This is a genomic window from Okibacterium sp. HSC-33S16 (assembly GCF_024171565.1).
Taxonomy (GTDB): Bacteria; Actinomycetota; Actinomycetes; order Actinomycetales; family Microbacteriaceae; genus Mycetocola_A.
On sequence record NZ_JALJZZ010000001.1, the window covers coordinates 799,018 to 855,609 of the forward strand.

General features: G+C 63.4%; 58 protein-coding genes, 2 tRNA genes and 1 pseudogene (2 of these 61 cut by a window edge). 40 read left to right on the plus strand and 21 right to left on the minus strand.

The window, feature by feature from the left end; all coding sequences use genetic code 11:
* The 3 genes in view from lepA to hemW are tightly spaced (at most 33 nt apart) and all read left to right on the plus strand, a layout consistent with a single transcriptional unit that may run on beyond the window.
* A protein-coding gene (gene lepA, locus L1277_RS03870) for a translation elongation factor 4 (RefSeq protein ID WP_253375014.1) crosses the window boundary here: on the plus strand, positions 1-188 show its final stretch. 1,666 nt of this gene lie to the left of the window's left edge; the window shows 188 of its 1,854 coding nt (coding positions 1,667-1,854); its start codon lies off the left edge, out of view; its stop codon occupies positions 186-188.
* Between the two features lie 3 nt (positions 189-191).
* A complete protein-coding gene (locus tag L1277_RS03875; protein WP_253375015.1) occupies positions 192-845 on the plus strand; it encodes a DUF1990 family protein in 654 nt (217 codons plus the stop codon).
* Between the two features lie 33 nt (positions 846-878).
* Positions 879-2,102 carry a radical SAM family heme chaperone HemW gene (hemW, locus tag L1277_RS03880; RefSeq protein WP_253375016.1) on the plus strand — a complete coding sequence of 408 codons (1,224 nt, stop codon included), beginning with the start codon at positions 879-881 and terminating at the stop codon, positions 2,100-2,102.
* 18 nt (positions 2,103-2,120) lie between these two features.
* Here the strand turns inward: hemW and L1277_RS03885 are convergent, their stop codons facing one another.
* The gene (locus L1277_RS03885) at positions 2,121-2,759 is read right to left on the minus strand and encodes a DUF4870 domain-containing protein (protein WP_253375017.1); all 639 of its coding nucleotides are present in this window, start codon (positions 2,757-2,759) and stop codon (positions 2,121-2,123) included.
* 232 nt (positions 2,760-2,991) lie between these two features.
* Here L1277_RS03885 and hrcA point away from each other — a divergent pair, with 232 nt between their 5' ends.
* From hrcA to L1277_RS03970, 17 genes are all read left to right on the plus strand, one after another.
* Positions 2,992-4,014, plus strand: a complete 1,023-nt coding sequence (gene hrcA, locus L1277_RS03890) for a heat-inducible transcriptional repressor HrcA (RefSeq protein ID WP_253375018.1) — start codon at positions 2,992-2,994, stop codon at positions 4,012-4,014.
* Positions 4,015-4,097: 83 nt separating this feature from the next.
* Positions 4,098-5,195 (plus strand): molecular chaperone DnaJ, encoded by a 1,098-nt coding sequence (gene dnaJ / locus L1277_RS03895; protein ID WP_253375019.1) that lies wholly within the window; start codon positions 4,098-4,100, stop codon positions 5,193-5,195.
* Between the two features lie 3 nt (positions 5,196-5,198).
* Positions 5,199-5,942: a 16S rRNA (uracil(1498)-N(3))-methyltransferase gene (locus L1277_RS03900; RefSeq protein WP_253375020.1), complete on the plus strand. Its 744-nt coding sequence runs from the start codon at positions 5,199-5,201 to the stop codon at positions 5,940-5,942.
* A 47-nt stretch (positions 5,943-5,989) separates the two neighbouring features.
* A complete protein-coding gene (locus tag L1277_RS03905) occupies positions 5,990-6,340 on the plus strand; it encodes a histidine triad nucleotide-binding protein (RefSeq protein WP_253375021.1) in 351 nt (116 codons plus the stop codon).
* A 121-nt stretch (positions 6,341-6,461) separates the two neighbouring features.
* Entirely contained in the window at positions 6,462-7,478 is a 1,017-nt protein-coding gene (locus L1277_RS03910; protein WP_253375281.1) for a PhoH family protein, read from the plus strand.
* Positions 7,475-7,936, plus strand: coding sequence for an rRNA maturation RNase YbeY (gene ybeY, locus L1277_RS03915; RefSeq protein WP_253375022.1), 462 nt, complete (start codon positions 7,475-7,477; stop codon positions 7,934-7,936). The genes L1277_RS03910 and ybeY overlap by 4 nt, the downstream gene beginning before the upstream one ends.
* A 3-nt stretch (positions 7,937-7,939) precedes the next feature.
* Positions 7,940-9,238 (plus strand): hemolysin family protein, encoded by a 1,299-nt coding sequence (locus L1277_RS03920; protein WP_253375023.1) that lies wholly within the window; start codon positions 7,940-7,942, stop codon positions 9,236-9,238.
* Positions 9,239-9,240: 2 nt separating this feature from the next.
* Positions 9,241-10,218, plus strand: a complete 978-nt coding sequence (gene era / locus L1277_RS03925) for a GTPase Era (RefSeq protein ID WP_253375024.1) — start codon at positions 9,241-9,243, stop codon at positions 10,216-10,218.
* 84 nt (positions 10,219-10,302) lie between these two features.
* A complete protein-coding gene (locus tag L1277_RS03930) occupies positions 10,303-11,505 on the plus strand; it encodes a sensor histidine kinase (RefSeq protein WP_253375025.1) in 1,203 nt (400 codons plus the stop codon).
* Positions 11,502-12,191, plus strand: a complete 690-nt coding sequence (locus tag L1277_RS03935; protein ID WP_253375026.1) for a response regulator transcription factor — start codon at positions 11,502-11,504, stop codon at positions 12,189-12,191. The genes L1277_RS03930 and L1277_RS03935 overlap by 4 nt, the downstream gene beginning before the upstream one ends.
* A 79-nt stretch (positions 12,192-12,270) precedes the next feature.
* The gene (locus L1277_RS03940) at positions 12,271-13,032 is read left to right on the plus strand and encodes an ABC transporter ATP-binding protein (protein WP_253375027.1); all 762 of its coding nucleotides are present in this window, start codon (positions 12,271-12,273) and stop codon (positions 13,030-13,032) included.
* On the plus strand, positions 13,029-14,420 hold the full coding sequence (locus L1277_RS03945) for an ABC transporter permease (protein ID WP_253375028.1): 1,392 nt from the start codon (positions 13,029-13,031) through the stop codon (positions 14,418-14,420). The genes L1277_RS03940 and L1277_RS03945 overlap by 4 nt, the downstream gene beginning before the upstream one ends.
* A gap of 203 nt (positions 14,421-14,623) precedes the next feature.
* Positions 14,624-16,384 (plus strand): 2-isopropylmalate synthase, encoded by a 1,761-nt coding sequence (gene leuA, locus L1277_RS03950; protein ID WP_253375029.1) that lies wholly within the window; start codon positions 14,624-14,626, stop codon positions 16,382-16,384.
* A gap of 119 nt (positions 16,385-16,503) precedes the next feature.
* Entirely contained in the window at positions 16,504-17,238 is a 735-nt protein-coding gene (recO, locus tag L1277_RS03955) for a DNA repair protein RecO (protein WP_253375030.1), read from the plus strand.
* Positions 17,239-17,240: 2 nt separating this feature from the next.
* On the plus strand, positions 17,241-18,041 hold the full coding sequence (locus L1277_RS03960) for an isoprenyl transferase (RefSeq protein ID WP_253375031.1): 801 nt from the start codon (positions 17,241-17,243) through the stop codon (positions 18,039-18,041).
* 59 nt (positions 18,042-18,100) lie between these two features.
* The gene (locus tag L1277_RS03965; protein WP_253375032.1) at positions 18,101-18,781 is read left to right on the plus strand and encodes a DsbA family protein; all 681 of its coding nucleotides are present in this window, start codon (positions 18,101-18,103) and stop codon (positions 18,779-18,781) included.
* Entirely contained in the window at positions 18,778-18,918 is a 141-nt protein-coding gene (locus L1277_RS03970; protein WP_253375033.1) for a hypothetical protein, read from the plus strand. Before L1277_RS03965 ends, L1277_RS03970 begins: the two co-directional genes overlap by 4 nt.
* 5 nt (positions 18,919-18,923) lie before the next feature.
* On the opposite strand, the gene L1277_RS03975 is transcribed toward L1277_RS03970, so the two are convergent.
* Positions 18,924-19,373 carry an aminoacyl-tRNA deacylase gene (locus L1277_RS03975; RefSeq protein ID WP_253375282.1) on the minus strand — a complete coding sequence of 150 codons (450 nt, stop codon included), beginning with the start codon at positions 19,371-19,373 and terminating at the stop codon, positions 18,924-18,926.
* Between the two features lie 69 nt (positions 19,374-19,442).
* Between L1277_RS03975 and dusB the strand changes: the two genes are divergently transcribed.
* From dusB to L1277_RS04000, 5 genes are all read left to right on the plus strand, one after another.
* The gene (dusB, locus tag L1277_RS03980; RefSeq protein WP_253375034.1) at positions 19,443-20,603 is read left to right on the plus strand and encodes a tRNA dihydrouridine synthase DusB; all 1,161 of its coding nucleotides are present in this window, start codon (positions 19,443-19,445) and stop codon (positions 20,601-20,603) included.
* Positions 20,593-21,861 carry a deoxyguanosinetriphosphate triphosphohydrolase gene (locus tag L1277_RS03985; RefSeq protein ID WP_253375035.1) on the plus strand — a complete coding sequence of 423 codons (1,269 nt, stop codon included), beginning with the start codon at positions 20,593-20,595 and terminating at the stop codon, positions 21,859-21,861. Before dusB ends, L1277_RS03985 begins: the two co-directional genes overlap by 11 nt.
* Before the next feature lie 54 nt (positions 21,862-21,915).
* Positions 21,916-23,784 (plus strand): DNA primase, encoded by a 1,869-nt coding sequence (gene dnaG, locus L1277_RS03990; protein WP_253375036.1) that lies wholly within the window; start codon positions 21,916-21,918, stop codon positions 23,782-23,784.
* Between the two features lie 48 nt (positions 23,785-23,832).
* Positions 23,833-24,678, plus strand: coding sequence for an ATP-binding cassette domain-containing protein (locus tag L1277_RS03995; RefSeq protein ID WP_253375037.1), 846 nt, complete (start codon positions 23,833-23,835; stop codon positions 24,676-24,678).
* A gap of 56 nt (positions 24,679-24,734) precedes the next feature.
* Positions 24,735-24,807, plus strand: a tRNA-Asn gene (locus L1277_RS04000).
* Positions 24,808-24,919: 112 nt separating this feature from the next.
* Here L1277_RS04000 and def read toward each other — a convergent pair.
* Positions 24,920-25,486, minus strand: coding sequence for a peptide deformylase (gene def / locus L1277_RS04005; RefSeq protein ID WP_253375038.1), 567 nt, complete (start codon positions 25,484-25,486; stop codon positions 24,920-24,922).
* Between the two features lie 42 nt (positions 25,487-25,528).
* Here def and L1277_RS04010 point away from each other — a divergent pair, with 42 nt between their 5' ends.
* Positions 25,529-26,455, plus strand: a complete 927-nt coding sequence (locus L1277_RS04010) for a DMT family transporter (RefSeq protein ID WP_374110156.1) — start codon at positions 25,529-25,531, stop codon at positions 26,453-26,455.
* Positions 26,456-26,494: 39 nt separating this feature from the next.
* On the opposite strand, the gene L1277_RS04015 is transcribed toward L1277_RS04010, so the two are convergent.
* Both L1277_RS04015 and L1277_RS04020 read right to left on the minus strand, forming a co-directional pair.
* Positions 26,495-27,745 (minus strand): RNA polymerase sigma factor, encoded by a 1,251-nt coding sequence (locus L1277_RS04015; protein ID WP_253375039.1) that lies wholly within the window; start codon positions 27,743-27,745, stop codon positions 26,495-26,497.
* Positions 27,727-28,104 (minus strand): YciI family protein, encoded by a 378-nt coding sequence (locus tag L1277_RS04020; RefSeq protein ID WP_253375040.1) that lies wholly within the window; start codon positions 28,102-28,104, stop codon positions 27,727-27,729. Before L1277_RS04020 ends, L1277_RS04015 begins: the two co-directional genes overlap by 19 nt.
* Positions 28,105-28,367: 263 nt before the next feature.
* On the opposite strand from L1277_RS04020, the gene L1277_RS04025 reads away from it, so the two are divergent.
* Together L1277_RS04025 and L1277_RS04030 are read left to right on the plus strand one after the other, a co-directional pair.
* Positions 28,368-29,630, plus strand: coding sequence for a glycosyltransferase (locus L1277_RS04025; protein ID WP_253375041.1), 1,263 nt, complete (start codon positions 28,368-28,370; stop codon positions 29,628-29,630).
* A 9-nt stretch (positions 29,631-29,639) separates the two neighbouring features.
* Positions 29,640-29,713, plus strand: a tRNA-Ile gene (locus L1277_RS04030).
* A gap of 148 nt (positions 29,714-29,861) precedes the next feature.
* On the opposite strand, the gene L1277_RS04035 is transcribed toward L1277_RS04030, so the two are convergent.
* Both L1277_RS04035 and L1277_RS04040 read right to left on the minus strand, forming a co-directional pair.
* Positions 29,862-30,044: a hypothetical protein gene (locus tag L1277_RS04035; RefSeq protein ID WP_253375042.1), complete on the minus strand. Its 183-nt coding sequence runs from the start codon at positions 30,042-30,044 to the stop codon at positions 29,862-29,864.
* Between the two features lie 240 nt (positions 30,045-30,284).
* Positions 30,285-32,219: a heavy metal translocating P-type ATPase gene (locus L1277_RS04040; protein WP_253375043.1), complete on the minus strand. Its 1,935-nt coding sequence runs from the start codon at positions 32,217-32,219 to the stop codon at positions 30,285-30,287.
* Between the two features lie 200 nt (positions 32,220-32,419).
* Between L1277_RS04040 and L1277_RS04045 the strand changes: the two genes are divergently transcribed.
* On the plus strand, positions 32,420-32,842 hold the full coding sequence (locus L1277_RS04045) for a four-helix bundle copper-binding protein (protein WP_253375044.1): 423 nt from the start codon (positions 32,420-32,422) through the stop codon (positions 32,840-32,842).
* An 89-nt stretch (positions 32,843-32,931) separates the two neighbouring features.
* A complete protein-coding gene (locus L1277_RS04050; RefSeq protein ID WP_253375045.1) occupies positions 32,932-33,150 on the plus strand; it encodes a multicopper oxidase domain-containing protein in 219 nt (72 codons plus the stop codon).
* Between the two features lie 97 nt (positions 33,151-33,247).
* Here L1277_RS04050 and L1277_RS04055 read toward each other — a convergent pair whose 3' ends face one another.
* Positions 33,248-34,147 carry a hypothetical protein gene (locus tag L1277_RS04055; protein WP_253375046.1) on the minus strand — a complete coding sequence of 300 codons (900 nt, stop codon included), beginning with the start codon at positions 34,145-34,147 and terminating at the stop codon, positions 33,248-33,250.
* Positions 34,148-34,623: 476 nt separating this feature from the next.
* Here L1277_RS04055 and L1277_RS04060 point away from each other — a divergent pair.
* A pseudogene (locus L1277_RS04060) lies at positions 34,624-35,671 on the plus strand (NAD(P)-dependent alcohol dehydrogenase).
* Between the two features lie 216 nt (positions 35,672-35,887).
* Here the strand turns inward: L1277_RS04060 and L1277_RS15570 are convergent.
* The 3 genes from L1277_RS15570 to L1277_RS15575 all read right to left on the minus strand — a co-directional run bounded on the left by L1277_RS15570 (position 35,888) and on the right by L1277_RS15575 (position 38,030).
* Entirely contained in the window at positions 35,888-36,013 is a 126-nt protein-coding gene (locus L1277_RS15570; RefSeq protein WP_256481337.1) for a hypothetical protein, read from the minus strand.
* A gap of 195 nt (positions 36,014-36,208) precedes the next feature.
* A complete protein-coding gene (locus L1277_RS04065) occupies positions 36,209-37,003 on the minus strand; it encodes a hemerythrin domain-containing protein (RefSeq protein WP_253375047.1) in 795 nt (264 codons plus the stop codon).
* A 235-nt stretch (positions 37,004-37,238) separates the two neighbouring features.
* Positions 37,239-38,030, minus strand: coding sequence for a LacI family DNA-binding transcriptional regulator (locus L1277_RS15575; RefSeq protein WP_308215076.1), 792 nt, complete (start codon positions 38,028-38,030; stop codon positions 37,239-37,241).
* Positions 38,031-38,219: 189 nt separating this feature from the next.
* On the opposite strand from L1277_RS15575, the gene L1277_RS04080 reads away from it, so the two are divergent.
* Both L1277_RS04080 and L1277_RS04085 read left to right on the plus strand, forming a co-directional pair.
* Complete coding sequence (locus tag L1277_RS04080) at positions 38,220-38,696, plus strand: PPOX class F420-dependent oxidoreductase (RefSeq protein WP_253375048.1); 477 nt, start codon at positions 38,220-38,222, stop codon at positions 38,694-38,696.
* Between the two features lie 190 nt (positions 38,697-38,886).
* Positions 38,887-39,963 carry a DNA polymerase IV gene (locus L1277_RS04085; protein WP_253375049.1) on the plus strand — a complete coding sequence of 359 codons (1,077 nt, stop codon included), beginning with the start codon at positions 38,887-38,889 and terminating at the stop codon, positions 39,961-39,963.
* A gap of 24 nt (positions 39,964-39,987) precedes the next feature.
* Here L1277_RS04085 and L1277_RS04090 read toward each other — a convergent pair whose 3' ends face one another.
* Positions 39,988-41,019: a LacI family DNA-binding transcriptional regulator gene (locus L1277_RS04090; protein WP_253375050.1), complete on the minus strand. Its 1,032-nt coding sequence runs from the start codon at positions 41,017-41,019 to the stop codon at positions 39,988-39,990.
* A 217-nt stretch (positions 41,020-41,236) separates the two neighbouring features.
* Here L1277_RS04090 and L1277_RS04095 point away from each other — a divergent pair, with 217 nt between their 5' ends.
* The 6 genes from L1277_RS04095 (at position 41,237) to L1277_RS04120 (ending at position 46,729) form a co-directional block, all read left to right on the plus strand.
* Positions 41,237-42,571, plus strand: a complete 1,335-nt coding sequence (locus L1277_RS04095; protein ID WP_253375051.1) for an extracellular solute-binding protein — start codon at positions 41,237-41,239, stop codon at positions 42,569-42,571.
* Positions 42,568-43,500 (plus strand): carbohydrate ABC transporter permease, encoded by a 933-nt coding sequence (locus L1277_RS04100; RefSeq protein WP_253375052.1) that lies wholly within the window; start codon positions 42,568-42,570, stop codon positions 43,498-43,500. Before L1277_RS04095 ends, L1277_RS04100 begins: the two co-directional genes overlap by 4 nt.
* Before the next feature lies 1 nt (position 43,501).
* On the plus strand, positions 43,502-44,389 hold the full coding sequence (locus L1277_RS04105) for a carbohydrate ABC transporter permease (RefSeq protein WP_253375053.1): 888 nt from the start codon (positions 43,502-43,504) through the stop codon (positions 44,387-44,389).
* A gap of 21 nt (positions 44,390-44,410) precedes the next feature.
* The gene (locus tag L1277_RS04110; protein WP_253375054.1) at positions 44,411-45,109 is read left to right on the plus strand and encodes a ThuA domain-containing protein; all 699 of its coding nucleotides are present in this window, start codon (positions 44,411-44,413) and stop codon (positions 45,107-45,109) included.
* Positions 45,094-46,200, plus strand: coding sequence for a Gfo/Idh/MocA family protein (locus tag L1277_RS04115; RefSeq protein ID WP_253375055.1), 1,107 nt, complete (start codon positions 45,094-45,096; stop codon positions 46,198-46,200). The genes L1277_RS04110 and L1277_RS04115 overlap by 16 nt, the downstream gene beginning before the upstream one ends.
* A gap of 127 nt (positions 46,201-46,327) precedes the next feature.
* Entirely contained in the window at positions 46,328-46,729 is a 402-nt protein-coding gene (locus tag L1277_RS04120; RefSeq protein ID WP_253375056.1) for a four-helix bundle copper-binding protein, read from the plus strand.
* A 10-nt stretch (positions 46,730-46,739) separates the two neighbouring features.
* Here the strand turns inward: L1277_RS04120 and L1277_RS04125 are convergent, their stop codons facing one another.
* Genes L1277_RS04125 through L1277_RS04135 form a run of 3 tightly spaced genes read right to left on the minus strand, consistent with a single transcriptional unit; the run spans position 46,740 to position 50,399 of the window.
* Complete coding sequence (locus tag L1277_RS04125) at positions 46,740-49,253, minus strand: ATP-dependent DNA ligase (RefSeq protein WP_253375057.1); 2,514 nt, start codon at positions 49,251-49,253, stop codon at positions 46,740-46,742.
* A gap of 3 nt (positions 49,254-49,256) precedes the next feature.
* Positions 49,257-49,787: a DUF488 family protein gene (locus L1277_RS04130; protein ID WP_253375058.1), complete on the minus strand. Its 531-nt coding sequence runs from the start codon at positions 49,785-49,787 to the stop codon at positions 49,257-49,259.
* Between the two features lie 33 nt (positions 49,788-49,820).
* A complete protein-coding gene (locus L1277_RS04135) occupies positions 49,821-50,399 on the minus strand; it encodes a PadR family transcriptional regulator (protein ID WP_253375059.1) in 579 nt (192 codons plus the stop codon).
* 210 nt (positions 50,400-50,609) lie between these two features.
* Here L1277_RS04135 and L1277_RS04140 point away from each other — a divergent pair, with 210 nt between their 5' ends.
* Positions 50,610-51,113 (plus strand): DUF3145 domain-containing protein, encoded by a 504-nt coding sequence (locus L1277_RS04140; protein ID WP_253375060.1) that lies wholly within the window; start codon positions 50,610-50,612, stop codon positions 51,111-51,113.
* Positions 51,114-51,267: 154 nt separating this feature from the next.
* Here the strand turns inward: L1277_RS04140 and L1277_RS04145 are convergent, their stop codons facing one another.
* The 6 genes from L1277_RS04145 to aceE all read right to left on the minus strand — a co-directional run.
* Positions 51,268-52,503, minus strand: a complete 1,236-nt coding sequence (locus tag L1277_RS04145; RefSeq protein ID WP_253375061.1) for a beta-ketoacyl synthase — start codon at positions 52,501-52,503, stop codon at positions 51,268-51,270.
* A gap of 119 nt (positions 52,504-52,622) precedes the next feature.
* A complete protein-coding gene (locus tag L1277_RS04150) occupies positions 52,623-52,871 on the minus strand; it encodes an acyl carrier protein (protein ID WP_108391126.1) in 249 nt (82 codons plus the stop codon).
* 83 nt (positions 52,872-52,954) lie between these two features.
* Positions 52,955-53,959, minus strand: coding sequence for a beta-ketoacyl-ACP synthase III (locus L1277_RS04155; protein WP_253375062.1), 1,005 nt, complete (start codon positions 53,957-53,959; stop codon positions 52,955-52,957).
* Between the two features lie 26 nt (positions 53,960-53,985).
* Positions 53,986-54,900 carry an ACP S-malonyltransferase gene (locus tag L1277_RS04160; RefSeq protein WP_253375063.1) on the minus strand — a complete coding sequence of 305 codons (915 nt, stop codon included), beginning with the start codon at positions 54,898-54,900 and terminating at the stop codon, positions 53,986-53,988.
* A gap of 99 nt (positions 54,901-54,999) precedes the next feature.
* Positions 55,000-56,196 carry a CdaR family transcriptional regulator gene (locus tag L1277_RS04165; protein ID WP_253375064.1) on the minus strand — a complete coding sequence of 399 codons (1,197 nt, stop codon included), beginning with the start codon at positions 56,194-56,196 and terminating at the stop codon, positions 55,000-55,002.
* 17 nt (positions 56,197-56,213) lie between these two features.
* Positions 56,214-56,592, minus strand: the final stretch of a protein-coding gene (aceE, locus tag L1277_RS04170; protein ID WP_253375065.1) for a pyruvate dehydrogenase (acetyl-transferring), homodimeric type. The gene runs 2,348 nt beyond the window's last position; 379 of the gene's 2,727 nt are visible here — the last part of the coding sequence; its start codon lies beyond the right edge, outside the window — the gene reads right to left on this strand; it ends in the stop codon at positions 56,214-56,216.

The window sequence follows — 56,592 nt, forward strand, 5'->3', positions numbered from 1 at the left end:
TGCGTGCCATGCGCAAGGACGTGCTCGCGAAGTGTTACGGCGGTGACATCAGTCGTAAGCGCAAACTGCTCGAGAAGCAGAAAGAAGGAAAGAAGCGCATGAAGATGGTCGGCCGCGTTGAGGTTCCGCAGGAGGCGTTCATTGCTGCGCTGAGCGGTGACACCGAGGTCGCGAAAGACAAGAAGTAGCCCATGCGTCGCAGCAACTTCGAAGATCAGCCCGTCGACTACGCTGCCGTCGGTGCCACACAGGCGCATGACCTCATGCAGTACCCGCCCGAAGGTTTCGTTCCTTACGAGGCGTCGATCCGGTTGGGCAGCGGTGCTGAGCGGTTCGAGAGCGCATCCACTTCTCTGCTGAGCTGGGCGGTGCAGCGCGGGGCAGGGCTTCGCGTGGAGGACATTCAGTCCGGTGGCGGTGACCGCTACGGCGGAATCCGGTATGCGGAAGATGGATCGCCGCTCGAGCCGATTCACCTGTCGAGCGAGCAGCGGTTCGCCGCCGACGGCACTCCCTATGTTGCGTCAGGGACAACGGCGCGGCTGCACGGTCGCATCGGAATGTTCACCATTGAGGAACAGATCAGGGTTGTCTACCTGATCGAGGAGCCGGACGTTGTTGCCTTCGCCTACGGTACCGTCGGAGGCAAGCGCGTGAGCGGCGAGGACTCATTCCGCATTACGCGGCGCGAAGATGACTCGGTCTGGTTCGAAGCGCGATCGTTCATGCGCGCCCTCGCCCCGCATTACCGGCTGTTTCCACCGCTGATGACGCTTCGCCGCAAGCGGCTGACCACGGAGTACCTGCGCGCCCTCTCCCCGCTGTGGACGGGCTCGGCTTCCTAGAGTGAGCATTACCTCGCACCACGGACCCCGCTGATGGCCGGTCCGCTTCCGCTCGGTGACCCGGCACCGCCAGATGGCGTGTTGCCGGGATCTGTGCTCAACGACGTCGATTCGCGCACGCTCGCTTTTTACCTTCATGTTCCGTTTTGCCGTGTGCGCTGCGGATACTGCGATTTCAACACCTACACGGCCACGGAGCTGCGGGGTGCGAAGCAATCCGACTACGCAGACGAAGCAGCCGCAGAGGTGGCTTTCGCGGCGCGAGCGCTTGCCGAGACCGGGCTGCCGCACCGGCAGGTCGACACCATCTTCTTTGGCGGCGGAACTCCCACGCTTCTTCCCGCTGCTGACCTCATCCGGATGCTCGACGCGGTGCGGACGCACCACGGCATCGTCCCCGGTGCCGAAATCACAACCGAAGCGAACCCCGATTCGGTCGACGCAGCGTACCTTCGGCAGTTGGCCGACGCTGGGTTCACACGCGTGTCCTTCGGCATGCAGTCGGCGGTGCCCCACGTGCTTGCCACGCTGGAACGCACCCACGACCCGGAGCGAGTGCCGCTCGTCGTCCAGTGGGCCAAAGACGCCGGGCTGCAGGTGAGCGTTGACCTCATCTACGGCACCCCCGGTGAGACGCTCTCTGATTGGAGCACGTCGGTCGACGCGGCGCTTGCCACCCAGCCGGACCACATCTCCGCGTACTCGCTCATCGTTGAGCAAGGCACGAAACTGGCGCGACAGATTCGGTCCGGCATCGTGGCTCTTCCCGACGAAGACCTGCAGGCAGAGATGTACGAGCTCATCGACGCCCGGCTGGCGACGGCCGGATTCTCGTGGTACGAGGTCAGCAACTGGTCGACCTCGATTAACTCGCGGTCGCGCCATAACCTGGCCTATTGGCGGAGCCAGGACTGGTGGGGTATTGGACCCGGTGCACACAGTCACGTCGGTGGGGTGCGCTGGTGGAATGTAAAGCACCCCGCTGCATACGCCGCTCGAATGGCAGAAGGTGTTTCGCCTGCGGTGGGCAGGGAAACGCTCGGTCGTGAGGCACGCGAGCTGGAACGGATCCTGCTGAACACCCGCATCAGGGACGGCATCGCCATCCCATCGCTGTCGAGTGAAGGTCGTGTGGCCGTGGCCGGACTCATCGCTGATGACCTGGTAAATGCCAAAGCCGCCCTCGCGGGGACAATCGAGTTGACCCTGCGGGGGCGGCTCCTGGCCGATGTGGTTGTCCGACGGCTGACCGCCTGACGACAAACCGGGTGGTGGTTACTTCACCATCCGGAAGGCAAAGAAGTAGCGGTAGGCCTGGCCGCTGTTCACCTTGACGCCGCCGATGATGCCGAAGATGATTCCCAGCACTCCGACGATCCAGGCGAGCGGGTAGAGCAGCAGGCCGATCAGGATGAACGCCAAAATCGTACCGACAATGTAGAGACCGACGACAAAAATGGTGACGGTCAGCTGGAAGTTCAGTGCTTCCTTGGCCTCCTGGCGGGTGAACGGCCCGCGGTCCTTGAACACGAGGTAGATCACCAGTGGAGCGATCCAGCCCGCCGTGCCAGCGCCGAGGAACGCACCGAGCGCGCCGCCGAAGTGCGACAGGGACGCCCACAGCTTGTCATCAGCCTGGGTCAGGGGTGCGCCGGGCTGGCCAGCGTATGGCTGCTGTGGTCCACCGTACTGGGGTGCGCCGTACGGCTGCTGCGGAGCGCCGTACTGCGGTTGCTGCGGCGCGCCGTACTGCGGTTGCTGCGGGGCGCCGTAGGGCTGCTGCGGCGGAACAGGGCCGCCATACGGCTGCTGGGGCGGCACGGGTCCGCCCGGTGACGGCGGTGGTACCTGAGCTCCATCGCCTCCCTGCCCAGACGTGGGGTCGGGCTGCGAGGGCGTGTGAGGGTCGGTCATGGCCTGGCCTTTCAATCAGAGGGCGCGCAGGGTTCGTCGCGCCGAGGATCGTCTCCGCGCAGGCGGTGCGCCCGGTGGTGACCCCACGGTACTGCGGTTTGGCTGATGCCGGCAACGCCGTACGCAATTACGACGAGCCAGTTCGCCGCGCTAGAATTGGCACTCAGGAGTTATGAGTGCTAATCCGGCCGGCCCCGCGTGCCGGCGGATCGAAAGCGGAGGGAGAGCGGACATGGTCTCCGAACGAAGTCTCGAAGTCCTTCGCGTCATCGTGCAGGACTACGTTGCCAGCCGCGAGCCCGTCGGTTCGAAGGGTATCGTCGACCGCCACTCGTTTGGCGTGAGTGCCGCGACGATCCGCAACGACATGGCGCAGCTGGAAGAGGAAGAGCTCATCAGCGCTCCGCACACCTCGTCCGGCAGGATCCCAACCGATAAGGGCTACCGGCTCTTCGTCGACCAGCTGGTAGATCGGCGGCCGCTTTCTCCCGCGCAGAAAGAGGCCATCGAAACGTTCCTGGGCCAGTCCGTTGACCTTGACGACGTTCTCGTTCGCACGGTTCGGCTGCTGTCGCAGATCACCAACCAGGTCGCCATTGTGCAATACCCGTCCTTCGCCCGCGCCACCGTGCGGCACGTGGAGATCGTGGGATTGAGCGACCACCGCCTTCTCACCGTCCTTATTACCGATACCGGACGCGTGGAACAGCGCGTCGTCGAGGTGCGCGGTCCGATCGCGCAGGAACGACTGGAATCGGTGAAGGCCAGAGTCAACACCGCCCTGGTCGGACTCGGGGTCGAGGACGCGTCCAACGCACTCGGTTCGCTTGTCGACGGCGCGCCTGCCGACGACGTCGAATTGCTCAACCGCATTGTCGCTGCACTGTCGGACCAGTTCGGGGAGTACCGCCACGACAAGCTCATCATGGCCGGAGCCGCAAACCTCGCCCGCACCGAAGATGACTTCTCCGGCAGTATCTACCCGGTGCTCGAGGCTCTCGAACAGCAGGTCGTCCTCCTCCGACTGTTCAGCGAGATGGCGACTGACTCACACGGGGTCTCGGCAAGCATCGGTCGGGAGAACGCGTCATTCGGGCTGGGGGAGACCTCCATCATCACGAGCAACTATCGTTCCTCTGCTGGCGAACTTGCCAGGCTTGGGGTCCTCGGACCAACGAGAATGGATTATTCAAACAACCTTGCGGCTGTGCGTGCTGTCGCACGCTATCTCTCGCGCCAGATTGGCGAGAACTAACCACACTTCTGCGCGGCTCGGCGCAGTGAACTACCCCGGAAGCTTGTCGAGCACATCAGCTTCCCCACGACGAAAGGCCACGAGTGGCTGACCACTACGAAGTACTCGGAGTGTCCCGCGAGGCGACAACCGATGAGATCAAGAAGGCGTACCGCCGACTCGCACGCGAACTGCACCCCGATGTGAATCCGGGTGCTGACGCCTCCGAACGGTTCAAGGAAGTCACCCACGCCTACGACGTGCTCAGCGACGCCAAGCAGCGCCAACAGTACGACATGGGCGGTTCGGGCGGTATGGGAGGCGCCGGTTTCGGCGGCTTCGGCGACATCTTCGATACCTTCTTCGGTGGCGGTCAGACCCAGCGGGGGCCCAAGTCTCGCCGCGAACGCGGACAGGATGCCCTGCTGCGCGTCGAGGTCGACCTCGACGAGGTCATCTTCGGGACCCACCGCGACCTCGAGGTCGACACCGCTGTCCTCTGCGAAACCTGCCAGGGCTCGTGCAGTCAGCCCGGGACCTCACCGATCACCTGTGACATCTGTCATGGCTCGGGCCAGATCCAGCGCGCCGTCCGTTCGCTGCTGGGCAACGTTATGACGTCGAGCCCGTGTGGCAGCTGCCGCGGGTATGGCACGATCATCGTCTCGCCCTGCGTCACCTGCCAGGGCCAGGGCCGGGTTCGCGCGCGTCGCACGGTTCCCGTCGACATCCCAGCCGGCGTCGACACGGGTCTCCGCCTGCAGATGCCGGGCAGCGGCGAGATTGGTCAGGCCGGCGGACCGCACGGTGACCTGTACCTGGAGATCAAGGTTCGCAACCATGAGATCTTCAGCCGCAACGGTGATGACCTGCTGTGCACCCTTGACGTTCAGATGACGGATGCCATTCTCGGCGTTTCCACCACCATCCAGGCTCTTGACGGTGACGTGGACCTCGATCTCAAGCCAGGAACGCAAAGTTCGGAGGTGCTCACGATCAAGGGCCGGGGCATCACAAAGCTTCGCGGCAACGGCCGTGGCGACCTGCGCATCGGAATTCAGGTGGTGACCCCGACCAAGCTCGACCACCGCGAGAAGGAACTGATCAAGTCGTTCGCCGCCGGTCGCAAGCAGCAGGACACGCAGCTCGGACACTTCCAGCAGGGACTGTTCTCCAAGCTGCGCGATAAGTTCCTGGGTTAGTCCGTGGCCAACCTTTACCTGAACGAGACGCTTGCCGACACGCGGGCCGGGGAGCTCATCGAACTCTCCGGGCCCGAGGCCAAACACGTGAGCGCCGTGAGCCGAGCCAAAATTGGCGACGACCTGCTCGTGGGTAATGGGCGTGGACTCTTCGCGTGGGGTGTCATTGAGACGCTCGAGGGTGGCAGGGTCGGTATCCGCGTCTCTGCTGTCCGTACCGACGAGCCCGAGACGCCGGGACTGGTGCTCGTCCAGGCCCTCGCCAAGGGTGATCGCGATGAGATGGCCATCCAGGCGGCCACCGAGTTGGGTGTCTCCCGGATCATCCCGTGGGCGGCATCGCGCAGCGTGTCGCGGTGGGAAGGTGCCAAGAAGGAGAAAGGTCGCGCTCGGTGGGAGACCATCGTGCGCGAGGCGTCGAAGCAGTCGATTCGGTCGTTTGTTCCACCTGTTGAGGAGATGGTGACCACCGCTCAACTCGCGACCCTCGCCGCCGCATCACGGGTGCTTCTGCTCGAACCGACAGCGACGGATCGACTCGCTGACGTGACGCCGGCAAACGGAGAAAAACCCGCAAGCGATATCCTCCTCGTGGTGGGTCCCGAGGGCGGCATCAGTCCCGCAGAGCTCGAGACGCTGACAGCCGCAGGCGCACGAGCCGTGCGCCTGGGCAACACGGTCCTTCGAACCTCATCGGCTGGACCGGCGGCACTGGCCGTGCTCAACGTTGCCCTGAGCCGCTGGTGACGTGTCAAGCCGGTCCTGAACCGTTGCTCGGTTCGTAGGATAGAGCTATGTCCGACACAGAGCGATCCATCTTCAGCCGCATCATTGCGCGCGAGATCCCTGCCACCATTGTTGCTGAGACCGACACCCTCATCGCCTTCGAGGACATCGCACCTCAGGCGCCCGTGCACCTCCTGGTCGTCCCCAAAACGGAGGACTATCGGAACGTGACCGAGCTCGCCAGCGGAAACCCGGCGCTGATGGCCGAGATGGTGGCCCTCGCGCAACAACTCGCGACCGAGCGCGCCGGCGGCGACTTCCGCCTCGTTTTCAACACCGGTCCTTCGGCCGGCCAAACCGTTTTTCACGTTCACGCCCACGTCCTCGCGGGGACCCTTGGAGAGGGAACACTTGCCTGAATCAGAAGACCAATCCGCCCCGATCGAACCGATCACTCCGAACCGGGCCGCCCAGGACCGGCACGCTGTGTCCCCGGCCGCCGAGTCGGCTGAAGCGCACCTGCACGTCGACGGCGTCGCAATGGTACGGCTGCTCGGCGCCCAAGACCGGCTGCTCGGCACCATCGAGACCCAGTACCCCGACGTGTCGCTGCACGTTCGTGGAAACCAGATCACCCTGTCCGGCGAACCGACACAGGTGCAGGCCGCTCGCGTGCTCATCGAAGAGCTCATCGAACTGGTCAAGAACGGGCAGGACCTCGACCCGATCGAAGTTCGCTCATCCGCTCGCATCCTCGACGACGCCTCAGGGCGCCCATCCGAACTCCTCGGGCAGGCCATTCTGACGTCGCGCGGAAAGACCATTCGGCCCAAGACACTCGGTCAGAAAGAATACGTTGACGCGGTGGATGAGAACACCATCGTGTTCGGTATCGGCCCGGCAGGAACGGGCAAGACCTACCTCGCCATGGCGAAGGCGGTGCAGGCTCTCCAGCGGAAAGAGGTCGAGCGCATCATCCTCACGCGCCCGGCAGTCGAGGCAGGTGAACGCCTGGGCTTCCTGCCCGGAACCCTCACAGACAAGATCGACCCCTATCTTCGCCCGTTGTACGACGCCCTCAACGAGATGATGGATCCTGAGCTCGTTCCCAAACTGCTCGCAGCGGGAACCGTTGAGGTCGCCCCACTGGCCTACATGAGAGGACGGACGCTGAACAACGCGTTCATCGTCCTTGACGAGGCCCAAAACACCACACCCGAGCAAATGAAGATGTTCCTCACGCGTCTCGGCTTCGGCTCCAAGATGATCGTCACCGGCGACGTCACTCAGATTGACCTTCCGGTTGGTGCTTCCGGTCTTCGGTTGGTGACCCGGGTGCTCGACGGAATCGATGACATCCACTTTGCTCGCCTGACGAGCGATGATGTCGTACGACACTCGCTCGTAGCCCGCATCGTCGACGCGTACAGCGAGTACGACCAGGTGAAGCAGGCCGAGCGCTTCGAGCGCAATCAGGCACAAGAGTTCGCCAACCGGGCAGAACGCAGGGGAGCGGCGCCGCGCGACCGCGCCCAGAGAAGAGGAAAAAGTTCGTGAGCATCGAGATCAACAACGAGTCAGCGATTGATGTTGATGAGTCAGCCATCCTCCGGCTGGCCGACTACGCACTCGGTGCAATGCACGTCTCAAACGAAGCCGACCTGAACATCGTGCTCGTCGACGAGGCCGCGATGGAACAGCTCCACGTGCAGTGGATGGACGAGCCCGGGCCGACCGATGTTCTGAGCTTTCCCATGGACGAACTCCGCCCGGGAACCGAGGAAGCCCCGACCCCGGCCGGACTGCTCGGTGACATCGTTCTCTGCCCCCAGGTCGCCGAAGGCCAAGCCGAAACTGCCGGGCACTCAACCCTTCAAGAACTCCTGCTGCTGACGACCCACGGGATCCTGCACCTGCTCGGATTCGACCACGCCGAGCCAGCTGAGGAGCGCGAGATGTTCGGCATCCAGCGCGATATTCTGCTTGGCTTCAGCGTCGAGGAGCGCCGCTCCTAAACCATGACCCTTTTCTGGTTCATCGCCGGAGCGATTCTGCTCGTCGCCTTCGGTGGACTCATGGCGTCTGTCGACGCTGCCATTGGCGTCAAGTCGCGGGCGGACATCGCCGAACTCGCGGCCAACTCCCGTCGTCCGGCGGCCCTGCAGGGGATCGCGGATGACCCGAACGCACACCTCAACGCCGTCAACTTCATCCGTATCCTTGCCGAAACGACAGCGGCTGTCCTCGTCACGCTCGCGTTCGCGTTCAGCCTCGAGAGCCAGTGGCTCGTGCTGCTGCTCTCGGCGCTCATCATGACCGCTGTGTCCTTCGTCCTGGTGGGCGCGAGCCCACGCAGCTACGGCCGAACTCACGCTGACACGATCCTCCGGCTCGCCGGGCCCCTCGTTCGGTTCATCCGAGTTCTCCTGGGACCACTCGCTGACGCTCTTGTCGCCCTGGGTAATCGCGTGACGCCCGGTGTGGCCCGCAACGCGTCATTCTCCAGCGAAGAGCAACTGCTCAGCATGGTGGATGAGGCGACCGAACTCGATGTCCTTGAAGAGGACGACCGCGAGCTCATCCACAGCATCTTCGAGTTCAACGAGACAGTGGTGCGCGAGGTCATGATCCCGCGCACCGACATGGTCACGGTCGACGCATCGGTGACCGTCCAACAGGCCATGAGCCTCTTCCTTCGCACCGGCGTATCCCGGGTTCCGGTCACCGACGGAGAGGTCGACGAGGTCGTGGGCATCCTCTACCTCAAGGATGTCGTACGGCTCGTTCACGAGGGCGACGAAAAGGCGAACAGCGTCACCGTCCAAAGTCTCGCCCGTGAAGCGCTCTTCGTCCCGGAGTCGAAGAAGGCAGACTCTCTCCTGCAACAGATGCAACTGGAGTCGAATCACCTCGCCATGGTTGTTGACGAATACGGCGGAATCGCCGGTCTGGTCACCCTGGAAGACCTTTTGGAGGAACTCGTTGGAGAGATCTCCGACGAGTACGACGCGGACAGCCGCGACGTGGAGCAGCTGCCCGACGGTCGCTACCGAGTCAACGCCCGGCTTGCCGTCGACGAACTCGGCGAACTCTTTGACCTCGAACTCGACGACGACGAAGTGGACTCAGTGGGCGGGCTGCTCACCAAACTGCTCGGGCGCTTGCCCGTTGCTGGTTCGCGTGTCGAGACCGACGGCCTCGTTCTGACGGCCGAGCGAACCGAGGGACGCCGGAAAGGCGTCAGCACCATCCTCGTTGAGCGCAGCGAAGCGCTTCGAGACGTGCAGCAATCTTTCAACCAATCAGAGGAGAAGTAGTCATGGCACATGACGATCAGACCGGCGACGAAACCGCGCCGGACACACAAATCGAGCACACCCAGCCGGAACCGGAGGTTCTCCCCGACAACGGATACCGTGCCGGCTTCGTGTCCTTCGTCGGTCGTCCCAACGTCGGCAAATCGACGCTGACCAACGCCCTCGTGGGCGAAAAAGTTGCCATCACGAGTTCGAAGCCCCAGACGACACGAAAGGCCATTCGTGGAATCGTCCACGACAAGTCCGGCCAGCTCATCATCGTCGACACCCCGGGCATCCACCGCCCACGGACTCTCCTCGGCGAACGGCTGAACGACCTCGTCCAGACCACGCTGAGCGATGTCGATGTCATCGGCCTGTGCGTGCCGGCGAACGAGAAGATCGGCCCGGGCGACAAGTTCATCAACGAGCAGCTCGACCAATATCCGCGGGCCAAGAAGGTGGCCATCGTGACGAAAATCGATGCGGCTCCGCGCCCCACAACGGCAGAACAGCTCGCGGCGATCCAAGAACTTCGGAACTGGGACCTCATCATCCCGGTCTCTGCCACCAACGATCTTCAGCTGGACATCCTCGTCCGTGAACTACTTGCCCTGATGCCGACCTCCGACGCAGCCCTGTACCCGGCAGATGCCGTGACCGACGAGGTCCTTGAGGACCGCGTCGCGGAGTACATTCGTGAGGCATCACTCGAGGGGGTGCGCGACGAACTTCCGCACTCCATCGCAGTGACCATCGACGACATGATTGAGCGCGACGATAAAGAGATCGTCGACATTTACGCAAACATCTTCGTCGAGCGCGACAGCCAGAAGGCGATCATCATCGGCAAGGGCGGATCCCGCCTGCGCGACGTTGGCCAGCAGGCCCGCATTCCGATCGAGAAGCTCGTTGGGAAGCAAGTGTTCCTGTCGCTCCGTGTCAAGGTGGCGAAAGACTGGCAGCGCGATCCGAAGTTGCTGGGGCGCCTGGGGTTCTGATCCGGCATACATCTGAAGGATGATTTCCCGCTCCTGAGCGCGCAATGGAGCTGCGGCGGCGGCGTGACGAACTAGCGTTGAACTATGTTCCGTCGACTCTCGCCGCCGCAAATCACCGTCGACATCGTTGTCGCCGCGTTGTTCGGACTTGTGGTCAGCTCCATCGACCTGACCTACACCGACGGCATGCCTATCGTGATCGTCGTGATGGGCATGACGCTCGCACTGGCTCTTCGCCGAGTCTCGCCCGGCCTCGCACTCGCGGTCGCCTGGGTCAGCGTCGCGGTGCAGCTCACTAGCGGCTTAGAACCTGTGGTTTCCAATATGGCCATCCTCGCGGTGCTGTACGCAACGGGTTGCTACGGGGAAGCATGGGTGCGCTGGGCGGGCCTAGCCTCGGCGATCGGCGGAGGAATACTGGCGGCGACGTACATGTCGCTGTTTTACCTCGCGAGCGGGTACGACCTGACCCGATTGAGCGAACTCTCTGGAGTGGTGCTGAGCTCGCTCCTCGGCTCGGTCGCCGCGATCTTCATTTTCGTACTGTGTTGGACCATCGGACTTCTCGTTCGCACGGCGCAGTCAGCGAAGGCTGAGAGTGCACGTCGACGCCAGGCGCAGGAGGAGCAGCGCCTGGCTCAGCAGAGTGTCGTCGTCGAACAGGAGCGCAACCGGATCGCCCGTGACATGCACGACGTCGTGGCTCACTCACTCGCCGTCGTGATCGCGCAGGCCGACGGCGCGCGTTACGCGCACATCGGCAATGCCGAGGCCATGGACACCACCCTGGCGACAATCGCCGACACCGCTCGAGGCGCGCTCGGCGATGTGCGACTGCTCCTCGCCGAACTGCGGCACCGACAGGGTGAGGGCCCGCAACCGCTGCTCACCGACCTTGACGCCTTGTTCGAGCAGATGCGTGGTGCCGGCCTCGATGTTCGCGTCACAACCTCCGGCGATGAGCAACCGCTGCCGACCGGACATCAAATCTCGGTCTATCGCATTCTTCAGGAGGCGCTGACGAACGCACTTCGCCACGGCAACCGGTTCGAACCTGTTGCGGTCGACATGGCCTGGCAGGATGCCGGGGTTTCCGTCCGTGTGGATAACACCGTGGCATCCGTTCCCCCTCAGGGTGACGGATTTGGGCACGGTGTTCCGGGAATGCGAGAGCGCGCCGCCCTGGTTGGTGGCTGGCTGACCGCCGAGAAGATTGAGAATGGACGATTTGTTGTGACCGCGTATGTTCCTGTTCCCTTCCCCGCTTACGGCGGAGTCGCGCGATGAGCGACGACAAAATCCGGGTCGCGCTTGTCGATGACCAGGAGCTGTTTCGGGCAGGCATCCGCATGCTTGTCGGCTCCCAGCCCGACTTCGAGTTCGTCGGTGAAGCCGGCGACGGTCAGGCGGCCATCCGGCTGGCCGAAGAAACTCGTCCTGATGTCATCCTCATGGATGTGCGCATGCCGGTCATGGACGGCATTCAGTCCACAATCGCCATTCTTGACGCAGCGGATGCCGCCGGCACGGTGCCGCCGCGCATCATCGTTCTCACCACATTCGACCTTGATGAAGGGGCAGCGCACGCGCTGCGGCACGGTGCGAGCGGTTTCCTGCTCAAGGACACCCAACCGGGCTTCCTCCTGGCGGCAATTCGCACGGTGCACGCCGGAAACGCCGTGATCGCCCCGAGCGCCACTCGCGCTCTGTTCAGCCACTTCGGCTCACGCACACCCACCCGGCCGGTGCCCGCCGAATTCGGGAACCTCACCACACGCGAGCAGGGCATCTTCGCGCTGGCCGCCCGCGGCCTGAGCAACGCAGAGATCGCGGCCGGGGAATTCCTCAGTGAGGCAACCGTCAAGACGCACATCTCGCGGGTCCTCGGCAAGTTGCACCTGCGCGACCGCGTGCAGCTCGTCATTTACGCTTACGAGCACGGCCTCATCACGCCTGATGCGGCACGCGCATAGCGGGAATCATCCGGGAGGATGACGACCGTCACTCTCAATGCCGACGCGAGGGCAGACATCCGCTTTCTAGCCTGATGTTATGAGAATTACGACATCAGACATGGGCCTCGCGGCGCGTGTGAGCAACGTCAGCAAACGATTCGGCGACGGTCAGGGTGCCGTTGTGGCCCTCGACAACGTATCGATCGGCATTCGACGCGGCCAGTTCACCGCCATCATGGGGCCGAGCGGTTCGGGTAAATCGACACTCATGCACATCATGGCGGGGCTTGACCAGCCCACATCGGGTTCCGCATGGTTGGGCGATACCGATATCACGAACCTCGACGATACCGCGGTCACCCGGCTGCGCCGGAGGCGGATCGGCTTTGTCTTCCAGTCCTTCAACCTTGTCCCGACGCTCGACGCCCGGTCAAACATCGTCCTTCCTTTCGAGCTCGACGGGCGTGCGCCGACGGCGGATGAGGAAGCCTGGATCGCGACCCTGTGTGAAGCGCTCGGGCTCACCGGGCGGTTGACCCATCGACCGCACCAGCTCAGCGGAGGGCAGCAACAACGCGTGGCCATCGCGCGCGCACTTGCGACCCGGCCCGACCTGGTCTTTGCCGACGAGCCGACCGGAAACCTCGACTCTCGCACCGGCCGTGAGGTGTTGGCTCTTCTCGCGGACGCCTGCACGCAGTTCGGCCAGTCCATCGCCATGGTCACCCACGACCCGATCGCCGCGAGTTATGCCGACCGCACGCTCATCCTGGCCGACGGGCGAATCGTGCACGAGCTGGGCAAAGAATCGCCCGAGGCGATTTCGAGCTTCATGCTGGGCATGGAGAGCCGGTCATGATCCAGCGCATCCGTCGATACGCATCCACCTTCCTGGTGGCCGCGCTCTCCGGCGCTTTCGGCACCATCCTCGTTCAGGGCACCGCCGTTCTCACCACCCTCATTGCGGGCGACGACATTGGAGCCAAGAACGCGGTGAAGGTTGCGTTAGGGCTTGTCTCTCTCGTGTTCTTCGGCATTGCGATCTTTGTGGGCGGACTGGTCACCACGAACACGGTGAGCACCGTCATCGCCGGGCGAACTCGCGAGCTCGCGTTGTTCCGACTCATCGGATCGAGCGCGTCCCGCCTTCGCACCCAGATCGCCGTCGACGGTCTCGTTATCGGCTTGCTCGGTGCCATCGCCGGCCTGGCGGTGGGCATGGCACTCACCGGTGTCAGCGTCACCCTCGGCATCGCCGCCGACCGCATTCCGCAGGCGGATTACGGTCTTATCTCACCTGGACTTGTCGGCCCCGTCGTCGCGGTGGCGCTCGTCACCTGGCTCGCAGCCTGGGTCGGATCCCGCCGGGTCCTCGAGGTGACGCCGATCCAGGCGGCTGCCGCATCCGTCGAACCGTCCCGCGAAGAGGCAACCCACCGCCCGCTGCGGAACGGGATCGCGTACACCCTGATCGCGCTCGGCCTGTTTCTGCTGGCCGCGGGAGTTGCGCTCGGATTGATCAGCATGCTCGGTGTCCTTGTCGGCATGCTCGGAGGAATCCTGTCGTTTACCGGCATCGTCCTGGCGGCGCCGGTGTTCATGCCGCCGCTGCTACACGGAATGGGTCGCCTCCTTGGTCGATCACCGGCTGCTCGTATCGCTGCGGCCAATGCTGTGCGCAACCCCGCTCGTTCGGCACGGACCACCATCGGGCTGGTCATCGGGGTGACGCTCGTGACCATGTTCGCGGTCGCTGCACAGAATTACTACGACGTTATTCAGCGGAGCCGGGAGGCGTACCCGGCGGACTACGGGGACAGCGACCAGATCCTCGCGCTGACGATCACTGTCTTCGCCGTTCTCTTCGGCTTCTCTGCGATCATCGCGGCGGTCGGCATGGTGAACAACCTGTCGCTGAGCGTGTTGCAGCGCCGCCGCGAACTCGGGCTGCTGCGGGCCCTGGGCTTCACCAAAGCTCAAATTCGATTGATGATTCTCGCGGAGAGCGCTCAGATGACGCTCGCTGCGGTCGGGTTCGGGCTCATCCTCGGGATCCTGTACGGCTGGGCAGGCGCGCAGGCTCTCCTCGGGTCCATCCTCGGCGGGGGCTTTGCTCTCCCCGCAGTGCCATGGCTGGTTCTGGGGCTATCGGCCGTCGCGGCCGCCGTCCTCGCCGCTGCCGCATCGGTAGCTCCGGCGCGCCGCGCAACACGCATCTCGCCCGTTGCCGCCCTCGCTGTGGAGTGACTCACCGAGCAATTCTTCACCTCAGGCGGGGTCTCGACGTCAAATTGCACAGAACCGGTGCGAGCCCCCGCCGAACGGTGTTAGCCTGTTTCTGTGTTGTTCGGTGCCCTCCTCCTTAGCTGCCGCGACGAGGCTTAGCTCATTAGCCCTCTCGTCGCGGAGTTCATCGTTGGCTGAACATCACGTTGCGAGGAGAAGAAACAATGCAAAATACCCAGACCCCGTCGGGCATGCCGATCCACAAGTACACCCCGTACCAGGACACATTCACCGTTAGCCTTCCTGACCGCACCTGGCCAGACAAGCGCATCACGACCGCACCCCGCTGGTGCGCCGTCGACCTCCGTGACGGCAACCAGGCCCTCATCGACCCGATGAGCCCTGAGCGCAAGCGGATCATGTTCGACCTGCTCGTCAAGATGGGCTACAAGGAAATCGAGGTCGGCTTCCCGAGCGCCAGCCAGACCGACTTCGACTTCGTGCGCAGCCTCATCGAGGAAAACGCGATCCCCCATGACGTGACCATCCAGGTCCTCACCCAGGCACGCGACCACCTCATCGAACGTACCTATGAGTCGATTGCCGGGGCGAAGCAGGCCATCGTTCACCTCTACAACTCGACGAGCGTTCTGCAGCGCGAGGTGGTCTTCCGGTCAGACAAGCAGGGCATCATCGACATTGCGTTGCACGGCGCCCGCAAGTGCCGCGAGATGGAAAAGACCATCCCTGACACGACCGTCTACTACGAGTACTCACCAGAGAGCTACACCGGCACCGAACTTGAATACGCGGTTGACGTCTGCAACCAGGTGCTCGAGATCTTCGAGCCGACGCCCGAGCGCAAGGTCATCATCAACCTGCCGTCGACCGTCGAAATGGCAACGCCGAACGTCTATGCCGACTCGATCGAGTGGATGGGTCGACACCTCAACCACCGCGAGAACGTGCTGATCTCGCTGCACCCGCACAACGACCGCGGCACTGCGGTCGCGGCAGCAGAACTCGGCTACATGGCCGGCGCCGACCGCATCGAAGGTTGCCTGTTCGGCAACGGTGAGCGCACAGGAAACGTCGACCTGGTTGCCCTCGGAATCAACCTGTTCACCCAGGGAATCGATCCGCAAATCGACTTCAGCGACATCGATGAGGTCAAGCGCACCGCCGAGTACTGCACCCAGTTGTCGGTGCATGAGCGCAGCCCATGGGCCGGCGATCTGGTCTTTACCGCGTTCAGCGGGTCGCACCAGGACGCCATTAAGAAAGGCTTCGAGGCCATGGCCGCGGACGCAGCCGCGCAGGGCAAGGACGTCAACGAGCTCACCTGGGCTGTGCCGTACCTCCCGGTCGATCCGAAGGACCTCGGACGCAATTACGAGGCCGTGATCCGGGTGAACTCGCAATCAGGTAAAGGTGGAGTCGCCTACCTGCTCAAGGCCGACCACGCTCTCGACCTGCCGCGCAAACTGCAGATCGAGTTCTCTGGAGTGGTTCAGACTCGTACCGACGAACAGGGCGGCGAGTTCACGAGCGACGCCATCTGGGACATCTTCCAGGACGAATACCTGCCCTCGCCCAGTGAAACCGAAAAGTGGGGACGGTTCGAGCTTCAGGGCACCCGCACCTCCAGCCGGCTCGCCGGCGCGGTCGAGCTCAGCATCGACCTGCGGGATGGTGACACAGTCTCCGAGGCGACGGCGACGGGCAACGGTCCGATCGCCGCCTTCCTCACGGTGATGCGCGATCGGGGCATCGACGTCACACTGTACGACTACGTCGAACACGCGCTCAGCGCATCCGGGGACGCGCAAGCAGCCTCCTACGTTGAACTTCAAGTCGGTGACCGTCGACTCTGGGGCGTCGGGATCGACGCCGACATCTCGACGGCGTCGCTCAAGGCTGTGGTCTCCGCAGTGAACCGCGCCATCCGCAGCGCCGCCCCCGACCGCGAACTGGCCGGCGTCTAACCGCGAAACGCACCTGCCAAGCCCTCCCATCGCAACACTGCGGCGGGAGGGCTTGGCTGTTCGCCGAGGGCGCGCGGGTGGGGGAGCGTTCGTTCAGCCGGGACGCGAGATACTGGACTGTGCCCGTTTACCGCGATGAAGGAGTTGTGCTCCGTACCCACAAGCTGGGTGAAGCCGACCGCATCGTGACCCTGCTCACCCGTGAGCACGGCAAGGTGCGGGCGGTCGCCAAGGGTGTTCGTCGCACCGGTTCCAAGTTCGGTGCGCGCCTCGAGCCGTTCATGGTCGCTGACCTCCAGCTCTACGAGGGCCGCTCGCTCGACGTCATCAACCAGGCTGAGACGCTCGCGTCATACGGGGCGCTGATCGCCGCCGACTACGCGAGCTATACCGCCGCAACGGTCATGGTCGAAACCGCCGACAAGCTCACGGAGTCCGAGGGCTCGCTGCAGCAGTATCTGTTGCTCGTCGGCGCCTTGCGTGCACTGTCCCGCCACGACCACGACGCCACCCTGATCCTCGACTCCTACCTGCTGCGCTCGCTCTCGTTGGCCGGCTGGGCACCGAGCTTCTTCGACTGTGCCCGCTGCCAGGCCCCCGGCCCGCACCAGCACATGGTGGTGCAGCTCGGTGGAGTGGTGTGTGACGCCTGTTCCCCGCCGGGCAGCCCGCGGCTCGAGCCGTCGGTCATCACCCTCCTCGCCGCACTGCTCACCGGTGACTGGGCCGCCGCCGATGCGAGCGATGATTCCCTCCGGTCCCGCGCGAGCGGAGTGGTCGCCGCGTATACACAGTGGCACCTCGAGCGTGGCCTCCGATCCCTCATTCACGTGTCACGAGAGCGAGCACAGTAACGTTGCCGAAGCCATTCACGCACAAAGACGCCGTCCCGTTTCGCCCGCTCGACTGGACCGGCGTCTACCCACCGGCGGTCCCAGCCGCGGGAGTGCCCGAACATGTCGCTATCGTGATGGACGGCAACGGCCGCTGGGCCAACCGGCAAGGGCTCCCGCGGGTCGAAGGTCACCGCGCCGGCGAGGCGGCGCTGCTCGACGTCGTGGCCGGCGCCATCCAGATCGGTGTGAAGCACCTCTCCGTCTATGCGTTCTCCACCGAGAACTGGCGCCGTTCACCCGACGAAGTCCGGTTCCTCATGGGATTCAACCGGGATGTGCTGCACCGTCGCCGCGATCAGTTGAACGAGTGGGGCGTGCGGGTGCGCTGGGCGGGGCGCAAACCGAGGCTGTGGGCATCCGTCATCAAAGAATTGCAGTTCGCCGAAAAACTCACCGAAAACAACGACGTACTCACCTTGACCATGTGCGTCAACTATGGCGGTCGGACGGAAATCACGGATGCCGTTCGGCAGCTGGCAGAGCAGGTTGCTGCTGGCACGCTGAAACCGTCCGGCATCACCGAGAAGGCCATCGCGCGGCAGTTGTACCTGCCCGATCTGCCCGACGTCGACCTGTTCGTACGCAGTTCGGGCGAGCAGCGCACGAGCAACTTCATGCTGTGGCAGAGTGCCTACGCCGAAATGGTGTTCCTCGATACACTCTGGCCGGACTTCACCCGGGCGGACCTCTGGAACGCGATCGAACTCTACGTCTCGCGCGACCGGCGGTTCGGCGGTGCCATCGACAAACCCGGCAGCTGAGTTCTGCGCGAACATGCGACGGCGGGAATACTGCCGAAACAGATGCCGTTGGCGTCAGTGTGAGTGAATCCATCAAGATCGACATCTGGTCAGACATCGCGTGCCCCTGGTGCTACATCGGCAAGCGCAAATTCGAAACCGGCGCAGCGGCGTTCGCTGAGCAGAGCGGCGACGGCGCCCCCGACGTGATCGTCGAGTACCACAGCTACGAGCTGAGCCCCGACACCCCGGTGGACTTCGATGGCGACGAGATCGACTTCCTGGCTACCCACAAGGGCATGCCGGCCGAGCAGGTTCGCGGAATGCTCGAGCACGTGACGGGCGTCGCGAAGGCGGCCGGACTCGACTACAACTTCGACATCCTCAAGCACACCAACACGGTCAAGGCGCACCAGCTGTTGCACTATGCGAAGGCTCGCGGCAAGCAAATTGAGGCCACCGAGCGGCTCCTCGCGGCGTACTTCACCGAGGGCAGGCACGTCGGCCGCGTCGAGGACCTGGCCGACCTGGCCGCAGAGGTTGGGCTCGACCGCGCTGACGTGCTCCGCTCACTGCAGAGTGACGAGTTCCTCTCCGACGTTCGCGCCGACCAGGCCCTTGCCCAGGAATACGGCGTGCAGGGCGTGCCGTTCTTCGTGATCGACGGCAAATACGGCGTCTCCGGTGCCCAGGAGGCCGCAACATTTGCCCAGGTCCTCGAGCAGGTCTGGGCCGAGCGCACGGAAGCAGCGACAGTATGAGCGACGAATCGAGCCGGCCGCGGCTGACTCTTCTCGGTGAAACGGATGCCGTCAGTTGCGAGGGCGATTCCTGCGCGATTCCCTCCCTCGCCGTGGTGACCGCAGCGGTCGAGAAGGCGTTCCGCTCGGGTCGCTAAGCGGCTTATTCGGGGTCGGTGATGTCGGCGACAACAGCGTTGTATGCCGCGACGAGCTCGTCGGACTGCACGAAAGCGCTGAAGCCGTGCTCACCGGCACCGAGGGCGACACGTCGCCCCCCAGCCGACTCGTCGAGGTACACCGGCCACGCCGTTGTGCTGCCGAGCGGGGTGATCGTGCCGCGCGGATACCCGGTCGCCTCGAACGCGGTGTCGGCCGAGGGCATCGACAGTTTGTTCACGCCGAGCAGGGTGCGCAGCTTCGGCCAGGAGATCTTGCGGCCGCCCGGCACGAGCGCGAACAGGAAATCACCGTCGTGTCGCTTCACCACGAGGGTTTTCACAATGTCGCCTGGTTCAATGCCAAGGAGCGATGCTGCCTCATTGAGGCTGGCCGCGTCCGGACGCGCGACGACGTCAATGTCGAGGCCGCGCGCCGTGGCATCCGCTCGCATTCGATCCACACCGGGTGCCGTGGGCTCTGCGGTCACGATGTTGCCCGCTTTCTGGGAGAATTGAAGGACATGTCTCTACCAACCACGATAAGCCACGCCCCGGCACTCACGATCGGCTCACTGTCGCTCGACGTGCCGGTTGTTCTCGCGCCCATGGCGGGCATCACCAACACCGCGTTCCGACGGCTCTGCCGCGAGTTCGGGGTCGGGCTGTACGTCAGCGAAATGATCACCTCCCGCGCGCTCGTTGAGCGCAACAAGGAGACGATGCGGCTGATCCAGCACCACGAATCGGAGACGACCAGGAGCATTCAGCTCTACGGTGTCGACCCGAAGACTGTGTCGGAGGCCGTGACCATCCTGGTGGCCGAAGACCGTGCCGACCACATTGACCTCAACTTCGGGTGCCCGGTGCCCAAGGTGACCCGCAAGGGCGGTGGAAGCGCGCTGCCGTGGAAACAGGACCTCTTTCGGGACATCGTCGAGGGTGCGGTGAAGGCGGCAGGCGATATTCCCCTCACCGTCAAGATGCGCAAGGGCATTGATGCCGATCACCTCACCTACCTCGAAGCAGGCAAAGCCGCCGAGGGTGCCGGGGTCTCGAGCATCGCCCTGCACGCACGCACCGCGTCGGAGTTCTATTCAGGACAGGCTGACTGGTCGGCCATCGCGACTCTCAAAGAAACCGTGACCGGAGTGCCGATCCTGGGCAACGGCGACATTTGGTCGGGCGAAGATGCCCTCAGAATGATGAGCGAAACCGGCTGCGACGGCGTCGTGGTCGGACGCGGCTGCCTCGGCCGACCGTGGCTCTTCGGCGATCTCGCCGCCGCGTTCACGGGAAGCGAGACCCGGTTCCGACCCACTCTCGGCCAGGTTGCGACGACCTTCCGCCGGCACGCTGAACTGCTCGCCGAATTCTTCGAAAGTGAAGAACGCGGATGTCGCGATATCCGTAAACACGTCGCGTGGTACTTCAAGGGCTATCCGGTGGGTGGAGACCTCCGGGCTCGCCTGGCCACCGTCGAGTCGCTCGAGCAGCTGGACGAACTGCTCGCCACCCTCGACTGGACGCTTCCATACCCGGGCGCAGACGCGGAGGGCCAGCGTGGTCGCGCCGGTTCCCCCAAGCGCACGGTGCTTCCCGATGGCTGGCTCGACTCGCGCACCCTGGGTGCCGCCGGTCGCGGAACGCTCACCGAGACCGAGGCGGACACCAGTGGCGGATAGCGCGCCGGTGCCCGGCACCTATTCGGAGCACGACGCCGAGCGGGCCCAGCCCGAAGAGCACTCCTCACGACGGTCGGACTTCGCGCGCGATCGAGCCCGTTTGCTGCACTCGAGCGCCCTGCGTCGCCTCGCCGCGAAGACTCAGGTGTTGAGCCCCGCTGCCGGACTCGACTTCGCTCGCAACCGGCTCACGCACTCACTCGAGGTGGCACAGGTGGGGCGGGAGCTGGCCACCAGCCTGGGCCTCGAACCGGATGTCGTCGACACGGCCTGCCTCGCGCACGACCTCGGTCACCCGCCCTTCGGCCACAACGGTGAGCGTGCACTCAACACCTGGGCCGAAGACATCGGCGGGTTTGAGGGCAACGCGCAGACCCTCCGCATCCTGACCAAGCTCGAACCCAAGGTGTTCGGTGCCGATGGTCGCTCGTTCGGACTCAACCTCACCCGCGCGAGCCTCGACGCGAGCTGCAAGTACCCGTGGCCTGCCGCACAAGCCGTCACCGACCCGGGCGGTCGGGCAAAGTACGGCTTCTTTGATGACGACAGCGACGCGTTCGTCTGGTTGCGCGAGGGCGCACCCGACCGTCAGCGCTGCATTGAGAGCGAGGTCATGGACCTCTCCGACGACATCGCATACTCGGTGCACGACTTCGAAGACGCCATCGTCAACGAGTACATCGACCCGGCCTTCCTCAGCGCACGGGCAGGGCACTCGTCGCTCATCGCCGCCGTGCAGGCATGGGCCGGCGCGGACTTCACGATCGACGACATGGCCGAGGCGTTCGACGGCCTGGCCGCACACCCGCTCTGGGTGTCCAGCTGGGACGGCTCGCGTCGCGACCTCGGCAAACTCAAGAACTTCACCAGCCAGATGATCGGCCACTTCGCTCAGTCCGCCACCCAGGCCACGCGCGAGGCCTACCCGCAGTCGAGCCTGATCCGCTTCGGCGCGAGCGTCGTGGTGCCGCACGCCGTTGCGGCCGAGATCGCCGTGTTGAAGGGCGTGGTGGCAGCGTTCGTGATGGCGAGCGACTCCCGCCAGCCGATCTACCGCAAGCAGCGCGACGTGCTCACCGACCTGGCCAACGAGCTCTACACCCAAGGCCCTGAGGCGCTCGATCGAGGCTTCGCCGACGACTGGGCCGCCGCCCAGGACGACGCCGCTCGCAAGCGCGTCATCGTTGACCAGGTGGCCAGCCTCACCGACCAGTCGGCCCTGGCCTGGCACGAGCGCCTCGCAACGCTGAGCCGCTGAACGGGGTGCCTGTGGAAAGCGCCTTGGCGGTCATCCGCTCGATAGGATAGAGGGATGGCCGGCCGTATTCGTTCAAGCGACATCGACGAGGTCAAGTCGCGCACGAACATCGCCGATATCGTTGGCGACCACGTCAGCCTCAAATCGGCCGGGGTGGGTTCGCTCAAGGGTCTCTGCCCGTTCCATGACGAGAGAAGCCCGAGCTTCCACGTGCGCCCGCAGCTGGGTTTCTACCACTGCTTCGGCTGCGGCGAATCCGGAGACGCCATCTCCTTCCTGCAGAAGATGGACCACGTCAGCTTCACGGATGCTGTTGAGCGGCTCGCACAGCGGGTCGGCTTCCAGCTCACTTATGAAGATGGCGGTGCGCCGAGCGACTCCAGCAATCGCGCCCGGTTGCTGGCCGCGAACGCCGCTGCCGAGATTTTCTTCCAGGAACAACTCGCAACACCGGGAGCCGACCCCGGCCGACGTTTCCTCGGTGAGCGCGGGTTCGACCACCTTGCGGCCGCCACGTTCGGGGTCGGGTTCGCGCCAAAAAGTTGGGACGCCCTCACTAAGCACCTCCGGTCCAAGGGCTTCAGCACCGAAGAAATCACGACGGTCGGGCTGGTCTCTGAGGGTGAGCGCGGCGTGTACGACCGGTTCCGTGGGCGCCTGATCTGGCCCATCCGCGACGTCACTGGGCAGACCGTCGGTTTCGGAGCACGCAAGCTGCTCGACGACGACAAAGGACCCAAGTACCTCAACACTCCGGAGACGCCGGTGTACCACAAGGCGCAGGTGCTTTACGGGCTCGACCTAGCCAAACGCGACGTGTCACGCAGCCACCGGGTCGTGGTCGTTGAGGGGTACACCGACGTGATGGCCTGCCACCTGGCCGGCGTCACCACCGCGGTCGCGACCTGCGGCACCTCCTTTGGCATTGACCACATCAAAACCCTTCGCCGGGTGATGGGCGACGACAACGTCAACGGTGAGGTCATCTTTACCTTCGACCCCGACGCAGCCGGCCAGAAGGCCGCCATGCGGGCCTTTGCCGAAGAGCGCCGGTTCTCAGCCCAGACCTACGTCGCCGTGGCGCCGGACGGACTCGACCCGTGCGACTTACGACTCAACCGCGGTGACGATGCCGTGCGTCGACTCGTCGATAACAAAGAGCCGATGTTTGAGTTCGTGATTCGTCAAACCTTGGCTAATTTCGACCTCGAAACCGTGGAAGGACGAGTCGGAGCCCTGCGGGCGGCCGCCCCGGTGATCGCTGACATTCGTGACCCATCGCTCCGGCCGGGCTACACACGGGTTCTGGCGCGTCACCTTGGAGTCGACCTGCCCGAGGTCCAGGCTGCGGTGTCGCGAGCCGCGCGAGCCAACTCAGGGTCCTCCGCAGACAGCGCTGCTCAACGCCAGGCCGGGGGACAGGGGCAGGCGACCCAGGTTGTTGAGCGTCCGCCGTCGATCCGCGATTTGCCTCGCGACCCGGCCACTCGGCTGGAGCGCGATGCGCTCATGGCCGTGCTTCAGCACCCCGCCCTGGCGGGTCGGGAGTTGGTGCAGCGAGCGATGCTGACGACCTTTGTGAACCCGACCCTCGCCGTCGTCCGTGACGCGATTGCGGCGAGCATGGAGGTCTTCGGCACGGAGTCGTGGTTCGCGCGGGTGACCGAAATGGTTCCGACGCCGATGATCGCTGTGGTGCAGCAGCTTGCGGTGGCGCCGATTCCCGAGCGCTCCGAGCGCGACCTCACGTCATACGTGCGCGAGATCACGGTGGCTCTGATCGACCGTGAACTCCTCCGCCAGTCGCATGAGCTCCTCGGCAGGCTCCAACGCGTTGACCCACGGGAGCGGGAAAGCTACCGGGCTGTTCAGGCGGAACTGATGGCTCTCGAGGGGGAGCGGCGGAGCCTTCGCGAGGGTTAATCGGCGCGGTCCGCCCGGGCTCGTAACGCCATGAGGCAGGATGGAATCATGATTTCCTCGGGACACCCAGGCGAAGCCGCCATTGTCGACGACCTGACAATCGACTACCCGGCACACCGGCCCAGCCCGGCGCACCGGGCAGTGGACGGCGTCAGCCTCCGTGTGGGAGCGAACGAGGTCATCGGGCTGGTCGGTGAAACCGGCTCGGGAAAGTCCACCCTGGCGCGAGTGCTGGCCGGAGATCTTACGAACCCCCGCGGAACCGATCCCGCTCCGGTAATTTCCGGCGGACAGGCACACGTCCTTGGTCACGCACTTCGTGGCATCCGTCGTAAAGAGCTCACCCAATTGACGTTCCATGTGGCTTACCTGCCTCAGGATGCGGCCGCACGCCTTGCTCCCGAACTCACCGTCGCAGACATCATCGCGGAGCCGATCCTGGTTCGCGACCGTCACTACAACCGCAAAGCGGTCGGGCTGCGCGTCGCCACGATGCTCGACCAGGTGCAGTTGCCACTCGCTCTGTTGGACAAATATCCGTTCGAACTGTCCAGCGGCCAGAAGCAGCGCGTGGCAATCGCGCGGTCACTCGTGTTGTCTCCGCGCCTGTTCATCGCCGACGAACCAACGGCGGGTATCGACGTTACGGTACGTGCATCCATCTCCGAGATGATTGAAGGGCTTCGACTCGAAGGAAACTTTGCGGCCATTCTGGTCAGCCACGATCTGGCTCTGCTTCGGCACACCACCCGGCGCGTCGCCGCGCTGCACCAGGGCCGGATGGTTGGATTAGCGCCGATCGACGATCTCCTCACCGAGCGTCCACATCCGTTCCTCGCCGGGCTGGCGGAGGCGGATGAACACGCGAACGCCACCGCGAATCGCCCGGCCTGACCCGCTCGATTTTGTGTTTCGCAAAGCTTTGGTAAAGTATTCACGCAACGAAATATTCCTCGATAGCTCAATTGGCAGAGCAATCGGCTGTTAACCGGTAGGTTCTTGGTTCGAGTCCAAGTCGAGGAGCGAAAGGCCACATGGGCTCCACCCCTGTGGCCTTTTTTCTTTGCCTGTGCACGGCACAAAAAAGGCGCTGGCCACGGGTTTCCCGCGGACAGCGCCTTTTGTGATGGGCGACTTATCCCTCGAGGTCGTCGACCCCGGGCATCCACTGAGCGCCGGGGACGCCCCAGCCCATCTTGCGGGTGATCTTGGCAACGATCTTGCGGTCGTGCCGGCCGAGCCGGTCGACGTAGAGGTACCCGTCGAGATGGTCGTATTCGTGTTGCAGGATGCGGGCGCGCCAGCCGCTCACCCGAAGTTCGATGGGATTCTGGTCGAGATCGAGTCCGGTGACAATCGCGTCCTCTGCCCGCCGGAGAGGGAAGCGCTCACCGGGGAACGAGAGGCAGCCCTCGGACTCCTCTTCCTCGTCCGGTTCGCCGGCGGGAGGTGGGGTGATCCACAGCTCGGGGTTGATCACAACTCCCCGCCACGGGCCGAACTCGTCGGTGTCGTAGCCGTAGACGAACAATCTCAGGGGTACGCCCACCTGCGGAGCCGCGAGGCCAACGCCCGGAGCGGCGTCCATGGTCTCGAACATGTCCGCAACCAGCTGGCGGAGGGAGTCGTCGAAAACGATGACGGGTTCAGCGGGGGAGTGCAGTACAGGGTCACCCGTGATGCGAATAGGGAGAATGGCCATTCGTTGAGCCTAACCAGTTCGCGCCCGTTGTAGGCTCGCAACGTGATGTTTGCGAACAACGACTTCAACGACCTGACAGCGGAGTTTGTTCGCAACCCCAGCCAGCTCATCGGCATTCCCCTCGCCATTGTCGGAGCGGTGTTCCTGTCCCTCGGAGCGCAATTTCAGCACCGCGGTGTGACCAAGGTCGAGTCGAGCAGCGGTTCAGACGCGACGAGCGGATTGAGCATCCGTCAGCTGAAGCTTTTGCTCACGCGACCATCGTGGGTACTCGGCACTCTCATGCTCGGGTTCGCCATCGCGTTCCAGTTGAGCGCGCTGGCATTTTCCCCACTGATTATTGTGCAGCCGCTCGGTGCTATTGCTCTCGTCATCACCTCGGTCCTCAACGCCCGGATCTACAAAATGACACTCAACCGGGCGAGCGTGATCGCGATTAGCTCATGCGTCGGAGGTGTTGCACTCTTCGTCACGGTTGCCGCCCTCGTCGGTGGTGAAAAACCAGTGTCAGACATCGACCTCATCACGATCCTGGTCATGCTCGGTGTGGTTCTGCTGCTCTTCGCGCTGGGTTTCGCGTTTTTCCGCAAGCGTTCCAAGGCGATCTTCTTCATCCTCGCGGCGGGGATCATTTACGGCTTCGTGGCGACGCTCGCCAAAGTCGTCATCAACCGGATCGTCAACGAGAACTTCGACTGGCTAACCATTCTCTGTGTGGTTGCGTTGCTCGCCGCGACGGGGCTCGGCGCCTACTTTGTGCAAACGGCTTACTCATCCGGTCCGCCGGATCTCGTCATCGCTGGTCTCACCGTTGTCGACCCCATGGTGGCTGTTGCGATCGGAATCGTCGTCCTCGATGAGGCGAGCGGGGCGCCGTTGTGGGCGGTGTTTGGGTTCGCGCTCGCAGGTGCCCTGGCGGTGTGGGGCGTGTTCCAGCTGGCGCGTCACCACCCGCAAGTGCAGGCGTAGCTTCTTGCGGTCGCGGTGACCACTCGTTCGCGATAGCGATCACCCCTCGGCGGCGGAGCGCGCTGCAGCGGCGCGATCGGCGAGCCAGGCTCTGGTCGCAGCGTCCGTTGTCAGCGAAATGGCTTTCTCATAGGCATAAGCGGCCTCCTTCGACTTCCCGGATTCGTTAAGGAAGTGAGCACGAGTCGCCCAGGCGGGTTGGAATCGAGACACTCCGCTGTGTGTGATCGCGTCGAGGGCAGCGAGCCCTGCGTCGGAGCCATCGATGTCACCCACAACAGCAGCGTGGGCGACTTGGGCTCCCAGCGTCGGTGCGATCCGAAGCAAAGCTTCATAGAGAGATCGAAGCGCACTCTGGTCAGTCGAGCCGGATATCGCGCGTGCGCAGTGAACGGATTGGATTGCGGCCTCCAGCTGGAACCGACCCATCCGTCCCACCCCATATGCGTGACGAAGGTACTTTTCTCCGCGTTCGATAGCGACAGCATCCCACCCGGTTGTGTCTTGATTGTCCAGAGCAATGAGCGACCCATCCGACCCCGTACGCGCCGGCGTTCGCGACAACGACAAATAGAGAAGTGCGGCCAGACCCAGCACTTCGGGCTCGTTCGGCAGGAGGTCAGCGAGCAAGGAGCCGAGGTAGAGCGCTTCCGAAGACAGAGACTTGCGGAACGTTGTTCCGAAGATCACGTGCCAGTCGATCGCGTACACGCCGTAGATTGCCTCGAGCACAGCCGGAAGGCGCGCCGGCATCTCGGCGCGCCCGGGAACCCGGAAGGGGATACCGGCGTCCCGGATGCGCCTCTTCGCCCTGACCAGACGCTGCGCCATCGTGGCTGGTGGGATCACAAACGCCTCCGCGATGCGCTCGGCAGTGAGCCCCATCACTGTGTGAAGCATCAGGGGCGTTCGCATGGCTGGATCTATGGCCGGATGTGCACAGGTAAAGAGAAGCGCGAGGCGCTGGTCGGGAATTTTGTCGAACGGCGTGTCGTCCGTAAACGTATCCGCGGATTCCGCGCTGTCGAGCGGAACGCTCGTGCGGTGTGCGGCGGAGCGGTAGTAGTCGCGAAGGCCGTTTCGAGCCACCGTGTAGATCCAGGCCTCTGGCTTGGACGGAACGGCGGTGCGGGACCATACCGCCACGGCACGTGCGAACGCGTCCGCGAGAGCATCTTCCGCTGCGGTCAGGTCTCCGGTGGGTGAAGCGAGCAGCGCGAGCAGGCGCCCGTACGACTGGCGGGCGACCTGCTCAACGACGTCGCGGGCCGCTACTGACTGTTGCGCCATTGTCCGTCCGCGAAGAACACCGCTGTTGGTCGCACCTCGATCACGCCGTACTGGGCAGTCGGGCATTTTTCGGCCCACGCGAGTGCAGCGTCGAGGTCGGGAACGTCGATGACGAAAACTCCATTGAGCTGCTCTTTGGTGTCCGCGAACGGGCCGTCCTGAATCTCTAAGCTCCCTTTGCGGAGCGTCAGCGTTGTCGATGCAGCAACAGGCTGGAGGATGTCGACGGTCACGAGTGCGCCCGCATTCTCGAGTGCCTTGGCGTAGGCATCGAACGCGGCACGAGCCGGTTCCATGTCTTCTTCGGTGATTCCCGCGTCTGCAGGCTCCGGATTGTTGAGCAGAAGTGCGTATCGCATGACAGTTCCTTTCTTCTGGGTGGTCAGGCTAATGGCCGCTGATGTCAGCCGCTATAGAGATGACGAACGAGCCGGTTCCAGATCGACAGAATTGCCACATCTGCCCCCAACGAGGCTGATAAACACGGGCGGCACGCGAGCGGGATTCTGCGGCACGCCCCGAGTGGCAGATACAATAAACACGATCGATCCCAGACGGCTACCAGCCAAGGGATGTGGTCGGAGGAACTCTCTCCGGCCGATGACGGAGGAAACCCCCGACCTTGCCAGATTCAGTTCGTTCGACAACCGACGGTTCAGATTCGCAGACCGCAGCCGACAAGAGGCCGCTTCGGATTCTCATCGGTGCAGACACTTTCTCTCCCGACGTCAACGGGGCTGCCCGTTTCGCGGAGCGTCTCGCCGCAGGGCTCGTCGGGCGGGGGCATGAAGTTCACGTTGTGGCGCCAGCCGCTTCGCGCAAATCCGGGACCTGGACGGAGACGCACGAAGGTCAGCAAATGACCGTGCACCGTTTGACGAGTTGGCGGTGGTACCCGCACGACTGGCTGCGGTTTGCGCTTCCATGGACGGTCAACAGGAACGCGGCGCGCATCATCGACGCAGTGAAGCCCGACGTCATCCACTCGCAGTCGTACCTCATCGTGGGCCGCGGCCTGTCGAACGAGGCGGCCAAGCGTGGCATTCGCATTATTGCGACGAACCACCTCATGCCGGAGAACGCACTCGAGTTCACCCTGCTGCCCGAACGATTCCGTGAGGGCCTGGTGCGCTGGGCCTGGAAGCTCGCTCGCGGAAACCTCAGCCTGGCGGAAGCCGTCACTACGCCGACACGTCGAGCCGCAGATTTCCTCGAGAAGTACACGGGTCTCACCGGAGTGCACGCGATCTCTTGTGGTATCGATGCCCACATGTACACGCCGAGTTTCGAGCCGCGCACCGAGAACCGCATCCTGTTTGTCGGCCGGGTTACCGGTGAAAAGCAGATCGATGTCCTGATCAAGGCGTTCGCCACTCTCGACCCGGCGCTCGATGCGAAGCTCGAGATCGTCGGAGGCGGCGACCAGAAGCGCAACCTGGAGAACCTCGCTGCGCAGCTCGGCCTCGGTGATCGAGTGATTTTCACCGGGTACGTCAGTGACGAGGAACTCCGTGCGACGTATACGCGTGCGACGGTTCTTGCCATGCCGTCGATTGCAGAACTGCAGAGCATTGTGACCATGGAGGCCATGGCATCCGGTCTTCCGGTGGTCGCAGCAAATGCCATGGCGTTGCCGCACCTCGTCCACGACGATGCTAACGGTTACCTTTTCGAGCCGGGCAATGTCTCGGAACTTGCCGATCGATTGACGGATGTCCTCACTGCGTCAGAAGACAAGCTCACGGCCATGAAACGAGAATCGTTGAGCATGATCAAGGCGCACGACATCCAGCGCACGTTGGCCACGTTCGAGAGCATGTATCGTGGACAAGCGGTAACCGACCCGGTTACCGAGGCGATTCCTATCCAGGTGTCTGACGACTAGGCACCACTCGGGGCGGTAGCTCAGCTGGTTAGAGCAGCGGACTCATAATCCGTCGGTCACGGGTTCAAGTCCCGTCCGCCCTACACTTAAACATCGAATGACCAGGTTTCTTGTCCGAGTAAAAGGACGGAAACTTGATGTGCTTAACGCTTGTTCAACGAATATTCATCAGCCCACGCCATCAGAAGGCCCCCGCTGGCACCGTGCACGGCCTGACTTGGGCGAAGGTGTTCATTTCGACTGGGGAACACCTTCAACGCCGTTTTTCGTGATGCCGACAATCATCACGCCGTAACCCTCGAAGGCGTCGGCGGCCCGTGTGGGCATGCGGTTTGCGGCGCCCAGGATGAATTTAGCGACCTTTTGTCTGCTCGTTTTGGAGACGAGGTCAGTGGGGCCTTTGAGTTCCACCACCGCAGCGGCCAAGGGTCGCAAAGCCAGAAGACTCGATCCTTGCCGCGACCGGTGAGCCAGAGCAACTCGCGCCTCGGCAAGAGACCTAGAAACCGGACACAGTGCCCGGCGATCCGGGATAGGTCCCTCTTCAACCGCCAAAAAAGGGTGAGACGAATAGGGACCTCGGCGCTGGAGCGGATGCGACTCCTCGCGCTCGATGCCGGGACCTGCCTCAGCAATACCCGCCGCACGGGTCGCTCAAGACGGTCCGTCGGCAGCCCGCTCAGCGGCGTTGGCCGGGGAAGAGCCGGCGTTCGCCAGCGGATTCTCATCCATTTGCGCGGTGCTCACCGCGTCTTGTCGCCGGTCAAGCCGACCTCCGACCGCTCGCAGGGCAGCGAGGATCGTCGCTAGGTCGACAAGCTCCTGGATCAGGGCCCCGGCAGTCGCGGGAATCAGCCCGAAAGCCGCGATGATCATCAACAGGACCGAGATGGCAATGCCCAGCCAGATGCTCTGTAAAGCGATCCGAACGGTGTCCCGTCCGATTCTGACTGCGACGGCGACCCGCGAGATGTCATCGACAAGTATGACGGCATCCGCTGATTCGCTTGCCGCAGTGGCACCCTTGGCGCCCATAGCGATGCCGACATCGGCCGCTGCAAGTACGGGCGCATCGTTCACGCCGTCGCCGACCATGATGACCGGGCGCTCCGGGATGCTGCCCACTTCGGTGACTTTGTCCGCCGGCAGGCACTCGGCGCGAACCCGGGTGATACCCAGCTCCGATGCGATGTGTTGTGCTGTTTCGGCGGCATCGCCGGTTAGCATCATGGACTGCCTGACACCCAACGCGTCTAGCCGTTGCAGCGTGATTTTCGCGTTCACGCGCAGGCGGTCGCTTGCGAGCAGCGCTCCGGCGTACACCCCGCCGATCGCGACATAGATAGCCAACTCGCCGGGTGCGATCTCCGTGCGCCGCGCGTTCGGAGCATGCTGGGCGACGAACGCGAATTTACCGACCACCACGTCGCGGCCTTGAATACGAGCGACCACGCCGTTCGTGGCGGCCTCTCGCGCCGACTCGGCCTCATGAAGCTCCAGTCCACGCTTTTCGGCCGCAGCGATCATCGACGCCGCAAGGACATGCGACGAATACTGCTCGGCGCTCGCTACGGAAGTCAGCACCTCGTCCGCTGTGAACGGATGCTCCGCCCGTACTTCGGAGAGGGCTGGTGTCCCATAGGTGAGGGTGCCGGTCTTGTCGAAGACAACTGTCCGAGCGGATGACAGTTGTTCGAGCACCCCACCACTCTTCACGATGACGCCGTTGCGCGCGGCTCTGCTCATGCCTCCGATAAAGGCCACGGGCGCTGCGATAAGCAAGGGGCAAGGGGTGGCGAGCACGAGCACTTCGGCGAAGCGCACCGGGTCGCCACTCAGCCACCAGGCAACCGCTCCCAGAGCCAGGGAAAAGAGCGTGAACGGCACGGCGTACCGATCGGCGAGCCTGACGACCGGTGCTTTGCTTTCGGCGGCTTGGGCAACCAAGGCGACGATCTGCTGGTATTGGCTAGCCGACGCTGTCTCTGTGGCCCGGATCTCCACCGCCTCCTGCCCGTTTACGGCGCCACTGAGCACTGCGTCTCCGGCCCGCTTCTGAACCGGGATGCTCTCACCCGTGATGGAGGATTGGTCGAGGGTGGCCTCTGAGGACAACAACACTCCATCAACCGGCACGATCTCGGAGGGGCGTACGAGCAGCACGTCGCCCACGCGGACCTCGTTGATCGGTAGGTCGCTGTATCCTCCTGAAACAGATCGATGCGCGAGTTGTGGCGCCCGGTCGAGCAGCGCATCCAGCTCGCGTTTGGCCCGGCGGTTGGCGAAATCTTCGAGTGCCTCGCCACCTGTCAGCATGAGAACCACGATCAAAGCCGCGATGTACTCGCCGACGAGGACAGTAGAGACGATTGCTGTCACCGCGAGGATGTCCAGTCCGAATTGTCGACGCAACAATGCCCGCACCATCCCCATGGCCTGCCACGCAGCTACCGCCAGTGAATAGGCGCTGAACAGCCATTGCACAAGCCAGCCTGAGCCCGTCAGCGCCAGCGCGACACCGGCGACGCCCACAGCAACGGTGAGCGTGACCGGCCAATACCGCTGTGCGAGGTGAAGGAATCCTGACATGGGATCAGTCTTCACTGATTGTCGTCTTGACACACGAGGAATCAGGAATCTCCATAGCGCTTTGTTGTGGAACAACCGACATTCGGAGATTCCCTTATCAGTCACGCGCGGGGTAGTCAGGTTCGGACAAGGAGGCTACCGTCACTTTGAGGCCGGTAACCGGCCGGCACTCATTTCGCCGATGGAACAGGAGTAGAACGATGACGCACATTACTTCAATGCTGGAAACCTATCCGAAGGACCTCGGCGACATCGACCGACAAAGACTGGCCGACTGTATCGCCGCTTGCTTCGAATGCGCACAAACCTGTACCGCCTGCGCAGACGCGTGCCTGAGCGAAGACATGGTCGCCGAACTCACCAAATGCATCCGCACGAACCTGGACTGCGCCGACGTCTGCGTTACCACCGGCAAGATGCTCTCCCGCCACACCGGCTACGACGCCAACATCACCAGAGCCGTCCTCGAAACCTGCGCGATGACGTGCAAGGCGTGCGCTGATGAATGCGAACAGCACGCCGGTATGCACGAGCATTGCCGGGTCTGCGCCGAAGTATGCCGCCGCTGCGAAGCCGCCTGCAATGATCTGATCTCTTCCCTCGGCCGGGGATCCTCCGAGTAGAAGCAACAACATGCGCTCTCGTCGCACGGCCGGATCTGCGCAGCACCAACGGACGCTTGCATTGTCGCCTGGACGCCGCCGAGGGCACGGTGGAGATCGTCGGCCGCAGGGCCACCGCCTTGAGCTTCAACGGTGGCATCCCAGAGCCAACGGTCCGGATGAAGGCCGGGGACCGGGTGGATATCACTCTGCACAACGCTCTTGACCACCCAACAAAGCTTCACGGGCACGGCCTGCATGTCTCGCCAGAGGGCAACAGCGACACCACCAGGACGTCCGTCGTGTCACGAGTTGCTTTATGTCGCTGACTGGCGACAAGCGTGCTTCCCGGCTAAGCCGGAGTGGCCCTCTGAAATGAGTCAGGGCGGCGAGGCGACTTCGCGTAGCAGGCAAGTCAATTGCCGTTTACTCCCTGCTCTTTCGAACTTCGGCTTCGGTCATAAGTCGCAGCGAGTCCCAAGCCTCCAAGACCTCCTCGGGACTCGCGGGTCGAGCACCGCCAGCCAGGTGCACGTTCTCGGTCGACGCGGACGTCGTCGCGATGACGCTGTCGCCTTCCATCCGTGCGTAGCCGGTGCCGTCGGTTAACCGCCACAGCCCGCCCTCCTGGACGCACCAGGCTGCGTAGTCCTGCATCGTGTCTGTGGGTTCGAGTCCCATATTGGGGGCGGAGATATACCAGCACGGCGTAGTCTCCGGATTCGTGGGGATAGGGTTCCGGTCGATAACGACTTCCACGACTCCGCCGTCGACAGTGGTAGAAAGCGTTCGAGGCGGCCCACCGTCGGAAACGACCCCGAAAATCGTGCCACCGGGAAGGTCCGCGACGATCGGAAAGGTCCCGCTCTGGATGTAGGCCTCAAAGTTCGCGTCCTCCTGCGCGGCCGCTTGCTGTGCATCCAGCGCTTCCCGCTCGGCCTGCCAAGAACTCACGTGCTGGCCGTTTGAGGTGGTGATCACAACAAGGACCCCGATCAGAAGTGCGATGCCAACCACGCCGACGACCCGCAGCCGCCATGTCACAAGGAACAGGCCGAGTGTCAGTGCTGCAGGGACCGCAACCAACACGTGCACGAGCTCGAAACCGGGTTCGACCCAAATCATCGGGACTGTGCCGAAGTCAAACAGCGCAATACCCAGCCCGACGAAGGCAATGAACGTTACGACGGTGGCCGCGGGCATGGCGCCTGGGATGTTCCGGCGACCGGTGCATACGGAGACGATAATCGAGATCAGAATCACCGCAAGAACGGGGGCGATGATCAATAGCGGCAGGCCCGCCCACCCAGCGAGAAGCAGAACCACGGTGCTCCTCAAACCGAAATTCAGAGTTGCCCACAAAACGATCGCGGTCAGGACCAGCGCGATCACAGATCGCAGCGAAGTCGGTGGCGGGAGCACCCTGACCAATCGGGGGCGAGTGTCGGTCGTGCCCGTCACAGCTGGTCGCGGGGTTCGCTTGGCCGACCGGTCTCGTTCATGAGCCGAGTCAATCTCATCCCGCCCCGATGATCAAGCAAATCGCCAACGCCGATGCGTGGGCGACTAGCTGCATTCCGGCTTGAGATGATGATTGCCGAATGTACTTAGCCGACGCTTGCTACCGAACGCTCTCGGCGTCGCCGACCGAGGTCTTGATGCCTTAGCCCGATTGCGACTAAACATGCCACCCCTGTGCGGGTAGACAACCGTCGCCCATAATTGAGCCAGCTGCATCGACTGCTCCTGTGCCTACCGCACTCCGCGGCAGACCTTTCGATCCGGCAGGAAAGAAGAACCTGATGAAAGCACTGCGCTACGTCGAAATCGGCAAGCCTCCCGTCGTCCTCGACATTCCTATCCCGAAGCCCGGACCCGGTCAGGTGCTCCTCAAGGTCACAGCCGGGGGCGTCTGCCACTCCGACGACTACGTGATGAGCCTCCCCGAGAAGGACTACCTTGAGCAGAGCTACCCGCTGCCGTTGACCCTCGGCCACGAGGGCGCTGGCATCGTTCACGAGCTCGGCGAGGGTGTCGACTCGACGCTCAAAGTCGGCGACCCGGTAGCTGTCTACGGGCCGTGGGGCTGCGGCCGTTGCCACAACTGCTCGATGGGTATGGAGAACTACTGCACGAATGCAGCCGCCGAGGGCATCCGTCCTCCCGGGCTCGGCAGCCAGGGTTCGATGGCTGAGTACATGATCGTTGACGACGCCCGGCACCTCGTCCCGCTCGGTGATCTCGATCCGGTACAAAACGTGTCGCTCACCGACGCTGGCCTCACCCCGTACCACGCGATTAAGCGATCACTGCCGAAGCTCGGCGCGGGAACCTTCGCCGTCGTCATTGGCACTGGCGGACTCGGACACGTGGGCATCCAGATCCTGAAGGCGCTCTCGGGCGCAACAGTGATCGCTCTTGACGTTAGCGATGAAAAGCTGAAGCTGGCCACCGAGGTCGGAGCTGATCACGTGTTGATTAGCGATGCGACCGCCGATGAGGGGATCCGGAAGCTCACCGGGGGACTCGGTGCCAACGCCGTGTTTGACTTCGTCGGAGCGAACCCGACAATGGCGCTTGCCCAGAGCGTGGCCGCACTCGATTCGGATGTAACCATTGTCGGCATAGGCGGAGGCACCATGACCCTTGGCTTTGGCTCGATCGCCTTCGACGCAGCTGTGCGCATACCCTATTGGGGACCCCCGCTCCGAGCTGATTGAGGTCCTCGACCTCGCCCGTGCCGGAAAGATCCACGTGCAGACCGAGACGTACAGCCTCGAGAATGGTCCCAAAGCCTACGAGGACCTCGCAGCGAACAGCATTCGGGGCAGAGCCGTCATCGTTCCCTAGTCGGGGCATGGCGCACGACTGCAACCGTTGAATCACGCCGCGCTTGAAATGATTTCGAAGCGCGGGCGCCTGGCGAACAGCTTGTTTCGGCTCAGTAGTTTTGCACGCGTCGGATCGACCACTGCGCCTGAACTCCCCAATCGAACAGCGCCACCGCTCATCTGACGAAGTCGTTCGGGTCCAGCAAAGCCGATGACGGGGAGGGGCAGCGACCCCCTATTCCAATTGCTTCCGGTGATCCTCGATGTCTGGCGTGGCGCGCACCACGTCCGCGATCTCTTCCTCTGGTCGAGGGGCGATGTTCTCGTCCACTTCCAGCTCGGGAATCGAGGATTCATTCACACCGGGTACACGATGTCGCGGCGGCTGCTGGGCATTCGAGGACACAATGAATCCTTTCGTCGGCGAAACACTTCAAGCGTAACGGGTGGCGAATCAGACTCATCTGGAGTGGGAGAACGGGCTGAGTCATCCCGAGTCTGGCTCCTAGTCAGTCCGCTGTCGTGTGAAGGGTTGGCGCGCGGGGTGCAATCTCGGTCAGGATCGGCGACGCGCAAGCACGAAAATTGCGACACCCGTGGCGACGATACCCAGAGCGATCGCTCCCCACGGGGCACCCGGCTTGGGGTCGACGCGCGTAGACGGGTCTTCACCGCGTCGCATGATGGGAAGATGCTCGACCGCATGCGAGGCTCTCGTCAGCGCCGCGCTCAGGGAGCGCAGCGACGCGTCGAAGTTCCCTGCGTCTCCGTGTACCAGCATGTCGACTCGGTCGCGGGCGCGATCCAGCACCGATAGCGGAAGCGCCGCCACCACGTTTCCGGGCGGTCTCCGAGCAACCACTGGATGGGCGCGCGTGGGAGCTACGCGGCGAACGACTTCCCATGCGAGGCCGAGCATTCGCAGCTGGGAGACCGAGACCTTTGTCTGGAGGCGAGGAAAGAGTTCGTCCTCCTCGTCGCGCACGTCCTCACGGAGTACCTCGATGAGGCGGTCGAGTATGGGCTCCCGCTCGACGGAGTGGGCGTCCAGGCTCTCGAGGCGCGTCACCAGTTCGTTGACCTCCTGATGCTCGCGCTCGACCTGCAAAGTGAGTTCCTCGCCGTCTTCCAGGACCCGGCGCATAACCGGCCAGAGCACCGATTCTTCTGCGAACGCATGCGGAAACACCAGACGATAAATGTCCAGGAGCACACGGTTTTGCTGGTTCGGCGCCGTGGTGCTGAGCCGTTCCAGGAGACTGTCGAGGGTGACGTGATCGTCCCGCTGTCGAGTAAGAACGCTGACGCGCCCGCCCAACTCCGCAATGCTCTGGTCTGCGACTGACCTCATCGTAATTCCCTTCCCCGGTGAACGAAACTCGACGAGTTTACCGCCCGTCATTCTCGACGTCGCCCCTCTCGCCTCCGGGAGACGGCTCTGATATGGGGTGGGGTTGCCCATCGAAGCAGGCATCCCGACGTGAATGGCCCCTTACGCCAGCTTCCCCAAGCTATTCATGAATGAGAGCAGCGGGCTTGTTACCGTGGGTTGTCCTTGGGCATTCAGGGACGGATGTCTGCAAATCTTAATGTTCGGATGACGTGGTCTTTCGTGGGCGCCCTGCAGCGAGGGCGCGGGCGGCGAGGTTGGGGCGGTAGTCGAGTTCCTCGATCGCGGCGGTGACGCGTGAGCGGGTTGCCTCTGCAACATTGACCGAACCGGTCACGACATTGGAAACGGTCTTGATGGACACTCCGGCGAGTCCGGCGACGTCGACCATGGTCGGAACTCTCGTCCCCGAAACTGCGATAGTGTCCTCGCCTGCCTCCACGTCGTATCCGTTACGTCGACGCATCTTGATGTAGTTACCACAGCCGGCCATCGAGCACCACCGACCTGACTGGTTTCGTGAGTTGTCCCAATAAGCCCACCTGCACGTGTCTCGTGAGCATGCCTTGAGCCTTGTCCAGTTTCCGTCTGCACGGGCGGCCTCAACAGCACTAAGCACGGGAGTGAGGGCCGGCGCAATGCCGGAAGCGCCAGCCGCCGAAAGACTGAACGCTCCGCCGTCGTCGAAACTCATTCGAAGCGGGAGGCGGCGCAGTGCGTCGTTGAGCTCTTCGAGAGGTTTCGCGAAAGGGTAGTGGCCCGCGTGCATCAACAAGACTGAGCGCAGCCCTTCGCGCAGGCGCTTAGCCAAATCCAGGTCATCCGCGTTCAGGTCATGTCCTTGCCAACCGAGCTTGTTCGTACACCAGCCGGCCAGGTCAGACGGATCCTGCCAACTATCATTATCGATCTGCCACTCGACAGTGTTGACAAAATCACGGACCAAGAGCAGCGCGGGCGGAATTGGATCCTCGATAGCCACCTTCATGACTCCAATAATGTGCAGATGATGGTGTCAACGCAACCCCCACCACCTCGAAAGGGAAGGAGCCGGTGAGGGCGGTGGGTCGGCACTCCGGTGGGAAGCTCTGCGAGAGTGTCAAACTTGGGGCCTGTTGTGTCGCCTGGAGCGACCTGTGCGGGCAGGCCTGCAGCATGGCGGCGATATAGTCAGGGAATGGCGCGAACCATTGCAACTTCAACGTCCGTCGACCGCGACAACCTCCTCGACTTCATCCGACCTCGTCACCGGATGCTGCTCGCAACGACCCGTGCGGATGGGAGACCGCAGATGTCTCCGGTCACAGGAGGAGTAGATGCTCACGGGCGGATCGTTATCTCCACCTATCCGGCTCGAAGCAAAACGCGGAATGCTGCCCGGAATCCGCGCACATCGGTCGTTATCTTCTCCGACGAGTGGGATGGCCCGTGGGTTCAAGTGGATGGTGATGCGGAAGTCCTGCACATGCCCGAGGCAGCCGATGGGCTCGTTGACTACTTTCGGTGTATCGCTGGCGAGCATCCGGATTGGGAGGAGTACCGCGCTGCCATGAAGATTCAGGATAAATCGCTGATACGGATCACTCCGAGTCGTTGGGGGCCAATCGCGACCGGTGGTTTCCCGGCGGACGTCGCGTCGCGACTCGACTCGTAGTAGCGAGAATGCAGTAGCCAGAAGAGCGCTGCACCAAGCTGAACGCGGTGCTGAGGTTGAGCGTGCCGTCGATGTGACTCGAACCGGAGCCGCGATGGGATGACAGTCATCCTCATGTGCGGGGACTCGTATTCACCCGTCTGCTCTATCCGCTCTATGCAAACCCGCTGTGCCCAATCAAACTGGTCGCATGTATACCGGGCCCAAAGCATGGGTATTGCATGTCGATCTCGACCAGTTCATCGCTGCTGTTGAGATCCTTCGGCGGCCCGAGCTTGCGGGCAAGCCGGTGATCGTTGGCGGCCGAGGCGATCCGACGGAGCGAGCGGTCGTCTCGACCGCCTCGTACGAAGCACGGGCGTTTGGTGTGGGCTCTGGCATGCCATTGCGGATCGCCGCGCGAAAGGTCCCCGATGCGGTGATCCTGCCCGTTGACGCGGAAACCTACACGGCCGCATCGCACGAAGTCATGGCCAGCCTCCGTGAGCAGCCAGGGGCGGTCGTGCAGGTGCTCGGTTGGGATGAGGCGTTTGTGGGAATCGTTGAGGAGGACCCCGAGTCCTACGCTCGAGCGATCCAGCGGGCCATTCTTGAGCGCACCCAACTGCACTGCAGCGTCGGAATTGGAGACACTCTGGTGCGCGCCAAGGTTGCCACTGGCTTCGGAAAGCCGCGGGGGGTCTTTCGTTTGACCGCAGAAAACTGGAGCGAGGTGATGGGGGGTTTGCCTACGCGCGAGTTGTGGGGAGTCGGACCGAAGGTTTCCCGCCGACTGACGACACTGGGAATCACATCTGTCAGTGACCTGGCGCACGCTGACGTGCAGGATCTGGTGACCGAGTTCGGACCGAAAATGGGTCCGTGGTATCAGCAACTTGGTCGCGGTGAAGGTGCCAGTGTTGTGGACGACACTCCCTGGGTGGCGCGAGGGCATAGCCGTGAGACGACCTACCAGCTGGACCTCATGACGCCCACAGAGGTCGCAGAACAAACACGTGAACTGGTCAACCGTGTTTTCGAAGATGTTGCGGCAGAGGGGCGGCCCGTTATCGGTATCACCCTCAAGGTTCGCTACGTTCCGTTCACCACCAAGGTATTCACCAGAAAGATTGCGGAAACGCAGGACCGAGAGGCAGTGCTCGAACGAGCAATGGAACTCCTCAAGAAGGTCGAAGACCGCCCAATTCGGCTTTTAGGCTTTCGCGCGGAGATGTCGATGCCGGCCGAAGCGCGAGAGGGGCATACTCCAACCCGAAGTGGATGGTGACGTGGCTCGAGGGGTTGTGGGCGATTACGAGCGGAGCTGGGCGGTCGAATCGCGCACAACGAGTTCGGTGGCCAGTTCCATGTGCGTGGCATCGAGTTGCTCGCCATGGGACAGCCGCAACACTCCACGCAGGGCGGCTCGTCCCATCTCCTGCAGCGGCTGAGCTACTGATGTCAGTCGGGGGAGCGTTTGTTCGGCCAGGGGAGTACCGTCGAATCCGACCAGACTCAAGTCGTCCGGCACGCGAAGCCCGCGTTCACGTGCCACCTCAAGCACGCCCAGGGCAATCGTGTCGCTGGCCGCGAAGATGGCGGTCGGTGGCTCGGGCAGTGAAAGCACGCGGCGGGTCGCTTCAGCTCCCGACTCGCGCGTGAAAGCACCGTCGGTGATGTAGTCGGAACGCGCGGCGATGCCACGACTCATCAGAGCGGCAAGGTAGCCGTGCAACCGTGCCACGCTGCATTCTGCCGCGGCAGGGCCACCGAAAAATGCTATGCGCTCATGGTCGAGCGCGAGCAAGTGTTCGGTTGCTGCTTTGCCACCCGCCCAGTTGGTCGCCCCGACGCTGGCGAAATCGCCGGACGGCGGTGAGTTCAGCGGATCGATGACCATGACAGCGATGCCGCGTCGTGAAAAAGCTAGCACTTGGGCACTTGTCACTTCAGACGTCACGAAAATGATTCCCGTCCGCCCGGACTCCTGCATACGCTGTGCCCAGTCCTCGTGGTCGACGCGCGCGAGTTTGTTCGGTGTGTGGCTGCTGACGACGACATCAACCTCGCCGTTCGCTGCGTAGTCGAGAATGCCGTGGAGTATTTCCATCGAGTAAGCGCCGTCATGGACGCCGATGACGAGGTCGACCATCGCAGGTCCGGTTAGGCGGCTCCGCCTCTGCGCCGGCGAGCGGTAGCCGAGCTCATCGAGCGCAGACTGCACTCGAAGCCGCGTGCTCTCGGCGACATCGTCGCGACCGTTGATCACCTTTGACACGGTCGGCGTCGACACCCCGGCCAGGGCAGCTACCGTGGCCAGCACCGGCTTGGCGGATGATTTCATCGAAAACCTGGATTCTGTGAGGGCCGCTCTCGAAAAGTTTCGACTCCAGCATGCCCCATTTCGGCGGCGATCGACCGCTACTTCGCAAATTCCCTTGACTAGTTTTGTTGTCGCTCGCTACATTTGATCCCAATCGCGACAGAATTGCGAAACTTATCGGAAGAAAAGAATTTTCTTTCTGTCGACAGATACCGGTCATTTATCAATGGAGATAGACATGGAAACCAAGGCAACTCCGTCTCGTCGCACGTTCATCTCGCTGGCGATTGCCGCGCCCCTGCTGACGTGGGGCCTCACTTCATGCGGTACAACTGGCCCCGGTGGCGGTGGCGCAGCCGCGGGCGGGGCATCAATGTGGGCACTGTCCGGCGATCCCAACGAAACCATCCGTAAAAACTCGGTAGACGCCTTCAACAAGAAGAATCCGAAAACACCGCTCAAGCTCACGTTCTTCCAGAACGACGCGTACAAGACCAAAATCAAAACAGCGATCGGTGCCGGCCAAGCTCCGACCATGATCTACGGCTGGGGCGGTGGAACTCTCAAGTCCTATGCCGATGCGGGCCAGGTTGAGGACCTCACCAGCTGGTTCGAGGAGAACCCCGACGTCAAGGACCGGCTCTTCGCTGGTGCCTTCGGCGCGGCAACGGTGGACGGCAAGATCTACGCGATCCCGATTCAGGCTGTGCAGCCGGTCGTCTTCTTCTACAACAAGGAACTGTTCAAGCAGGTTGGGGCAGAGCCGCCTGCCACTTGGTCCGACGTGATGAGCCTGGTCAAGACGTTCAACGATGCCGGTATTGCGCCGTTCTCGCTCGGCGGTCAATCTCGTTGGACGTCGATGATGTGGCTGCAGTACATGTTCGACCGTGTCGGTGGACCCGAGGTCTTCACGGATATCTTCAACGGCAAGGCTGACGCGTGGTCGCACCCGGCGGCGCTCGAAGCGCTGACCAAGATTCAGGAACTGGTCAAGGCGGACGGTTTCATCAAGGGCTTCAACTCGATCACCGCAGACAGCAACGCTGACCAGGCGCTGTTGTACACCGGCAAGGCGGCCATGATGCTTCACGGGTCGTGGACCTACGGCGGTATGAAGAACGACGGTGGCGGATTCGTGCAGGACGGCAAACTCGGTTGGGTACCGTTCCCGGCCGTCGAAGGGGGAGTCGGTGATCCCAAGAACGCGGTCGGGAATCCCTGCAACTACCTTTCGATCTCGTCGAAGGCCTCCGATGAGGAGAAATCGGCAGCGAAGAAGTACTTCACCGAGTCGCTGTCTAACGATGACGAGGTTGCTGCGTTCATCGAGACCGGCGCAGTGCCGGTCGTCAACGGCATCGAAGACCAGATCAAGGAAACTGAAGAGAGCGACTTCCTCAGTCACGTCTATGAGCTCGGTGCCAATGCGCCTGCGTTCCAGCAGTCCTGGGACCAGGCCCTGAGCCCGACCGCGGCTGAAGCGCTACTCAACAACATCGATCAGTTGTTTGTGCTGTCGATCACACCCGAGAAGTTCGCTCAGAACATGAACGAGACTCTTGGCAAATGACCGCAACATTCGTCGACCGGCGACGACAGTCGCGGGAGGAGTCGGCTAGCGTCGCGAGCGGGAAGACGGGACGAATCGCCTGGTTGGCGATCCCGGCGCTCGTCTTCTTCATCGCGTTCGCGGTGATTCCACTTGCCGGGGTTCTCATTCTCAGCTTCACCAACTGGGACGGTATCGGTGCCATCACACCCGCGGGATTCGCCAACTGGGCGGAGATGCTGACCGATCCGGACATGTACCACGCGCTGTGGCTGACGCTCGCGGTTATGGTGCTGTCGTGGCTGGTGCAAACCCCGCTGAGCCTGCTGCTCGGAGTATTCACGGCTGGAACCCAGAAGTACCGCGCTGTTCTCGCCGTGCTGTACTTCCTTCCCTTGCTGCTCTCATCGGCGGCCATTGCGGTTGCTTACAAAGCGCTGCTTGACCCGAACTTCGGACTGGGAGCAGGACTGGGCTTACCGTTCCTCTCGCAGGACTGGTTGGGTAACCCGCAACTGGCCTTTAGTGTGGTGATCTTCATCATCGCCTGGCAGTTCATCCCGTTTCACACGTTGATCTACCAAGGCGGTGTGCGGCAGATCCCTCGCTCCATCTATGAGGCAGCGGAGATCGACGGTGCCGGGAGGGTGAAGCAGTTCTTCTTCATCACGATTCCACAGCTCAAGTACACGATCATCACCTCGTCCACGCTGATGACCGTCGGCGCGCTGACCTACTTCGACCTGATCTTCGTGCTCACCGGCGGAGGCCCGGCGAACGCCACACGCATCCTTCCGCTGGACATGTACCTGCTCGGGTTCCGGGCGAACCTCATGGGACCAGCCAGCGTCATCGCCGTGATCCTCGTGGTAATCGGCCTTGCACTGGCGCTGTTCCTCCAGCGGCTCGGCGGCACGGACAAATCCAGCTCGCAGCTTGACGGGATGTGACATGACGACCACAACAGCGACGGTGCAACCGTCGAAAACGCTCCCCGCAGCATCCGCTCGATCGAAAAAGCGACTGCGGCACCTCAACCTCCCGGGCGGAATCGCGGGGTGGATCTGGCTCGCGATCATCATCATCCCGATCTACTACGTCGTCATTACGAGCCTGAAGACGCAAGCCAACTACTTCGCACAGAACCCGCTCGCGATACCGACCGAACCGACCCTCCACAACTACGTGATGGTGCTCGAGGCGGACTTCGCCCGGTACTTCCTCAACAGCGCGATCATCACCCTCGGTGCCGTCGTACCGACCCTGATCGTGTCGTTTATGGCGGCGTTCGCCATCGTTCGAGGACGCGGACGGTTCCTCAAGGGCGTCAACGCCCTGTTTCTGATGGGACTGGCGATTCCGCTGCAGGCGACGATCATCCCGGTGTACCTCATCATCATTCGACTGAGCCTGTACGACAGCCTGCTGGCCATCATCCTGCCGTCGATCGCCTTTGCCATTCCGCTCAGCGTGTTGATTCTGTCGAACTTCATTCGCGATGTTCCCAATGAGCTGTTCGAGTCGATGCGCCTCGACGGCTGCAGCGAATGGCAGACCCTGTGGCGTCTTGCCCTGCCGTTGACGAAACCCGCCCTCGTCACGGTTGGGATCTACAACGGCCTTGGCGTCTGGAACGGATTCCTGTTGCCGCTCGTTCTGACCCAGAGCCCCGAACTGCGGGTGTTGCCGCTCGCGCTATGGAACTTCCAGGGGGAGTTCAGCGTCAACGTGCCGGCCGTCCTCGCCTGCGTCGTTCTGACCACATTGCCCATTCTTGTCCTCTATATCATCGGTCGTCGCCAGCTTCTCGCGGGTCTGACGGCCGGGTTCAGCAAGTAACAACCAGCTAGGAAGAAACACATGACAACTGACCGCACCGCTCTCGTGGTTCGAGGCGGCTGGGACGGGCACCAACCCGTCGAAGCCACCAACCTATTCATTCCGCACCTCGAATCGTCAGGATTTTCAGTGCGTATCGAGGAGAGCCCGGCCATTTATGCGGACGCTGACTACATGGCGACCGTTGATCTCATCGTGCAGTGCAACACCATGAACACGATCGAGAAAGAGGAGTTCCTCGGACTGCGCGCCGCGATCGAAGCCGGCACGGGCATGGCCGGCTGGCACGGGGGAATTGCGGATTCGTATCGCAACAACTCGGACTACCTGCACCTCATCGGCGGACAGTTCGCCTGCCACCCGGGCAAACACCCTGACGAGCGGGTCGGCGACGCGTCCGACAACTTCCTTCCCTACCGGATCGAAATGACCGAGGCTGCCCGGTCCCACCCGATCACCGAGGGCATTTCTGACTTCGACCTGATGACCGAGCAGTACTGGGTGCTGAACGACGACTACATCGACGTGTTGGCGACGACAACGCTGCCGGCCCGCGAGTTCGATGCGTGGACCCGGCCGGTCGTGTCACCGGCGGTGTGGACGCGGCAGTGGGGCAATGGGCGTATCTTTGTCGCCACCCCGGGACACTCGGTTGACGTCCTCCAAAACGAAAACGTGCGCACTCTCATCGAAAGGGGCATGCTGTGGGCAAGCCGGTAGAACCACTGAACGTCGGAATCGTTGGCTGCGGCTTCATCATCGGCGCCTACCTCGAGACCTTCCCGAAGCTCGACGCTGTTCGGCTGGTCGCGGTTGCTGACCTCGACCGCTCCCGGGCAGACGCGGTCGCGGCCGAGAACCCTGGTGTCCGGTCGCTGAGTGTTGATGAGCTGATGGCCGATGACGAGGTGCAGCTCGTGCTCAACCTCACCATTCCGGCCGCCCACGCACAGGTCGCACTCCAGGCGATCTCCGCGGGCAAGCTGGTGTACGGCGAGAAGCCGCTCGCGGCCGACTCCGAGCAGGCCGCCGCGGTGCTCGCCGCAGCGGCTGAGGCCGGTCTGACGTTGGGCTGCGCTCCCGACACTGTCCTTGGCACTGGCATCCAGACGGCACGTCGTGCGATCGATGACGGCCTGATCGGGCGACCGATCTCCGCAACGGCGACGATGGTCACGCCAGGCCACGAGCGCTGGCACCCGAACCCCGATTTTTACTACCTGCCTGGCGGTGGACCCCTGCTCGACATGGGCCCGTACTACGTGTCGACGCTCATCAACCTGCTGGGTCCGGTTGCCTCGGTGATCGGAGCGGCAAGTCACACCCGCGGCACCCGCACGATCGGCTCCGGACCACGCGAGGGCGAGGCCATCCCGGTCACCACCGACACCCACGTCACCGGAGTGCTCGTCCACGAGTCGGGAGCCCTCTCGACCCTCGTGATGAGTTTCGACGCCGTTGCCACCCGCTCGGCCAACATCGAGGTCCACGGCGAGACCGGTTCTCTGATCGTGCCGGACCCTAACCGGTTCGACGGCGATGTTGAACTGCGCGCTCTCGGCTCCACCGAGTGGGAGACGTTGCCCACGTCGGCCGGGTACGTCGACGCCGGTCGGGGTGTCGGCATTCAGGACCTCGCAGTGACCGAAACGGATACTGAGCCGCGCGCGAGCGGGCAGCTCGCCTTCCACGCGCTTGATGTCATGGAGTCGCTGCTTCGGTCTGCGCATTCGGGACAGTCCGTGGTCATCGAGAGCACCTGTAACCGTCCGGCGGTTGTTCCGCTGACGGAGCTCAGCGTTCGAGCCTGACACCGGGGCCCGGCTACCACGCACTAGCGCGTGCGCCCTCGTCACCCTAATCTGGGAGGACGAGGGGGCACGTGCGACACCCCTGCCGTGGCGAAGCATCGTCGCACCGCGAACAAAGGGGCGAGCGATGAGTTATACAACAACCATGTTGAGGGCCTATCCAAAGCCGCTGCCGCACATTGATCGGGCCGCGCTGGCCGAGTGCATCGAAGCATGTATTGAGTGCGCCCAAACCGCGACGGCGTGTGCGGAAGCGTGCCTGTCTGAACCCGACCTTGCTGACCTGGCTGAAAACATCCGTGCCGCGCTGGATTGTGCCGATGTCGCCGGAACGACCGCGAAAGTCCTGTCGCGACACCCCGCGTATGACGCCAACCTGCGTCGGGCTCTCTTAGCGGCGTGCCGGGCGGCGAGCGCGCTGGCGGCCGAGGAGTGTGAGCGGCATGCTGAGCGGCACAGCCACTGTCGAGTGTGCGCCGATGCCTGCCGGCGCTGCGAGGCGGCCTGCCAGCAACTGCTCGACGTCTGACGCGTCGCGGCTACTCGACCCGAACGTCCTCGGGGGTCTTGTCTGGGCGCCACCCGCGCCACGACGAGTGACGGAGCGCACCGGTCGACGTCCACTGCAGGAATGTGACCTCGCCCACCAGCTCAGGGCGAATCCATTTCGCCCGGGAGAGTTCCTCACTCGGCGCATCGTGCACCGGGGGAGCGTCGAGCGCCATCGGGGCGAATTTCTTCACCCACGCGCGGCGGTCACGGTCGGTGAAGCCCGTTCCCACCCGACCGGCGTACCGGATGCCACGCTCATCCGGAATTCCGAGAATGAGCGACCCCACCGCGTTGGTCGCATTGCCCGCGCCGGGCCGCCACCCCACGATCACGACCTCCTGCATCTTCTCGTGCTTCACTTTGATCCACGACCGCGACCGCTTGCCCGGCAGGTATGGGCTGTCGCGCTCCTTCGCAACGATGCCCTCCAGGCTGAGCTGCTCGCTTGAGGACCGTGCGGCTTCGAAGTCGCCGTCGAACTCCGGTGGAACCCGAATCGGCCCGGCCGGCGACACCACCTTCTCGAGCGCTGCCCGGCGTACGTCGTAGTCGTCACCGGTGATGTCGTGGCCCTCAAGCTCGAGCAGGTCGAAGAGCATGAGCTCAATGCTCGCCGAGCGCGCGGCCGATTCGTCCTCACTGAGGCCCGCGCGCGATTGCAGCAAATGGAAGCTCGGGCGTCCGTGCCGGTCGAGCGCCACGACTTCACCATCGAGCACTGCTGACGTCGCCCCGACCGCATCCCGCAGCGGCTGTACGAGTTCCGGAAAGGTGTCAGTGAGGTCGTTGCCGTTGCGGCTGAGAAGGCGAACTGTGCCGTCATCGACATAGACCACGGCACGGTATCCGTCCCACTTCATCTCGAACGCCCAGTCGTGCTCGTCGTCGATATCACGAGCCCCACCCGCCGCGGCGAGCATGGGTTCGATGAGTGGCCTGCCGATCGGCGTGGTCGGCGCCGCAATTGATGAGCGACGGTTCTTCCCCGATTCCGCGAGTTGCTTCGTCGGACCGGCCGATGACGATGACGGATGCTGTGGGCTGTTTTTCTTGGCCGTCCCATCCATCAGATGGATGAGCCAGTTGTTCTCCGCGCCCGGTCGGCGCGTATGGATGAGCGCGTACTTCCGAGGGACACCACCGAGTCCGCCGTCGGGTCGACCGGTCAGCGTTGCGATTACTTCTTTTCCCTCGCGCCACTTCTCCAGTTCGAAGGTACCCGCGTCCCAGATGGTCACCTCGCCTGCACCATACTCGCCAGCCGGGATGCGTCCCTCGAACGTGCCGTACTCGAGAGGATGATCCTCGGTCTGCACGGCGAGGTGGTTGTCGGTTCCGGCCAGCGGCGGCCCTTTCGGAACGGCCCACGAGACGAGGACGCCCTCGTGTTCCAGTCGGAAGTCGTAGTGCAACCGACGTGCGTGGTGTTCCTGAATGACGAAGGAGTTTCCGCTCGTCAGGGCCGCCGCCTCGTCGGGCACCGGCTCGGGCGTCTTGGCGCCGTCTCGCATACTGCGGTACTTCGACAGTCGGTCCTGTGCCGCCGGTGTGCTGTCGAACCGAGCCATGTGCTCGGGGGTGGGTTCGAGTGCGGCGGTTCGTGACGCCGCGAGCGGAGCCAGCAGGTCCCCGCGCCCGGACACGCGGTCCAGGACCTCCTCAAAGTCGAGTTGCGCGAGATCCGGGTCTTCAAGCTCCTCCCAGGTGCGCGGTGCCGCGACGGTCGGCGTAAATTGCCCGCGGAGCGAGTACGGCGCGATCGTTGTCTTAGCGCGGTTGTTCTGGCTCCAGTCAATGAGGACCTTGCCGAGTCGCAGGGTCTTCTTCATATCGCTGACGATGAGGTCGGGGTGGTCGGCCTCGAGGGCCCGAGCCAGCTCGTGGGCCACCTCAGAGACCTGGTCGCTTGTGAGCGATCCGTCGAGCGCAGAGTAGAGGTGGATGCCCTTGCTGCCGCTCGTCACCGGATGCGGGTCAAGGCCCATCCCCGTGAGGATGTCGCGCGCCAGGAAGGCGACGTGGGCACACTCAACGAGGCTCAGGCCCGGCCCCGGGTCGAGGTCGAGCACGAGGCGGTCGGGATTGCGTGCTCCACCGGTGCGTTCGAATTGCCATTGCGGCACGTGGATCTCGAGTGCCGCGATTTGGGCCAGCCAGGTCAGGGTCGCCCGGTCGTTTACGAGCGGATACTCATTGTTGTGGCTACTGTGTTCGATCTCGCGGCGGGCCACCCAGTCCGGAGTCGAGGAGGGGTCGAGGTTCTTCTGATAGAACACTTCGCCCGGCTCGTCCGGCGTCCCGACGCCGTGTACCCAGCGTTTGCGGGTGGCGGGGCGCTGGGCCGTGTACGCGATCATCACATCGGCAATCTCGGCGTAGTAGCGCAGGACATCGGCCTTGGTCGTGCCGGTCTCGGGGTAGAGCACCTTGGTGAGATTGGTCAGTGTAATGCGCCGCCCGTCGACACTCACAACCTGACGGTCTCCCTTCGCCGCTGCCATGCCCTACTCTTCCTCGTCGATCGGGGGATAGGTCAGCGTCAGGCCGTCCGCCCGGGCAAACCGGGTGAGGGTGTGCGGGCGAGCACTGGACGCGCTCATGATGTCGTCGACCTCGAAGTCCCGCACGAGAAGCGCATCGCCGATCAGGGAGCGGTGGCAGCGCCAGGGCACCGCCTCAGCGCACATGATGGCCACAGTGTCGTCGGCTGTGAGGGCGATCAGTTCGGCGAGCCCGTCGCTGAACTGCTCGGTCTGCATGTAGTCGGCGTAGCCCCGGAACGAGGAGTTGTTCCACCCCGCGTTGACGGAGTCACGAGTCGGCCGTCGCAGCCCGCCGAGTGCCGAGAGGTGCTGGTATCCGATTGACCGCTCGGGCAGGGTTCGCTGAAGCTCATCGCCGGCGAACTGTGGGTTGTGACGCGACTTGGGCACGGTTCGCACATCGGCCACGAGGGTCACTCCGTGCCCGCTGAGCATCTCAACGAACTCATCGAACGGATGGGTGGAGTGCCCAACGGTGAAAACATGTTGCATGCTCGGCAGCGTATCGACGCGTTGACACCGGTTTCAAGGCCTCGACACGGGCCCCGGTCGTCTGCCACGTTGCGGACGGATGCGGCGAAGCGGCAGCCCCGGATCGCCTCCGGTCGTCAGCTCTGTCGAGGTGTCGCGCAACCAATCGAGCGCGGCCTGGGCTACGTGCCTGTCGGCGGAAAGTGCCAGCGTGCGCTGCACGGTCGGAGTGCCGTCGTCGGAAACGTTCGCGACAGCATCCGCTTTCGATTCCCACGCGTCCTGCTGGCGGGACAGCACTCCGGCCCACTCCATCCCCGGGATGCTCGATGCCACGAGAACCTGGTCGGCCATGTCTGGCCAGTTTTTGACATCAGGATCGATCGGAACGGCGAACCAGTCGTCGACCTGCTGGCGTCCGGCCGGCGTCAATGCGTAGAGCGGGAGGTTGTCATCGGTCACGTCGTCCGACACGATGAGCCCGGCCCTCATGAGCCGATCGAGGGTGGAGTACACCTGGCCGACGTTGACGCCCGCGCGGTGCGGTGCCCGTCGGACCAGTTCGTCACGCAGCTGCAGGCCGTAGGCCGAGCCGAGGGAGAGGATCGCCAGGATCGCATCCTTCACCGCCATGGGGCTCCTCGGTCCTGTAGAGAATCTCTACCCAGTATAGAGTTATCGCAGGACACGCCGACCGTTCATCATTACATCGTTGTTGTTTGTGTGCTATTTGGGGCATAATGACACCGACGGCGTTCCGCCGAAAAATTGAATAACGGATGCTGCATCTCACTTGAATCGCGGTCGTTGGGGAAGACGTACCACGAGAACAAGGAGGAGAACATGGTGGCATCTGTCGCACGGGGAGTGATTTTGGTTCACTCCTCACCGCGCGCGCTGTGCCCGCACGTTGAGTGGGCGGCCGGTCGCGCTCTTGGTCGTGCCGTGAATTTCTCGTGGGAAGACCAGCCGGTACTCAAGGGTGCCCAACGGGCCGAATACTACTGGGAAGGCCCGCAGGGAACCGGTGCTGCTCTCGCGTCTTCACTGCGCGGATGGGAGCACTTGCGATTCGAGGTGACCGAAGACCCGAGTGCCGGCTCGGATGGTGGTCGGTGGCTGCACACGCCTGACCTCGGCATTTTCTACGCCCAGACCGATAGCGCTGGCAACGTTGTTGTGCCCGAAGACCGCATCCGCTACGCGATGGATGTGGCCGGGTCGAATTCGGCCGAGTTGCAGCGCGAGTTGCGCGTGGCGCTTGGCCAGGCCTGGGATGACGAGCTCGAGCCGTTCCGGTATGCGTCCGATGACTCGAGCGTGATCTGGCTGCATAAGGTCGGGTAAGCACCGCTACACAAGCCCGGGGCCAGCTGCGGTGGCACTCTGTGCAGGTCGGTGAGCATTCCCGGCCGGTGCGGACAGTGAAACCGACTGGTCCGGTAACGACACAGAACCCCGCACGGCCAGCGCCGTGCGGGGTTCTGTTGGTGTGTCGACCTTAGAAGGTTTTGAACGCGGCGACGGCGTTGTGACCGCCGAAGCCGAAGGAGTTGCTGATTGCCAGCAAATCGCCGGATCCAAGCTCGCGCGGCGACGTGACGACGTCGAGCGCAATCTCGGGGTCCTGGTTCTCGAGGTTGATGGTCGGTGGGGCGACCCGCTCGTGCAGGGCCTTGACCGTGAAGAGCGCCTCAATGGCGCCGGCGCCTCCGAGGAGGTGCCCTGTCGATGCCTTCGTGGCACTGACCGAGATTGAGTCGAGGTGGTCGCCGAAGACGCGACGCAGCGCGTTGTACTCGGCGATATCTCCGACCGGGGTCGAGGTTGCGTGGGCGTTCACGTGCACCACATCGGTGAGCGTGAGTCCCGCGTTCTCGACGGCGGCGATCATCGCTCGAGCAGCGGCCGATCCTTCGGGGTCAGGAGCGGTGATGTGGTACGCGTCGCTGGTCACAGCGCCGCCAAGCACCTCGGCGTAGATGCGTGCGCCACGAGCTTGGGCGTGCTCGAGGGTCTCAAGGACGAGAGCTGCGCCACCTTCACCAAGAACGAACCCGTCCCGGGAGACGTCGTAGGGGCGAGAGGCCGTTGCCGGGTCGTCCAGTCGCTTGGACAGTGCCTGCATGGCAGCGAATGACGCGATCGGGAGCGGGTGGATCGCCGCTTCCGAACCACCGGCGATGATGACGTCGGCGAGGCCGGCCTGCAGGTGTTCAAACGCGTTGGCGATCGACTCGGTGCTCGACGCGCAAGCGGACACAACGGTGCGTTCGCCGGCGCGTGCGCCGAGGTCCATTCCGATCGCAGCGGCCGGGCCGTTGGGCATGAGCATGGGAACGGTCATCGGAAGGACACGGCGTGGGCCGCGTTCGCGCAGGGTGTCCCACGCGTCGAGGAGCGTCCATACTCCACCGATTCCGGTTGCCCAGTCGACGCCGAGGCGCTCTGGATCGACCTCGGGGGAGCCTGCGTCAGCCCAGGCTTCGCGCGCCGCGATCAGTGCGAACTGGCTCGATGGGTCGAGCCGCTTGGTTTCGATGCGGGGGAGCACATCCGTGGGTTTGACGGCGGCCTGCCCGGCGATAGTGATGGGCAGCTCATATTTCGCTACCCATTCCTGCTCGAGGGTACGGACGCCGGAAGCGCCAGCAAGGAGGTTGTCCCAGGATTCTTGGGCCGTGCCACCGATCGGTGACGACGCACCAATTCCTGTGACGACAATTCTTTTGGTCATTCGATGAAACTCTCTGAGTGCTGGTCAGCGATACAAGCGATACATAGATGGCTCGTGGAGCGTGATGAGGGACCGGGTAGTGGGGTAACCGCAACCCGGTCCTCATCGACGCAGGGAATTTAGCCCTGTGCTTTGACGATGAAGTCGACGGCGTCGCCGACGGTCTTGAGGTTCTTGACTTCCTCGTCCGGGATCTTCACGTCGAACTTCTCTTCTGCGTTGACAACGATGGTCATCATCGAGATCGAGTCGATGTCGAGGTCGTCCGTGAAGGACTTGTCGAGCTCGACGGTATCTGCAGCAATTCCGGTCTCGTCGTTCACGAGCTCGGCCAGGCCGGCGAGGACTTCTTCAGTGGACAGTGCCATGGTGTTATCTCCTTGAGTATCGATTGACCGTCAAACAGTCTATTGGGGTTGGTGCGCCCGAACCGGGCAACCGAGGGGTGTGGTTAGGGGAGGACGACGACCTGGGCTGCGAAAACCAGCCCGGCTCCGAAGCCGATCTGCAGCGCGAGTCCGCCCGAGACCTCCGGGTGTTCCTGGAGCAGTCGGTGCATGGCGAGCGGAATCGACGCGGCGCTTGTGTTGCCGGTGGTGGCGATATCGCGAGCGATCACGACGCTCTCCGGCAGCTTCAGTTGCTTGGCGAACTCGTCGATGATGCGCATGTTGGCCTGGTGCGGAACAAACGCGGCAAGCTGATCTGGGGTGACACCGGCTTTCTCGAGCGCTTCCTTCGCGACCTTCGCCATGTCCCAGACAGCCCAGCGGAATACGGTCTGGCCTTCCTGACGCAAGGTCGGCCACGGCGCTTCGCCGCGACGGTACTCCTGAAGGGTGGCGTTCATTCCGACAGCACCGGCCTTCGATCCGTCAGATCCCCACACGGTGGGGGAGATTCCGGGGAACTCGCTGGGGCCGATGACTGCAGCGCCTGCGCCGTCGCCGAGCAGGAACGAAATTGAGCGGTCTTCGGGGTCGACGACGTCCGACAGCTTCTCAGCACCGATCACCAGCGCGTACTTCGCGACACCGGTGCGGATGAGCGAGTCGGCCTGGGCGATGGCGTAGGGGTATCCGGCGCATGCCGCATTGACGTCGTAGGCAGCAGCGGGATTCGCGCCGACGCGGTCGGCAACCACGGCCGCCATGGACGGGGTCTGCTGAATGTTGCTGATGGTCGCGATGATGACGGCGTCGATCTCGGCGGGGTCAACGCCCGAAGCGGCGATCGCGTCCTTCGCGGCGTCCGAGGCCAGATCGACGGCGAGAACATCCTGGCTGGCGCGCGTGCGCTCGATAATCCCGGTGCGCTGGCGAATCCACTCGTCCGACGAGTTGATCGGTCCAATCAAATCGTCGTTGGGAACCGAAACGTCACCGCGAGCTGCGCCCATTCCCAAAATGCGGGTGAAGGCGGGGCCCTGGGATTGGTTGAGGGTAGGTCTGGTCATTCGTCTCTCTCGATAGCGGAGATTGATTAGGCGGAAAGAAGTTCGAGCGCGGCCGGAATATCGGCCGGCGTCTTGATGGCGACGGCGGGTGTTCCCTTGAGGCCGCGCTTGGCGAGGCCGGTGAGCGCCCCAGCTGGGGCGACCTCGACGATGCCCGTGACGTCATCGGCGGCAAAGGACTCCATGCAGAGGTCCCAGCGTACGGGGGAAGCGACCTGCTCGACGAGCAGTTCGACAAAACGCGCGCCGGTGTTGACGGTGCTTCCGTCATTGTTCGTCCACAGGCGAAGTTCGGGGTCGGATGCCGTCAGTTCGGCGGCAACGGATGCGAGCGATTCGCGAGCCGGTTCCATGTATCGGGTGTGAAATGCTCCCGCCACCTGAAGTGGAATAACGCGGCTTCCTCGAATCGGTTCTGCGGCGAGCTGGGCAAGCGCATCGAGCGCGCCAGCAACCACGATCTGGCCGCCACCGTTGAAATTTGCGGGCTGGAGTCCCAGATCTTCAAGCCGGGTGAGGAGTGCGTCGACGTCGCCGCCGAGGACCGCGCTCATGCCGGTCGGGGTGGTCGCTGCTGCAGCGGCCATCGCGGTGGCACGGGCTGCAACGAATCGCATGGCGTCGGTTTCAGTGAGGATGCCGCTGCCGGCGGCTGCGGTGATCTCACCGACTGAGTGACCGGCAATACCGGGAGCGGTCGCGGGGGACCCGGCGTCGGCGAGTGCGCGCAGGGTGAGCAGGCCAGCGGCCACAATCAGCGGCTGGGCGACCGCCGTGTCGCGAATCGTGTCCTGATCGGATTCCGTTCCGTGCTTCACGAGGTCGAGGCCGGCCGCTTCGGAGTACTGCTCCACGAGTCGGAGGTAGTCGCTGTTCTCCAGCCATGGGGACAGGAAACCGGGGGTCTGGGAGCCCTGGCCAGGGCAGACGATAACGATCACCGTACTAGTCTGCCAACACAGTGACCTCGAGTTGTGTCGAACACAGCACAAGAATGGCCCATTCGCTTGTGCATGTCCCACATAGCCATCAGCGGATGTCTAGCGACGGCGCTTGAACCCGTCCGGTTCAGCGATCGATCCAAGGATCAACGCCGCCTGAAGAATCAGCGCCTCACGAGCACCGGTCGCGTCCCACCCAATGACGTCTGACACCCGCTTCAGTCGGTATCGAACGGTATTGGGGTGCACGAACAACTCTCGAGCGGTCGCCTCGAGCGACCGACCGTTGTCGAGGTAGCACCAGAGGGTCGTGACGAGCTCGGTCGAGTGTGCCTGCAACGGTTTGTAGATGCGCTCGATGAGGGTGGTGCGGGCAAGGGCGTCGCCAGCCAAGGCACGCTCCGGCAACAGGTCGTCGGCTTGGACGGGCCGTGGCGCGTGGCGCCATGCCCGAGCTACGGCAAATCCGGCGAGGGCCGCTCGGGCGCTCTTTGACGCTTCGACAAGGGTCGGGACCGCGTGGCCGAGCACGAGGTAGCCCGAACCGAATCCGGGCTCGAGGTGCGTCGCGATCTCAACGAAACTCAGCGAAGCGGCCGTTCCGATTTCCTCATCGTCGACGCCATGGGAGGTCTCAGCCCGACCGATGACCAGGACGAGACGTCCGCCCTGCACTCCGATCAGAACGTCGGCAGCCATGTGGCGGGCGGTGCGACGTAGTTGGTCAACGTCAAGTTGCGGCGGAGTTGTCCCAACGAGAACAGCCACCTCGCCGTGACCGTGCCAGCCGAGTGCCGCGATGCGGCTCGGCAGTTCGTCATCGGCTTCACCCGAGAGGATGGAATCGACGACGAGGGCTTCAAGCCGTGCATCCCACAGCCCACGGGCCTCGGCAGCGCGGGCGTAGACGTCCGCAGCTGCGAACGCGATTTCGCGCGAGTACAGCAGGATCGCCTCGCGAAGATCCTCACCGCCGTCCTTGATGCGCTCTTCGACGACTTCGACGGTGACGCGGATGAGCTGAAGCGTCTGCTGAAGACTCACCGAACGCAAAAGCTCACGCGGCGCGGCGCCGAAAACATCCGCGGCGATCCACGGTGTCGATTTGGGGTCGTCGAACCACGCGATGAACGAGGTAATACCGGCTTGGGCGACGAGGCCAACCGCGGACCGCCGCCCTGGCGGCATTTCTGCATACCAGGGCAGCGTGTCCTCGAGTTGCTTCAACGTTGTGGTGGCAAGCTCACCAGACAGTCGTCGAAGCCAAGCGAGCGTCTCGCCTTTAGAGCGTGGCACGGGCGGCGTGCGGATTCTTAGCTCTCACCACCGGCGTTGCCGGTGGTTCCCGCGTTGACATCGAGAAGGTTGTACTTCTCGATGGCACGGCCGGGCAGCGACGCGTCGACCTCGCCGCGGGCGGCGAGCATCTCGAGGGTACGAACGACCATCGAAGGTCCATCGATCTTGAAGAATCGACGAGCCGCAGCGCGGGTGTCAGAGAATCCGAAGTTGTCCGCGCCGAGCGTTGCGAAGTCGCCGGGTACGAACTGGCGGATCTGGTCCGGCACAGCGTGCATGAAGTCAGTCACCGCAATGTAGGGGCCCTGTTCATCCTTCAGGCGTGCCGTGACGTACGGCACCTGAGGCTCAGCATCCGGGTTGAGGAAGTTGTGCTCCTCAGCGCGAATACCG

Excerpts from the sequence above, each read along its gene's own strand:
- L1277_RS03875 (WP_253375015.1), top strand. The coding sequence starts at position 192 with ATGCGTCGCAGCAACTTCGAAGATCAGCCCGTCGACTACGCTGCCGTC.
- hemW (WP_253375016.1), top strand. The coding sequence starts at position 879 with ATGGCCGGTCCGCTTCCGCTCGGTGACCCGGCACCGCCAGATGGCGTG.
- L1277_RS03885 (WP_253375017.1), bottom strand. The coding sequence starts at position 2,759 with ATGACCGACCCTCACACGCCCTCGCAGCCCGACCCCACGTCTGGGCAG.
- hrcA (WP_253375018.1), top strand. The coding sequence starts at position 2,992 with ATGGTCTCCGAACGAAGTCTCGAAGTCCTTCGCGTCATCGTGCAGGAC.
- L1277_RS03905 (WP_253375021.1), top strand. The coding sequence starts at position 5,990 with ATGTCCGACACAGAGCGATCCATCTTCAGCCGCATCATTGCGCGCGAG.
- L1277_RS03910 (WP_253375281.1), top strand. The coding sequence starts at position 6,462 with ATGGTACGGCTGCTCGGCGCCCAAGACCGGCTGCTCGGCACCATCGAG.
- L1277_RS03920 (WP_253375023.1), top strand. The coding sequence starts at position 7,940 with ATGACCCTTTTCTGGTTCATCGCCGGAGCGATTCTGCTCGTCGCCTTC.
- era (WP_253375024.1), top strand. The coding sequence starts at position 9,241 with ATGGCACATGACGATCAGACCGGCGACGAAACCGCGCCGGACACACAA.
- L1277_RS03930 (WP_253375025.1), top strand. The coding sequence starts at position 10,303 with ATGTTCCGTCGACTCTCGCCGCCGCAAATCACCGTCGACATCGTTGTC.
- L1277_RS03935 (WP_253375026.1), top strand. The coding sequence starts at position 11,502 with ATGAGCGACGACAAAATCCGGGTCGCGCTTGTCGATGACCAGGAGCTG.
- L1277_RS03940 (WP_253375027.1), top strand. The coding sequence starts at position 12,271 with ATGAGAATTACGACATCAGACATGGGCCTCGCGGCGCGTGTGAGCAAC.
- L1277_RS03945 (WP_253375028.1), top strand. The coding sequence starts at position 13,029 with ATGATCCAGCGCATCCGTCGATACGCATCCACCTTCCTGGTGGCCGCG.
- leuA (WP_253375029.1), top strand. The coding sequence starts at position 14,624 with ATGCAAAATACCCAGACCCCGTCGGGCATGCCGATCCACAAGTACACC.
- L1277_RS03970 (WP_253375033.1), top strand. The coding sequence starts at position 18,778 with ATGAGCGACGAATCGAGCCGGCCGCGGCTGACTCTTCTCGGTGAAACG.
- L1277_RS03975 (WP_253375282.1), bottom strand. The coding sequence starts at position 19,373 with ATGCGAGCGGATGCCACGGCGCGCGGCCTCGACATTGACGTCGTCGCG.
- dusB (WP_253375034.1), top strand. The coding sequence starts at position 19,443 with ATGTCTCTACCAACCACGATAAGCCACGCCCCGGCACTCACGATCGGC.
- dnaG (WP_253375036.1), top strand. The coding sequence starts at position 21,916 with ATGGCCGGCCGTATTCGTTCAAGCGACATCGACGAGGTCAAGTCGCGC.
- L1277_RS03995 (WP_253375037.1), top strand. The coding sequence starts at position 23,833 with ATGATTTCCTCGGGACACCCAGGCGAAGCCGCCATTGTCGACGACCTG.
- def (WP_253375038.1), bottom strand. The coding sequence starts at position 25,486 with ATGGCCATTCTCCCTATTCGCATCACGGGTGACCCTGTACTGCACTCC.
- L1277_RS04015 (WP_253375039.1), bottom strand. The coding sequence starts at position 27,745 with ATGGCGCAACAGTCAGTAGCGGCCCGCGACGTCGTTGAGCAGGTCGCC.
- L1277_RS04020 (WP_253375040.1), bottom strand. The coding sequence starts at position 28,104 with ATGCGATACGCACTTCTGCTCAACAATCCGGAGCCTGCAGACGCGGGA.
- L1277_RS04040 (WP_253375043.1), bottom strand. The coding sequence starts at position 32,219 with ATGTCAGGATTCCTTCACCTCGCACAGCGGTATTGGCCGGTCACGCTC.
- L1277_RS04045 (WP_253375044.1), top strand. The coding sequence starts at position 32,420 with ATGACGCACATTACTTCAATGCTGGAAACCTATCCGAAGGACCTCGGC.
- L1277_RS04065 (WP_253375047.1), bottom strand. The coding sequence starts at position 37,003 with ATGAGGTCAGTCGCAGACCAGAGCATTGCGGAGTTGGGCGGGCGCGTC.
- L1277_RS15575 (WP_308215076.1), bottom strand. The coding sequence starts at position 38,030 with ATGAAGGTGGCTATCGAGGATCCAATTCCGCCCGCGCTGCTCTTGGTC.
- L1277_RS04080 (WP_253375048.1), top strand. The coding sequence starts at position 38,220 with ATGGCGCGAACCATTGCAACTTCAACGTCCGTCGACCGCGACAACCTC.
- L1277_RS04085 (WP_253375049.1), top strand. The coding sequence starts at position 38,887 with ATGTATACCGGGCCCAAAGCATGGGTATTGCATGTCGATCTCGACCAG.
- L1277_RS04090 (WP_253375050.1), bottom strand. The coding sequence starts at position 41,019 with ATGAAATCATCCGCCAAGCCGGTGCTGGCCACGGTAGCTGCCCTGGCC.
- L1277_RS04095 (WP_253375051.1), top strand. The coding sequence starts at position 41,237 with ATGGAAACCAAGGCAACTCCGTCTCGTCGCACGTTCATCTCGCTGGCG.
- L1277_RS04100 (WP_253375052.1), top strand. The coding sequence starts at position 42,568 with ATGACCGCAACATTCGTCGACCGGCGACGACAGTCGCGGGAGGAGTCG.
- L1277_RS04105 (WP_253375053.1), top strand. The coding sequence starts at position 43,502 with ATGACGACCACAACAGCGACGGTGCAACCGTCGAAAACGCTCCCCGCA.
- L1277_RS04110 (WP_253375054.1), top strand. The coding sequence starts at position 44,411 with ATGACAACTGACCGCACCGCTCTCGTGGTTCGAGGCGGCTGGGACGGG.
- L1277_RS04120 (WP_253375056.1), top strand. The coding sequence starts at position 46,328 with ATGAGTTATACAACAACCATGTTGAGGGCCTATCCAAAGCCGCTGCCG.
- L1277_RS04125 (WP_253375057.1), bottom strand. The coding sequence starts at position 49,253 with ATGGCAGCGGCGAAGGGAGACCGTCAGGTTGTGAGTGTCGACGGGCGG.
- L1277_RS04130 (WP_253375058.1), bottom strand. The coding sequence starts at position 49,787 with ATGCAACATGTTTTCACCGTTGGGCACTCCACCCATCCGTTCGATGAG.
- L1277_RS04135 (WP_253375059.1), bottom strand. The coding sequence starts at position 50,399 with ATGGCGGTGAAGGATGCGATCCTGGCGATCCTCTCCCTCGGCTCGGCC.
- L1277_RS04140 (WP_253375060.1), top strand. The coding sequence starts at position 50,610 with ATGGTGGCATCTGTCGCACGGGGAGTGATTTTGGTTCACTCCTCACCG.
- L1277_RS04145 (WP_253375061.1), bottom strand. The coding sequence starts at position 52,503 with ATGACCAAAAGAATTGTCGTCACAGGAATTGGTGCGTCGTCACCGATC.
- L1277_RS04150 (WP_108391126.1), bottom strand. The coding sequence starts at position 52,871 with ATGGCACTGTCCACTGAAGAAGTCCTCGCCGGCCTGGCCGAGCTCGTG.
- L1277_RS04155 (WP_253375062.1), bottom strand. The coding sequence starts at position 53,959 with ATGACCAGACCTACCCTCAACCAATCCCAGGGCCCCGCCTTCACCCGC.